This window comes from Brevundimonas sp. M20 (genome assembly GCF_006547065.1).
Taxonomy (GTDB): Bacteria; Pseudomonadota; Alphaproteobacteria; order Caulobacterales; family Caulobacteraceae; genus Brevundimonas.
In genome coordinates, this window is sequence record NZ_CP041243.1 from 559,212 (window position 1) to 615,493 (window position 56,282).

Consider the following 56,282-nt stretch of genomic DNA (forward strand, 5'->3'; position numbering starts at 1 on the left):
CGGCCTCGGGCCAGGTGACGGTGAAGGAGCCGTCGGCGCCGGTGGTGACGGTCATCTCTTCGGGGTTGTCGCGGTAGCGGGTGCCGCCGCGCGCGATGGTGACTTCCTGATTGGCGACGGGCTGGCCGTCACGGATGAATTTGAAGGTGGCGGCCTCACCGGCGGCGAGGGCGTTCGGGTGGGTCACCGGGATCAGCTCGATGCCTTCATTGGTCGGAGCCAGCGCGCCGGTCGAGGTGGCGCCGAGGGTGACGAAGGTCTCGATGCGGCTGTTGTTGCGGGTGGCGACGACGTCGGTGGCGTCCGCCGGAATGTTGGCGGCCATTTCAGCCTCGGTCCCGCGCCAGCGCTTCTGCTCACCGCCCTGTTTGTAGCTGACGATCACGCCGCCCATGACGTTGGCGACACGATAGGTGCCCTGCTGGGTCAGGTGCAGGTCGAAGGTGGAACGGTAGCGGGCGCGGCCCATGTTTTCGGCCTGAACGGTTGAGCCGTCCGGGGCGGTGATGGTCAGGCCGGACAGGTTCATCGCGGCGTGATCGGGAATGAAGACGCCGTTGGACATGCCGGCGTCGAAGCCGACCCAGGCCTCGGCGCCCGAGAGCGAGGTCGAGGTCGGGGCCAGCCAGGCGCGGTGAGCCTGGGCCGAGAGCGGCAGGGCGAGGGCGGCGAGCGCCGCGATGAGAGCGAGGGACTTCTTCATGGCAGGCTTCCTTTAGCGGGTGACGGCGACGGTGACGGCGCCGAGTTCACGGGTCCCGGCCGCGCGGCCGGTGTTGGGAGCGCCCCAGCGGAAGGGGACGCGGACAGCTTCACGCCCGCCGAGCTCGCGGGCGGCCTCGACAACGATCACATAGTCGCCGGCCGGCAGGTCGCGCAGGCGGGCGGCGGGGATGCGGACAGTGTGCGTGCCGGGCGCCTTGGTGGCGCTGGAGACGCCGTCGGCGGGCAGGTTCAGCGATTGGCCGCCCCGACGCCACCAGGTGCGCATGTCCTTCAGCCAGTCCTTGCCCTCGCGGACGTTGGAGACCTCGTACCAGACGGCGAGGGTGCGTACGGCGGTGTTGTCCGGGCGCTCGATCCAAACCGCGACATAGGGACGGTGATAGGCGGCGACGCTGAGGGTCGGGATCTGGACGGTGACGTTCAGATCGGCGGCAAGGGCCGGGGTCGCGACGGCGGCGGCTGCGGCGGCGGTCAGGGCGATAGGCAACTTACGCATGATGAGGTCCGGGGGAGGGCGTCAGTGAATGAACAGAAGGGCGATGATGACGGGGATCAGCAGGCCGAGACCCAGCAGAGGCCAGGTCGAGGGGCGCTGCTTCGCGTGCATCCAGGTCAGGGCGAAGCCGGTGACGGCGAAGATGATGCAGGCGGCGGCGAAGATGTCGATGAACCAGAACCAGACCTTGCCCGCGTTCCGGCCTTTGTGGAGGTCATTGAGATAGGCGATCCAGCCGCGGGTGGTGCGCTCGCGCGAGGCTTCGCCGGTGGCGCGGTCGATCGTCAGCCAGCCGTCGCCGCCGGGCTCGGCCAGGGCGACGTAGATTTCATCGACCGTGGTCTCGGTCGGGCGGCCGTCGATCTTCACCTTGAAGGCGTCCCGCGCCCAGCGAGCGACGGCGTCGGGGACCGGATCGGTGGTCTCTTCCGGAAAGGCGGACAGGCGCTCCAGCAGGGGCGCGGGCAAGGTGGCGGTGGCGGTCGCGGTGACCGGCTCGGCCGGGATCGAGGCGGCGTGGTTCAGGGTGATGCCGGTGACGGCGAACAGCATCAGGCCGATCAGGCTGACGGCCGCCGAAATCCAGTGCCACTGGTGCAATTGCTTCAGCCAGAACGACCGGGTGGCGTTCAGGGCTTTCCTGGGCTTGGGAGCTGTCGCGGCGGCTTCGGTCACGAGCGGTTCATGCCGAAATTGAGAACCGTTTGCAAGTCGTCCCGTGAGGCCGTTCAGCGCGACAGTCTGACGCCCACGCCCAGGGTCCGGGGCGGGGCGTAGCCGGCGACGCCGGTTCCGGTTTCGGACACCTCGACTTCCGCATCGAACAGGTTGGCGGCGCTGACCCAGAGGGTGGTCGTGTCGTTCAGGCTCCAGTCGGCGCGCAGATCGAGGGTTCCGCCCGCCTCCAGCACGCGGCTGTTCAGGTCGTCCTCGAAACGGTCGCTCTCCCAGCGGGCGTCGGCGGCGAGGGTGAGGCGGTCGGTGGCCCGCCAGTCGAGACCCGCGACGGCGCTGAAGCGCGGGGCCTGCGCGGGACGCAGGCCGGTCAGTTGGGGCGCGGCGGTTCCGCCGTCCACTTCGGCGTCGGTCAGCGACAGGGCGGCGCGCAGGGTGAGGGCTTCGGTCAGTTCGAACCGGCCATCCAGTTCAATGCCGACGGCCTCGATGGTTCCGGCATTCTGGCGCTGGCGCAGGACGCCGCCCGCCGGGACGAAGCCTGCGCGGGGGAAGGTGGCAGGGCCAGCGCCGATGGTGACGTTGACTATGGCGTCGTCCAGCCGGGTCCAGAAGGCGGTGGCGGTCAGGGACGCGCGACCGCCGGTCCAGCTCCAGCCCGCTTCGGCGCCGGTGACGGTCTCGGGTTCGAGCGCGGCGTTGGCTTCGGTCAGGTCGTTGCCGACGCGGAACGGGCGGTGGAGCTCATTCAGGGTAGCGGGGCGGAAGCCGGTGTACGCGGCGAGGCGAAGTGCCTGTCCGTTGCCAATGTCGCGGCGGACGCCGAGGCGGGCGCTGACGACTTCGCCGGATCGGTCGGGATCGGTCTCATCAAGCGTGACGGCGAGGGTCTGGCGGTCGCGCTCGAAGCGATGGCCGTCGGTGTTCTCCCAGCGATCGGCGCGCAAGCCGCCCGCGAACAGCCAGGGGCCGGTCGTCCACGAGCCCTCGGCATAGGCGCCGACGACGGAGGTTTCACCGCCCGCGATGCGGTCGCGGGTGAACTGGCCGCCCATGTAGCGGAACATCTCGCGAGTCTCGCCGTCGGCGAAACGGGCGTCGGCGCCCAGTTCCCATTCGAAGCGACCGATGCCGCTGACGAGAACCCGGCGCAGGGCGGCGTTGACGCCCCAGCCGACGGCGGGCGTCTCGAACTGGTTGTTGGCCGGTGTTGTCGTGGCGCGGTCGGCGGCGACGGCGACGGAGGTGTTGGCCAGATCGCTTTCGCGCCGCCAGACCTGTAGCCGCCAGCCGGGTCGGTCGGCGTCGGGCTGGACGGCGGCGGTGGCCGACAGGGCGTTGCCCGAGGCGGTCGAACGCGCCCCCGCGAGACCCGAGCCGCGATCCTCCTCGAAGGCGGAGGCGCGCAGTGACACCGTGGCGGGACCGACGGGCAGGTCGGCGCGGACGGAAGCGGCCTGAACCTCCAGATCTAGCGGGGTGTCGGCGGCGCCGGCGGCCGCGCCCCGTACAGGGACATAGCCGTCGCTGGTCTCGTACAGACCCGAGGCGACGACGCGCGCCGGGCCGAGATCGGTTGCGCCGGAGGCCGACAGGCGGGCGCCGCCGCGTTCGGCGATTGAGGCGTCGACGGTCCAGCCCGTGTCCCGCTCACGCAGCTGGATCACGCCTGTCAGGGCGCCCGCGCCGTAAGGACCGGCGCCGGCGCCGCGCACGATGTCGAGGGCGGACAGGCTTTCCGTCGGAAGCTGGGACCAGATCACCCATCCGCCGAAAGGATCGTTCACCGGCACGCCGTCCAGCGTCACCAGCGTCCGGCCCGCGCCCGAGGGGGCGATGGCCCGCAGGCTGATCCCCTGTGTCGTCGGATTGGCCGCGAGGCTGGAGGTGCGACGGAACAGGGAGACGGCGGGGACGGAGGACAGCGCCTCGTCCAGCCGCTGCTCGACGCGCAGGTCGCGTTCATCGAGCCTGATGACGGCGAAGGCCGCCTCGCCCGCCGCCGGGGGCAGGCGCGCACCGGTGACGACGATTTCGGGCAGGTCGGTCGGGGGAGGCGGGGGCACTTGCAACATCAAGCGGGACAATACCTCGATCCGCGTGGGGTTGCGTCCTGTTATGCGGCCCGCGCCGCTTGACCCTCCGGTGTGGCCGACAGGACGCGGCGAATGGCGTCGAGCAGAACGTCGGGCTGGATCGGCTTCTGGGCCACGCCGTCCATTCCGGCGGCGAGATAGTCGGCCTCGTCGCGCGGATCGGCGTTGGCGGTCAGGGCGAGAATGGGCAGGGCGGAGACCGGGCCGGGCAGGGCCCGGATCAGGCGCGTGGCCTGAACCCCGTCCATCACCGGCATCTTTACATCCATCAGGATCAGATCGAACCGGCCCTGCTGGACACGGTCGACGGCTTCCTGACCGTTCTCGGCGGTCTCGTGGGTGCAGCCGAAAAGCTCCAGCACCTTGCCCGCGACGAAGCGGTTGGTGGCGTTGTCGTCCACGACCAGCACATGCAGGGTCTCGTGCGGGGTGGGCTCGGCGGGCGTGCTGTCGGCGGCCATCTCCGCCTTGGCCAGCGGCAGGCGCAGGTCGAAGGCGAAGCGGGCGCCGCCGCGAGGCGAGCGCTGGACGCCGATGTGGCCGTTCATCCGCTCGACGATCTGGCGGCAGATGGCGAGGCCCAAGCCGGCGCCCGCGCCCTCGCGACCGGCGCGGCCGGTGTTGAACGGATCGAAGATGGTGGCCGCGGTGTCCTCGGCGATGCCGGGGCCGCTGTCGTCCACGGTGACGGACAGGTGGGCGTCGGCGCCCTCGGCGCGTGCGGTTATGTGAACGGCGACCTCGCCCGCGGGCGTGAACTTGATCGCGTTGCCGATGAGGTTGTTGAGCAACTGCTTCAGCCGGACCTCGTCGGCATCGACGCAAGGAGCGTCGGCCAGATCACAGGCGACCGTGAGGGTCAGGGTCTTCTCCGCCGCGCGGGGCTCCCACAGGGCCTTCAGGTCGCGGGCGACGGCGTCCAGCGAGACGACCCCGGTTTCGAAGGTCATCAACCCCGCCTCGGCGCGGGACATATCCAGTGCGTCGGTCAGCAGGCGCAGCAGGCTCTGGCCTGAGTCCAGAATGGTGCGGACGTAGGGGCGCATGGCGTCCTGCGTCAGTTCGCGCTCCATCAGGGCGGCGACGCCCAGCACCCCGTTCAGGGGCGTGCGGATCTCGTGGCTCATGACCGCGAGGAACTCGGACTTGGCGCGGCTGGAGGTGCGGGCCTCCTGCTCGGCGCGGGCGAGATCGCGGGCCAGCACGCTCATGGCCTGGGCGCGATTGCGGTGGATGGCGCTGCCGGCCTGCAGCAGGTGAACGCCCGCGCTGACACCGACATAGCGGCCCTTTGACACTACGACGAAGCCGTTGAGCAGGGCGCCGAGGTTGCCGGCGTCGAGCGTCTCGAACAGGGTTTCGGCGTCCGCGTCGGCGTCGAGCACCCGGGGCGACGGGTCCATGAAGCTGGAGGCCGGGCGGCGGGCATAGAGGGCGCGGCCGAACTCGGCGGCCATGCGCAGGGTGAAGGCGTTGCGCTCGACCAGTCCGACAGGACGGCGCTCGGTGTCTATGACCGCGATGGCGAGGGTGTCGGGCTCGCGCTCGAACCGTTCGAAGACGTGCGCGCCCGGGGTGTCCGGCCCTATGGGCTCGGCCTCGCTGACGAAGTCTCCGATTCTGGCCATTCACGCGCACTCCTGAACGGAGGCCGGGATAGGGGCATCCACTTAATACCAGCTTTGCCGTGCGTGAATGTTTCGAGATATTCTCTTGAATATCAGTCCGTAAGCGGACCTAAAGTCTCTGGAGCAGGTTCGCAGCGAAGGTCGAGAGGGTGTCGTCGCGGGCGCCCATGACGATGACCCGGTCGCCGGGACGGGCCAGCTCGACGATACGGTCGCCGCAGGCGTCGCGGGTGGAGAGGGCCTCGGCGTTTCGACCGGCGGCGCGGACGCCCGACGCGATGTCCTCCGACCCGACGGACTTGTCGGTGGTGCCGCCGTAATAGACGGGCTCGGGCATCAGCAGCACGTCGTCGGGGCGCATCAGGCCGACGAAGGTTTCGATGAATTCGGACTGCATCAGCTTCAGGGGACCAAAACCGTGCGGCTGGAACAGGATCAGCAGTCGGCCGTCGAAAGCGTGAAGCGTCTTCAGGGTGGCGGCGATCTTGTCCGGGTTATGGGCGAAGTCGTCGATGACGGTGACGTCGTTCGCGATCCCGACCACCTCCATCCGGCGGCGGATGCCGGAGAAGGTCTCCAACGCGGTGACGGCCTCGGCGAGAGGCACGCCGAGCGCGCGCACGGCGGCGAGGGCGGCCAGAGCGTTGGCGACATTGTGGGCGCCGGGGACGTTGAGAATGGCGCGCTGCATCGCGACGCCCCGCTCCGCCAGGTCGAAACTCATGCCGGTCGGTTGCGGCGTCAGGCTGGAGGCGTGCAGATCGGCGGTGGCGTCGCTGAGGGAGAAGGTCCAGACCTTCTCAAGCGGAAGGGCCTGGGCGAGAGCCGCGGTCTCCGGATTGTCGAGGTTCAGCACGGCGATGTCGGCGCGGTCGGTGAAGCCGCCGAACAGCTCGCGCAACTCCTCCATCGACTTGTGGTCGAGCGAGATGTTGGAGACGACGGCGACGGTCGGATCATAGCGGGCGATGGAGCCGTCGCTTTCATCGACCTCGGACACGAACAGGTCCGGACCGCCGATCAGGGCGCTGGCGAAAGGGTGATCCGCGTCGGCGAAATTCTTCATCACGGCGCCGTTCATGACGGTCGGCTCGCGACCCGCCTGATGCAGGATCCAAGCGATCATGCCCGTGATGGTCGACTTGCCCGAGGTGCCCGCCACGCCGATGGAGGCGGGGGCGGCGTTGAACAGTTCGCTGAGCAGTTGGGGCCGGGTCTTGATGGTCGCGCCGACGGCCTTCGCGGCGCCGATGTCGGGGACGGTGTCCTCGACCGCGCCGGTGGCGACGACGATCTGGTCCGCGCGGGTGACGCCGGAGCCGTCCTGCGGATGCAGGGCGACGCCGTGGGCTTCGAGCCAGGCGAATTTCTCGGGCGTGCGGCCCTGATCGCGGGACCGGTCAGAGCCCTCGATGCGATGGCCGCGCGCCTGCACGATCATCGCCAGCGGCAGCATCCCGGAGCCGCCCACGCCGCAGAAGAAATAGTCGTCCTGAGTCATACGACGTGACTAAGCCCCTTCCCATCGAGGGGGAAGGGGTTGGGGATGGGGTAGAGCCGCTATCGGGACCGGGTTGGCGCGAGAGGCTTGGGAGCCTTGCGCGCTCAGGAGAGGGCTTTTGCCGGGGCGGGCGTCGTGCAAAGACAGGGCTTCAAGGAAGGTTCGCAACTGTGAAAATCGGCATCGTCAACGCCAGTTCGCGCTTCTCGAAGGAGCGGGGCGAGGCCATCGAGGCCTGGTTCGCCGCGAATGTGCCGGACGGGTCGATCAAGATCGTCTTCCACCCGGCGGTGTTTCAGAAGCACGGTCATTTCGGCGGGGATGACGCCACGCGCGCCAACGCCTTTGTCGAGTTCGCCAATGATCCGAGGCTGGATGCGGTGTGGTTCGCGCGCGGCGGCTATGGTTCGTGCCGGATCGCGGAGGCGGTGCTGCCGCGCCTGACCGATGTGTCTCGGGGCAAGCGGTATCTGGGTTACTCCGACGCGGGCAGTTTGCTGGCGGGGCTCTACAAGGCGGGCTTCCCGCATGTGGCGCACGGGCCGATGGCGTCGGACTCGGTGCGCCATGACGAGACGGCCTGGCGAGCGTTGAACTGGCTTAAGACGGGAGCGTCGTCATCGTGGGAGCCGTCGCTGCACGAAGATCCGCGTCCGGCTGTGGCGTTCAACCTGAGCATTCTCGACGCCTTGGTCGGCACCTATCTGGAGCCGGACCTGACCGGTCATGTGCTGATGCTGGAGGACGTGTCCGAGCCGCTGTACCGGATCGACCGCATGATGTTCCACCTGACCAGCCAGCCTTCGATCCGCAAGGTGGCGGGCATCCGGCTGGGGCGGGTGTCGGAGATCGTGCAGAACGACCCCGATTTCGGCCTGACCGCCGAGGAAATCACCCGCTACTGGTGCCAGCGGTCGGGAATTGCTTACCTCGGCAGCGCCGACATCGGGCATGACGGCGCGAACAAGGTGGTGCCGTTCGGACACCGTTAGGACACATTTTCTTCGCCAACCCCGCGAAGGCAGTGGACAGCACCCGGCCGGGTGGGCATTTACAGTCTGGTAACCCTGTGGTCCCGGATCCGGGGTTGGCGGGGGTTCGGGGATACCGGCCTCGCGGGCGGGCCGGTCAGCGTCGGGGGGCGCTGACCGGTTCGTCGTCCTCAGGATCACCGACACTTCTGTCATACGCGACGTCTCGCCGCTGGCGTCCTGTGGCCACACACGCCATCTTGGCGGCGATGAACCGTCGTAGCCTTCTGATCCGCGCCGCCGGGCTGCTCGCCGTCGCGGGCGGCGCGTGGTGGGCGAAGGATCATCTGTTGTGGCCAAAGCCGGAGCTGGTGTTCGAGGCCGACGGGGCCACGATCTGGATGCCCTATGGCCGACCGGCCCCGACGCCTACCGTCGCGGTGAAGATCGAGGGGCGCGAGGTGCTGGCCCTGATCGACAGCGGCGCCCAGTATTCGGTCATCGACAGGGCGTTCTTCGCCGGACTGCCGAACGAGGGGCGGCGATCGTTCGACATGCCGCTGCTGGCTTACGGCGTGGGCGGCGGCACGCAGGTGGGGCGGGGCGCATCGGTGGATCTGGAGTTGCCGGGGCTGTCGATCCGCAAGCTACGGGCGGCGATCCTGGATCTCGGGCCGCTGGCCGCCGAGACCGGGCTGCGGACGCCTCTGATCATCGGGCAGGATGTGCTGGGCGAGGCCGTGCTGGCGCTGGACCCCGCGCGGCGATACGCGCGGCTGGTGAGACGTGACGCCTTCGTGCGACCGCCGGACCTGATCGAGGCGGCCGTGCACCGGCAGGGCACGGCGCTGGCCGCCGATCTGACGGTGGAAGGCGCGACGGTGCGCGCCATCATCGACACGGGCGCTTCATCCCTGCTGGGGCTGAGCCGGGACGCCGCGACGACGGCAGGACTGCTGGACGGTCGTCCCGAGCGGTCCGGCGTCAGTCTGGTGCTGGGCGGCTCGATGCAATCAACGATCGTCGAGGCGCGGACGGTGACCTTCGCCGACCATCTCTATGAGCGGGTGGACGTCGGCGTGTTCGATCAGCCGCCCCTGCCGAACTTCCCCGGCGGACTGGTCGGGATGGAGGCGTTCCGGGACCGCCGGGCGGCGCTGGACCTCGGCAAGGGTACGCTGCACATCGAGCGCCCGCTGGACCTGACCATCGGGATGTAGGGCGTGGGGTGTCGGGTGTAGGGGATGGGGTACGAGACAAGAGGCCGGGGGCGCTGGCTTCCACAGACCACACCCCACACCCCACACCCCACATCCTACGCCCTGATCTGCCCCGTCCCGCGCACCACATATTTGTAGCTGGTCAACTGCTCGGCCCCGACCGGGCCGCGCGCGTGCAGGCGGGAGGTGGCGATGCCGATCTCGCCGCCGAAACCGAACTCGCCCCCGTCGGCGAACTGGGTCGAGGCGTTCCACATGACGATGGCGCTGTCGACGGCGTTGAGGAAGGCGGCGGCGGCCTCCGGATCTTCCGTGATGATCGCCTCGGTGTGGCCCGAGCCGTGGCGGCGGATGTGATCCACCGCGTGAGGCAGGTCCTCGACCACGCGCACAGCCAGGATCGGCGCCAGGTATTCGGTGGTCCAGTCGGCCTCGGACGCCTCGGTGATGGAGGGGGCCAGCGCGCGGCTTTCCTCATCCCCGCGCAGGCTGCACCCGGCGGCTTCCAGGGCGGCGGCGAGGCGGGGCAACAAGGCGGGCGCGCAGGTCCGGTCGATCAGCAGGGTCTCGGTGGCGCCGCAGACGGAGACGCGGCGCATCTTCGCGTTCACCAGCACGGCCTCGGCCATGTCCGGGTCGGCGGCGGCGTGGACATAGGTGTGGTTCACGCCCTCGAGGTGGCCGAGCACGGGCACCCGGGCCTCGGCCTGCACGCGGGCGACCAGGCTCTTGCCGCCGCGGGGGATCAACAGGTCGATGGCACCCTCCAGCCCCGTCAGCAGGGCGCCGACGGCGGCGCGGTCCGGGGTGTCGATCAGCTGGATCGCGTCGGCGGGCAGGCCTGCCGCCTCCAGCCCCTCTGCCATGGCGGCGTGGATCGCCAGCGAGGACGACAGGCAGTCCGATCCGCAGCGCAGCAAGGCGACGTTGCCCGAGCGCAGGCACAGGGCGGCGGCATCCGCCGTCACATTGGGGCGGCTCTCATAGATGATGGCCAGCACGCCGATGGGGGTGGAAACGCGGGCGATGTCCAGACCGTTGGGGCGAGACCAGCGAGCGGTCTCGCGCCCCAGCGGATCGGGCAGGGCGGCGACCTCGTCCACGGCACGGGCGGTGGCGTCCAGACGGGCGGGGGTGAGCGCCAGTCGGTCGATCAGGGCCTCTGAAAGGCCGGTCTCGCGGGCGCGGGCGATGTCCTCCGCGTTGGCGGCGAGAATGCGTTCGCCGTGGGCGCGCAGGGCGACGGCGGCGGCCTGAAGCGCGCGGGTGCGGGTCTCCGGCGTGGCGAGACGGATCAGGTCGGCGGCGGCGCGGGCGCGGCGGCCACGCTGGAGCATGTCTTCGGCGAGGGTCATGCCGCGCCCTCCAGAACCAGATCGTCGCGGTGGATGGCGACCTGCGGCCCCTTGTAGCCCACCAGTCCCTCGATCTCGCCGGTCTGGCGGCCCCGGATCAGGGCCATTTCCTCGGCTGAGAAGGCGGCGAGACCCACGGCGGCGCGGGCGCCGTCGGGGGTCACGACCAGCACGCTGTCGCCCCGGTCAAACCGACCCTCGATCCGCTGGACGCCCGAGGGGAGCAGGCTCTTGCCGGCGCGCAGGGCGGCGACGGCGCCGGCGTCGACGACCAGCCGACCCGCCGGATCGACGCTGCCCGCGATCCACGATTTCCACGCCGCCATGGGGCCGTCCGGGGCCGGAATCAGGGTCGCCTTCGCACCGTCCAGAACGGCGGCCAGCGGGCGATCAGTGAGACCGGAAGCGATGACGGTGGCGCAACCCGCCGAGCGGGCGATACGGGCGGCCTCCAGCTTGGTCCGCATGCCGCCCGTGCCGACCGAGGCGGAGGCGTTGGCCTCGCCCGCCATGGCCATGACCTCGGGGGTCAGGGCCTCGACCAGCGGCAGGTGGGCGGCGTCAGGGTGGCTTCGCGGATCGGCGTCATAGAGGCCGTCGATGTCGCTGAGCAGGACCAGCAGGTCGGCGCGCGCCAGCTGCGCCGTGCGCGCCGCGAGACGGTCGTTGTCGCCATAGCGGATTTCCTCGGTGGCGACGGTGTCGTTCTCATTGACCACGGGAACGGCCTTGAGGCGCAGCAGGGCGTCCAGCGTCGAGCGGGCGTTCAGCCAGCGACGGCGGCGCTCGGTGTCATCGCGGGTCAGAAGCACCTGTGCGGGCGTCAGGCCGTGGGGCGACAGGGCGGCCTCCCACGCCTGCATGAGCAGGGACTGACCGGCGGCGGCGGCGGCCTGTTTCTCATCCAGCCGGGCGGACTTCGAAATGCCCAGACGGCCCCGGCCCAGCGCCACGGCCCCGGAGGAGACGACGATCACCTCGACGCCGCGCGCGCGAAGGTCGGCGATCTCCTGCCCCAGCGCGGCCAGCCGTGGGCCGTTCGGTCGCCCGCCGTCGATGAGCAGGGCGGAGCCGACCTTGAGGACAAGGCGGCGGGAGGCGGCGAGGGCGGAGGCGGCGGAGGAGGTCACGGCGAGACCTTGCCGCGCCGGGTGCGCCGCAACAACCCGGTTAGAGATTCCGGCCCCGCCTAAAGGTTCTGGAACGTATCGCAGGCGTTCGGATCGCCGGTCTCATAACCCCGGCGCAGCCAGGTCATGCGTTCGGCGGAGGAGCCGTGGGTGAAGCTGTCCGGCGACACCTGACGGCCCGAGCGGCGTTGCAGGGTGTCGTCACCGATGGCCGAGGCGGTCTTGAGCCCCTCTTCCAGATCGCCCGCGCTGAGCGTGACCTGTCCGCCGGAAGCGGCGGAGGCGTTGGCGGCCCAGACGCCGGCGTAACAGTCGGCCTGAAGCTCCAGCGCGACGGAGTACCGGTTGCCCTCGGCCTCGCTGCGCGCGCGCTGCTGGGCCTGCCGTACCTGATCGGAGGTTCCGGTCAGGGTCTGGATGTGGTGGCCGTACTCGTGGGCGATGACATAGGCGCGGGCGAAGTCGGCGCCGGAGGCCCCAAGCTGGGTCTCCATCTCCTGCCAGAAGGACAGGTCCAGATACACCTTGCGGTCAGCGGGGCAGTAGAAGGGTCCCATGGCGGATTGGCCCATGCCGCAGCCGGTCTGGGTGCCCTGTTCGTAGAGGACGACGGTGGGCGGCTGGTAGCCCTGCAGCTTCGAGCGCCAGACGTCGTCGATATTGGCGCCGATGACATCGACGAAGAGGCCGGCCTGATCCGCTGGCGTGCCAGCCTTGCCTTCCTGCTGACCGATGCCCGTGCCGAGCTGGCTGGTGATCTGCTGGGTGGTTTCGGGCGGGATGCCGAAGACGAAATAGCCGATGGCGGCCAGAACGAGCGCGCCGATGCCGCCGCCGGCCATGCCGACCGGGCCCATGCCGCGCCGGTCCTCGATATTGCCGCCGCGGCGGCCGCCTTCCCAACGCATGATCAATCCTCCCTCGCCTCAAACCCGAGCGAAGCCGTAACGCGGTTGCGATGCAAGGGATGCCGCGAGGGCGGGCCGATTAATTCGGTCGGCGGTCCAGCCAGGCGTCGATCTCACCCACGCGCTGTGAGGTGGTCTCGCGGCGTTCGCCGGCGGCCTGACGGGCGGCGCGTTCCTCCTCCGGCGAGCGCAGGGCGGGCGGGGCGGAGGGGACGTAGGGGTCGACGGTGCGCCGGTTCTGGAGATCGAGCTGGTTCTGGCGGGTCTGCAGCTCGAGTTGGCGAGCGGTGGCCTGACGCTGCTCGTTCTGCTGACGCAGGCGATCCATTTCATAGCGATGCTGATCGGCCTGATAGCGGTGCTGGTCCCAGGTCGAGGGCGCGGTCGGCAGGCGAGCAGGCGCGATCTGGGCGTGGGCCGGTGCGGACAGCAGCAGCGGCGTGACGAAGGCGGCGAGGATCAGGGCGCGGGTCATGGACGGAAGATGGTCCCGAAGGGGGCTGTCACCAAGCGTGACCGGAACCGGAAGCGGCTCTTTCCGGCGCTCGATCAGCATAATCCATTTCTGCCTGACGCCCCAGTGGATCAGGCCAACGCCCACACCGCCGAGCGCTTGATCTCCTGATCCTCCAGCTCGCGGGTGGTCGGCACCCGGTACTCGGCCAGGAAGTCGAGGCCGGACTGGGGGAAATAGGTGCGGCCCGGATCGCCGATCAGGACGCGGGTTCCGTTGGCGCGCGCCTGCGCCAGCCAGTTCAGGACCCGTTCGCTCATCGGCTTCTCGTAACAGACGTCACCCGCACAGATCACGTCCGCCGGGGGTGGTGGAGCGTCCAGAAGGTCGCGGTCGGTGAAACGCAGCACGACGCTGTTGGCTTCTGCGTTCAGGGCGACAGCCGCACCACAGAAGGGATCGATGTCAGTCCCCAGAACGGACGCGGCGCCGGTCTTCATGGCGGCGATGCCGACGAGGCCCGAGCCCGTCGCGAAGTCCAGCACGGTCTTGCCCGCCACCTCCGCGGGATTGTCGAGCAGCCAGCGCGCCACGGCCTGTCCTCCGGCCCAGGCGAAGGCCCAGAAGGGAGGCGGCAGCCCCATTTCGCCCAATTCCTCCTCGGTCAGCCGCCAGATTGGAGTGATCTCATCGGCCAGCCATAGCGAAATCTCCGGCGCATGAGGCACGGGCTGCAATCGCGTGTTCTCGAGGATGAAGGCGGTCGGGTCGGTGATCAGCATCGACGCCCTCTAGCACGAGGCTAGGCGTGGAGCCGCGCGACAGTCGCTCCGGGCATGTTTTTGCGAAGAGGATCAGGTCGTCGGCGGCAGGCTCAGTGCGGCGTTCAGCGTCGTTTCGGTGGCGACCAGTCGGGCGCTGAGAGGGGGTTCGTCCGGCGACTGATGGTCAAGCCGGATCAGACCGCGCCGGAGCAGGGCGCCGGAGGGGGAAAGCCTCTGCTGGAAGGCGACCCTTTTCCCGATGTGGCCGCCCGCCAGCAGAAACCGCGCGGTCTCGGCCGTCGGCAGCAGGCCTCCGTGGGCGCGACCGATCACGCCGCCGAATTCGGTGAAGCGTCGGTCAAACACTGCGTGCTTCGTGAGGAAGACGTCCAGCTTTTCGGGCGCCAGATAGGGCGCGATGGTGAGCGCCAGAATCAGGCGATCTTCGTCCGCGATGTCACGAACCAGATCGGCCCAAGCGTCCGGCCCGGAAGGCAGGGGCGGAGCAGGAGGCGGAGCGATGTTCGTTCCGGGCTGGATATAGTCCGTCATGCGGACTTCGATAGCCTGACCGAGCCATTCAAGGTCCGCGCCCACCGCCAGGACTTCGGTGATTGGCAGCCCGCCCGGGACGCAGGACATGTCTGACGTCTCAGGCGTTGGAGGATCATCCGGGACGTCGTAGACCTGCGGCATCGGCGCAGAATCTGGTGAGGATGCGTCCAGCAGGTCCAAAACCTTGGCCTTTAAACGATTTCCAAGGCGAGTTCCCGACATTCTGCGACTCTCGATTGAAGCTTGACCATCGCCACCCATTGTCCGTTTGGCAAGACGTTAGTCGCGCGTGGCGGTCCGCAACACTTCGGCATAGCCCCCCGCCACCTCCATTCGCTCTCCCTGCGGCTTGCCGTGCACCGCGCGGTGGAGGGCGGGCAGCTTCCAGCAGGGGACGTGCATGAACAGGTGGTGCTCAGCGTGGAAATTGACCCAGTAGGGGGCGATGAAGGCGCGCTCCCACCAGCGGGCGCGGGTGGTGCGGGCGGCGCGGAAAGGGTCGGTCGCCGAGCCCTCCACGCAGGCGTGCTCGGCGATGTTGCGCAGGCGGGTGACCATCGGAAACCATGTCGCCATCGGCAGCAGCCAAAGGGCGAAGTAGGCCCACCAGACTCCGGCCAGCGTCATCGCCGCCAGCAGACCGAGATTTAACAGCAGGAAGGGCGCGACCGAGCGGCCGGTGACGATGGCTTCGTACTCGTGATCGTCTGTCGCCCTCGTCGCCTTCGCGCCACGCATCGCCGCCAGCGGGAGCAGGACCCGCTGCTTGAAGAAGGTCTGTCCCGTCAGGTCGCGAATGATCTTGCGGCGGAGCGAGGCGGGCGAGACCGGGAAGGGAGCGGAGAGGGCGAGGTCCGGATCCTCGGACTGCTGGGCGAAGCGGTGGTGCGACAGGTGGTAGGGCCGATAGGCGGCGAGCGAGGCGCCCACGGGCACGGCGCACAGCCAGTGCCCAAGGAAATCATTGAGTTTCGTATTGGTCGAAAGCCCGCCGTGCGCCGCCTCGTGCATCAGAATGGCGAGGCCCAGCTGGCGCGTGCCGATGATCATCACGCACACCGGGATCAGGACGGGCCAGAGCGATCCCGCGAAGACGGCCAGCCCGATCACCGACCAGCAGTGCGCCACCAGCAGAGGCCCGATCCAGCCGCGCCGCGACTGGAAAGGCGCCCACTCCCGTGGCGTGAACAGGTCACCTGGTTTGATGCGAGGCGCGGTGGGCATGGCCTCAGGATACGCGGATGGCGAGGGTTCGAAAAGAAAACGCGAAAAGTCACGCGCTCCTGACTTATTGTCAGGTTGACATTACATTTTGACGGTGTCAGGTTCTCATTACATTCAGTCAGGAGGAGCTGACATGCTATCGGCATGGAAACAAGGAACGCCGGCGGGGCGTCGGTATGTGATCCGCACCTGGGCCTTCATGGCTCCCTATGTCGCGATCTGCGTCTCGATGATGGTGACGGATGCGTTCGATGACATCATCGGCAAGCCCGCCGGCTGGGTGTTGGCCGCCGCGATCTCGGCGCCGGTGATCGGCCAGATCTGGGCGACCCTGGCTTTGATGCGCGAGAGCGACGAGTTCGTCCGCGCCGTCGCGGCCAAACAGTTCATCGTCGCGGCGGGGCTGGCCATGGCGCTGGCGACCTTCTGGGGCTTCGCCGAGACCTTCGCCGCCGCGCCGCACATTCCGGCCTGGCTGATCTACCCGACCTTCTGGGCGCTGTACGGCTGCGTTTCGCCGTTCATCCGGACCTCGAACTGATGAAGAACCGTCTCAAGCTGCTGCGCGTCGAGCGCGGATGGACCCAGGAGCAGCTCGGCCAGGCGCTGGGCGTGTCCCGGCAGGCCGTCAACGCGCTCGAGACCGAGAAACACGACCCCTCGCTCGACCTGGCCTACCGCATCGCGGTGCTGTTCGAGCAGCCGGTCGAGAACATCTTCGAAAACCCTCACGCCTGACCCCGTCAGGCCCTGATCCCAAGGACATCGTCATGCTGCATCTCCGTCACTTCGCCGGGCGCTCGACCCTGCGCGCCCTGTTCCTCGCCTCCGCCGCCGGTCTGGCCGTGGGCGGAGGCGTCCTCTTCGCCAACGAAGTTCTGGCTGCGCCCGCGCCGGTCGTCGCCCCCGCGCCCTTCGTCTCGGACCGGCTGTCGGTCGAGGTGGTCGGGCAGGGGCCGGACGTGATCCTGATCCCCGGCTTCGGTTGCTCGCGGGACGTCTGGCGCGCCGAGGCCGAGCGGCTGAAGGCCACGCACCGCGTGCATCTTGTCCAGCTGGCGGGCTTCGCCGGGGAGCCCTGGGCGCACGGTGACGGTCCCTTCATCCAGCCGGTGATTGATGAATTGGCCCGCTACATCCGGACCCAGGGTCTGGCGCGCCCGGCGGTGGTCGGTCACTCGATGGGCGGGCTCAGCGCCCTGATGCTGGCTCAGCAGCAGCCGTCGCTGGTCGGCAAGGCGATGACCGTCGACAGTCTGCCCTTCTTCAGCGCCCTGTACGGCCCACAGGCGACCGTGGAAACCGCGCGTCCCTTCGCCGAACAGGCGGCGGCGGGGATTCTGAACACGCCGGATGAAGCCTTCCGCACCGGTCAGAACGCCGCGGCGGCGGGGTTGGCCCGCGATCCGGAAACGCGGGTGAAGATGGTCGAGTGGACGCTGGCGGGAGACCGCCGCGCCATGGCCGCCGCCATTCGTGAGGTGATGACCACCGACCTGCGTCCCGGTCTGGCGACGATGACGGTTCCGGTTTGGGCCCCCTACGCCTCGGATGCGGACGGCGGCGCCCCTGCGGCGGTGGCGGACACGGTCTGGGGGCGGGAGTACGCGACCCTGCCGGGTGTGCGCCTGATCCGGGTGGACGACAGCCGTCACTTCATCATGAGCGACCAGCCGGCGAAGTTCGCTGAGCTGATGGATCAGTTCCTGGCGGCGCCGGGCGGGGAGTGAGACTCGGCCGCGACGGCGGCCACGTTGGCGGGCAGGACGCATTGCGAGACCACCCGCCGGCGGCGGTCGCTCCGGCCGGCGTCCGGAGCGAGGTCGAGGCAGTCGACGGCGGTGGCGGTGTCGTCATCGGCCACGATCATTCCGCCGCCTTCGGCGCAGTCGACCTCAATCAGCGGGCGGCCGGAGCGGGTCCGGCCGACAGGGACGACCTCCAGGATCGAACAGACCGCGCCGACGCGGGAGAGGGCGCTTTGCGCCTGATGCCGAACATCAGCGGTCGAGAGGGATGGTCCGGCGGGAGCGTTTCGACCGCGATTCATCTCGATACGGGAGGAGGCGATGCGGGTCGGGGTCACGGCGTCCCGACCGAAGGCGGAGACGTCGCGGATCTCGCCGCTGCCGGTTGAAACCGCCGCGTCCTGAGCCGCGACCGGCGTCGCAACGGTCAGCAGGAGCACAAGAGCAAACGACGGGTTTCGCGACATGACTGGATCACCTTGTTGGAGACGTGCTTCGGTCGGCGCGGCCTCGCGAGCCGCCCCGCCGTGGTCGCTTCAGTTCTTCGGCGTGACGTCCCCCGACCGGGTCAGTTGCCCGCCGAACTCTTCGGCATAGGCGACAGCCAGCAGGGACCGGAAGGAGGAAGCGGGCAGCGCGATCTCATAGGCGCCTTCCGCATAGGGGCCGACGGTGTAGGGGCCGATCAGGAAGGTCAGGCCCGCCGCCTTGCCCGGCTCACTACCCGGCGTCAGCACGAACTCGGTCGCCGAGGCGCGCGGGCAATTCCAGTCACCGCCGTCGCCCAGCGTAAGGGATTTGCTGTCCGGCACGCGGGCCCGCTTGGCGACGTTGATGGCCGAGCACAGGGCCTGATCAAGCGAGCTCAGGTCGACGCCCCGCCGGAACAGGTCATTGAAGCCAATACGTCGCTTGAGCGCCTTGTCCCACAGGATTCCGGTTGTCAGGGTGTTGGGGTGGGCGCCGCCCGAAAAGTCGAAGTCCGAGCGCTTCAGGCTGAGAAGCTTGCCGGTCTCAAGCGCGCCGGTGATGTTGATCTGCTTTTCGTAGGTCCAGTTGGGCGGGCCGTCCTCGGCGCTGTCGAGGCGTTCGCTGGCGGCGCCCTCCGCGAACTGCTGCAGCTTGCGCACCTCTTCGGAATACAGGCGGGCGTGCAGGTCGGTCTGGGGCTTGATGACGTCCGGCAGTTTCAGGCTGACGTTCGAATAGGCGGTGCGCGTCTGGTAGGTCATCGGCGCGGCGGCGTCGGCGGGCGTGACGAGCGCGCCGGTTTCGGTGGCGGCGGCCGCGGGGGCGTCGGCCTTGGTCTCCTTGTCGCGATTGCAGGCCGCCAGCGCGGTCGTGGCGAGAAGGGCGGTGATCAGGAGCATGCGGGGGGAGGACATGCGGGTCTCCTTCAAAGCGGAAGCTGAACCGAACCGAGGATGATGGCGAGAAGAAGGGTGAAGCCCGCTTCGCGGTTGGACTTGAACAGGGACAGGGCCAGCGGACCGTTTTCCGGCTGGATCGACCGGGTCTGCAACAGTAGGTGGACGGCGTAGGCGGTCAGGCCAAGGTAGAACAGCGGCCCCAGCCCTGCCAGCAGGCCCGCCAGCGCCGCGAGGGCCACGGCCAGCAGATAGAAGACGCTGACGCCCAGCCGGACGCTGGAGCCGAGGCGGCGGGCCGAGGACTTCACCCCGACCATGGCGTCGTCCTCGATATCCTGCAGGGCGTATAGGGTGTCGTAGCCGAGGGTCCAGAAGACGCCGCCCGCATAGAGGGCGATCACCGGCATGGCGTCGAGGATCTGGTGCGTCAGCACCATGTCCAGTGGTGGTGCGCCAGACCATGAAAGAGGCCAAGGGTCCACAACGAACGGCTTCAGGTACAGGGTCACATACGGGTCGTAGGAGAGACTGGCGCTGACGACGGCCATGGCCGCGGCGAACCCCATCAGGGCGCCCCAGTTGAAGGTCAGGCCGAGCCAGGCCTGCGGCCACCAGGTGATCCGCTTCATGAAGGGGTAGGCGGCGACGAGGGCGAGGGAGGCGACGCCCAGCAGTACGGCGAAGACATTCAGGGTCAACAGGATCAGCAGGCTGATCAGTGAACAGCCGACGGTGAAGGCCAGCGCCTTCTTCACGCTGATCCGGCCGGAAGCCACCGGGCGGGCGGCGGTGCGGGCGACTTTCGCGTCGATGTCCCGGTCGACGATGTCGTTGAAAGCGCAACCGGCGGCGCGCATCAGGCAGGCCCCGATGGCGAAGCCGACGATCAGCCAGAGGTCATACAGGGTCCATGCCCGGCGCTCGCTCGCCACCACCAGCGCGATCCCCTGCCAGCCGGGCAGGAGCAGCAGCCAGATGCCGATGGGGCGGTCGAACCGGCCCAGCTTCAGCCACGGCTTCAACCCCTCGGGCGCATGGCGATCAACCCAGTTGGAACCGGCGTCAGGAAGCGGGGCGGAAGTCATGGCCGAGGTTGTAGCGGGGAAGGATGGGGAGGGGGAGGGCCTTGTCGATGCGGCCTTCTTCAACTCACGGGCGCTGACCCGACCCCTCCGTCCCGTCGGCTGATCGCCGCCGAGCCACCTTCCCACGACGTGGAGAGGTGAACGCGATCTCTCACCTCTCCAGCGAAGCCGGGGAGGGGGACCATGCGAAGCCCATCGGGCGACGCATGGTGGAGGGGTTACTGGTGAATGGTCTCGCCATGCTGGGTGTAGTCGAGGCCCTCGATCTCATCTTCCCTGGTGACGCGCAGGCCCGTCGTGAACTTGCAGATCATCAGGATCACCCAGGTGCCGATACCCGACCAGGCGACGACGGCCAGCAGGCCGAGGATCTGCTTGACCACATCGGCGCCTTCGCCGACCGGGTTGATGGCGGCCGAGGCGAAGACCCCGGTCAGGACGGCGCCGACCATGCCCCCGATGCCGTGGATGCCGAAGGCGTCCAGGCTGTCGTCGTACTTGAGCAGCTTCTTGAGCCAGACCGCGCCCGCGTAGCAGGCCGGGCCCGACAGGATGCCGATGAAGAAGGCGCCCTTCGGGTCGACGAAGCCCGCGGCCGGGGTGATGCCGACCAGACCGGCGACGATGCCGGACAGCAGGCCCAGCAGGGTCGGGCGCTTGTGATGGAACCACTCGACCGCGGTCCAGCCGATGGCGGCGGCGGCGGCGGCGAGGATGGTGTTCAGGGCGGCGACGCCGGCGATGGCGTCAGCGGCCCAGGCCGAACCGGCGTTGAAGCCGAGCCAGCCGACGAACAGCAGGCCGGTGCCGATGGCGGTGAAAGCCAGGTTGTGCGGGGCCATGTTGTCGCGACCGAAGCCGTGCCGCTTGCCCAGAACGATGGCGGCCACCAGACCGGCGACGCCGGAGTTGACGTGCACCACGGCGCCGCCGGCGAAGTCCAGCACGCCCCAGCTGCCGAGCCAGCCGCCGCCCCAGACCTGATGGCAGATCGGCGCATAGACGATCAGGTGCCACAGGAAGAAGAACAGGATCGAGGCCGAGAATTTGATCCGTTCGGCGAAGGCCCCGGCGATGAGGGCCGGGGTGATGATGGCGAAGGTCAGCTGGTAGGCGATCCACAGGAACTCGGGCAGGCCCGGCGCCGCGGCGAAGGCCGTCGTCGGGGTGACGCCGTTCAGGAACACCGCCTGCAGCCCACCGATGAAGGGGTTGGTCGCTTCGCCCGAGACGCCGAACGACAGGCTGTAGCCGACGATGAACCAGAGCACGGTGACGATGGCCAATGCGGCGGTCGAATGGGCGATGGTGGCGATGACGTTCTTGCGGCGAACCATGCCGCCGTAGAACAGGGCCAGACCCGGCAGGGTCATCAGCAGAACCAGCGCCGTCGACGCCAGAATCCACGACGAGGACGCCTCATTGAGCACCAGCGTCGTCTGGTGGGCCAGCAGCGGGGCGGCGGGCGCGGCGAGCGCGGGGCCTGCACCCAGACAACAGAGGGCGGCGAGGGCAAGCGATTTACGGATCATGGGCGCGGCGTCCGGGGAGCTGGGATGTCAGAAATTCCGGCTCGAACCCGCGTTCGACGCCGCGGATAGGGATAGGAGCCTATTGCGGCGCGGCAGGCAATTCATTTCGTGTGCGGTGCAATAGTTCGTGCGGTCCTGCGTGGCAGCGGGCCGTAACGGCTGAATGTGCAAGCTCCTGCCTGTCGGGCTCGCATCTGCGAAACGGCCTCCCGAAGATTACAAAAAGGCAATTTCAAATCGCTTGCGAGCCGGTTGCGGACGACTACCACTGTCGCGCCCGATCCGGCGTGACCGCGCGGGCTGTCTCACTTTCAGGGGTGCAACCGCATGCGTTCGATCCGTCCCATCCTGCTGGGAGGCGCCGCCGCGGCCGTCCTTCTGGCCGCCGGAGCCGTTCAGGCCCAGGTCCCCGTCGCCATGGCGGCCTCGCCCGCCACGCAGGAGCGCCTCGCGCCGCTTCCGGACGTGGATATTCCCTACACCCGCTTCGTCCTGAGCAACGGCCTGACCGTGATCGTCCACGAGGACCACAAGGCCCCGATCGTGGCGGTGAACATCTGGTACCACGTCGGCTCCAAGAACGAGCCGGTGGGCCGTTCGGGCTTCGCCCACCTGTTCGAGCACCTGATGTTCAACGGGTCGGAGAACTTCAACGACGACTTCTTCAAGGGCACCGAGCGTCTGGGCGCGACCGACCAGAACGGCACCACCAGCCAGGACCGCACCAACTATTTCCAGAATGTGCCGACCTCGGCGCTGGACAGCATCCTGTGGCTGGAGAGCGACCGGATGGGCCACCTGCTGGGCGCCATCGATCAGGCGCGCCTCGATGAGCAGCGCGGCGTGGTGCAGAACGAGAAGCGTCAGGGCGAGAACCAGCCCTATGGCCGCGTCTGGGATGCGATCACCAACGCCACCTATCCGTCCGACCACCCCTACGGCCACACCGTGATCGGCTCGATGGAAGACCTGGACGCCGCCAGCCTTGAGGACGTGCAGACCTGGTTCCGCACTTGGTACGGCCCGGCCAACGCCACCATCGTTCTGGCCGGCGACATCACCCCGGAAGAGGCGCGCGCCAAGGTCGAGCAGTATTTCGGCGACATCCCGCCCGGACCGCCGGTCACCCATCCGCAGCAGATGATCGCCCGCATGACCGGCGCCTCGCGCGAGGTGATGCAGGACCGCGTCGGCCAGCCGCGCCTGTACAAGGTGTGGAACGTGCCGCCCGCGGGTGAAGCCGACACCGACTATCTGGGCCTGCTGGGCGACATCCTGTCGTCGGGCCGCAACTCGCGCCTCTACAAGCGTCTGGTGTTCGATGATCAGGTCGCCACCGGCGTGTCGGCGGGCGTCTCGGAAGGTGAGATCGGCAGCCAGTTCCTGGTCACCGTGACCGCCAAGCCGGGTCAGGATCTGGCCCGCATCGAGGCCATCGTCGATGAGGAGATGGCCCGCCTGCTGCGTGACGGCCCGACCGCCGAAGAGATGGAGCGCGCGCGCACCTCGAACGGCGCCGGCTATGTGCGGGGCCTGGAGCGGATCGGCGGCTTCGGCGGCAAGTCCGACCGTCTGGCCGAGAGCCAGGTCTTCCATGGCGATCCGGGCGCCTGGCGCGTCAGCTATCAGCGCATCCTGTCGGCGAGCCCGGCCAATCTGACGGCCGCCGGTCGCGGCTGGCTGCAGGACGGCAGCTATACGCTGGAAGTTCAGCCCTTCCCCGACTACGCCGCCTCGGGCACGGGGGTGGATCGCAGCAGCATGCCGGCCCCGGCCGCCGCGCCGCTGGCCGACTTCCCGGAAATCCAGCACGCCACCCTGTCGAACGGGCTGAAGGTGATGTTCGTGCCGCGCACCGCGGTGCCGACCGTCAGCATGAACCTGATCTTCGACGCCGGTTCGGCGGTTGATCCGGCCGGTCAGCAGGGCGCCGCCGTGCTGACCTCGACCGTGCTGACCAACGGCACGGAGCGTCTGGACGCGCTGGAGATCAGCGACCGCCTGCAAATCCTGGGCGCGACCCTGGGCGCCGGCTCGGGCGTCAACTCGACCACGGTCAGCATGACCGCCATCGAGTCGCGTCTGGAGCCTTCGCTGGCCCTGTACGCCGACGTGATCCAGAACCCGGCCTTCCGCGCCGAGGACTTCCAGCGGGGCCGCGCCCAGCAGATCTCGGGCATCCAGCAGTCGAACCGCAACCCGGGCGCCATCGCCAACCGGGTGCTGTCGGCCGAGCTGTACGGCGCCGAGAACCCGAACGGTCGCCCGACCATGGGCACGGAAGCCACCGTCGGCGCCCTGACGCCCGAGGCGCTGCACGCCTATCACGACGCCTGGTTCCGCCCGGACAACGCCACCCTGGTGGTGGTCGGCGACACGACCCTGGCCGAGCTGCAGCCGCAGCTGGAGCGGGCCTTCGCGGGCTGGCGCGCGCCCGCGACGGCGATGCCGGCCCGTCCGCAGGCCCCGGCCCTGCCGGCGACCCCGGCGACGCCGCGCATCCTGATCGTGGATCGCGCCGGGCCGCAGTCGATGATCATGGGCGGTCGCATCGCCCCGGCCTTCGACGCGCAGACCCAGGCCGCCATCGAGACCATGAATACGGCTCTCGGCGGCGCCTTCACCAGCCGGATCAATATGAACCTGCGTGAGGACAAGCACTGGTCCTACGGCGCTTCGGGCGGGGTTCGCACCGCGCGCGGCGACCGGGCCTATGTGGTCAGCGCCGGGGTCCAGTCCGACAAGACGGCCGAGAGCCTGGTTGAGCTGCGCCGCGAACTGACCGAGGTGGTCGGATCGCGTCCGCTGACCGAAGGTGAACTGGCCGCCGCCCGCGCCAATCTGGTGCAAGGCATGGCCGGTGAGTGGGAAACCAACGCCGCCATCGTCAACGACATGGCCCGGATGGTCACCTACGGCCTGCCGGAAAACTTCTACGACAGCTACGCCGCCGGTGTGACGGCGACGACGCCGGACGCCGCCGCGGCGGCCGCCCGGTCGATGGTCGGCTCGGGTCCCACGACCTGGGTTGTCGTCGGTGACCGCGCCCAGATCGAACCGAAGATCCGGGCCTTGGGCTTCGGCGATGTTCAGGTGGTCGATGTGAACGGCAATCCCGTTCCGTAAGCTGTCTGACAGGCACACATGAAGAAGGCGGGACCCGCGAGGGCCCCGCCTTTTTTCCTGGCCGGACTATCGGACAGATCAGCCGCGCTTCTTGCCGATCAGCTTTTCGGCGCTGAAGGCGCCCGGGCCCGAGAAGACGAGGAACAGGAAGATGAAGCAGTAGAGGATGGCCGCATCACCGCCGTTGTTGACCGGGAACGGGTTCTGCGGGGCGTGGGCCATGAAGTAGGCGACGGCCATGGTCCCCGAGGCGAGGAAGGCGGCCGGGCGGGTGAACAGGCCCAGGGCGATCAGCACGCCGGTGACCAGCTCGATGATGCCCGCGAAGGCGCCGGGGTTGTCGAGCGCGAGGCCCGACCCGGCGCGCTCGCCCAGCGGGAAGGAGAGGAATTTCTGGGTGCCGTGGGCCAGGAACAGCAGGCCGGACATGATCCGCAGGGCGGCCAGCGCCAGCGGGGTGTTGTTGGTGAGGAAGCGGGGCGACGCCATGGAGAGAGGGGCTTTCAGGGTTATTGGTAACTAACGGTGTTGCCGATATTGGGATCAGCTTCGCTGTTGCGCAAGAGGGTGATCGCTCAGGCCTGATAGAAAGCGCGATACCAGTCGACGAAGCGGCGGACGCCGACATCGATGGGGGTGGACTGACGATAGCCGAGGGCGGCTTCGGTCTCGGTGATGTCGGCCTCGGTGCGGGCGACGTCGCCGTCCTGCACCGGCATCATGTTCAGCTCGGCCTTGCGACCCAGCGCCTCCTCCAGCACCTCGATGTAGCGCATCAGCTGTTCGCGACGGCCTGCGCCGAGGTTCAGGATGCGCCAGGGGGCGACGCCCGATGTCGAGGGGTTCGGCGCCTGCGGATTCCAGTCGGGATCGACGGTCGCCGGATTGTCGAGCGCGGCGACCACCCCGGTGACGATGTCGTCCACATAGGTGAAGTCCCGCTCCATCTTGCCGTGGCCATAGACGTCGATCGGGCGGCCCTCGAGGATGGCGTTGGTGAATTTGAACAGCGCCATGTCCGGGCGGCCCCACGGTCCGTAGACGGTGAAGAAGCGCAGTCCCGTCGAGGGGAAGCCGAACAGGTGGGAGTAGGAGTGCGCCATCGCCTCATTGGCGATCTTGGTGGCTGCATAGACGGTCAGCGGATGGGCGACGCCCTGCTTGACCGAGAAGGGCAGGGCGCCGTTGGCGCCGAAGGCCGAGCTGGTTGAAGCGAAGACGAGGTTTTCGGCCTTCACCGCCCGCGCGCCCTCGAGGATGGTCAGGAAGCCGACCACGTTGGAGTCGATATAGCTCTCGGGCTGTTCGAGGCTGTAACGGACGCCCGCCTGCGCCCCGAGGTGGACGATCCGGCGCGGCGCATGGGTCGCGAACAGGGCGGCCATCCCCTCGCGGTCGGCGAGGTCGAGGGTGTTGTGGTTGTAGTTGGGGTTGGCCTGCAGCCGCTCCAGCCGCGCCTGTTTGAGGGCGGGGTCGTAGTAGCTGTTCAGGTTGTCGACCCCGATCACGGTCTCGCCACGCGCCAGAAGGCGCTGCGCCGTGTGGAAGCCGATGAAGCCGGCGGAGCCGGTGACGAGAACAGGGCCGAGAGTCATGGCTTCTGCGTTACTCCGGGTCAGGCGAACGCGCCAGAGACAGGCGAGAGCACCCGGCCGGAGAGAGGGGCGAGCGGTCCTTCGTCGCCGTTGACCGCCTCAATGACTTGCCAGCCTTCGGGCGGGGACCAGTCGAGGGTGTGGTGGCCCAGGTTGAAGACGCAGAGCAGGCGTTCATCGTCCTGACGCCGTTCGAACAGCAGCAAATGCTCGGGCGCATCCAGCATCGTCAGGGCGCCGCACTGGAGAGCCGGATGGGCCTTGCGCAGGGCGATCAGGCGGCGGGTCAGGGCGAGTTGGGAGGCGGGGTCGGCCGCCTGCCTGTCCACCGCGAGCGGCAGATGGCGGGGGTCGATGGGCAGCCACGGCTCGATGGTCGAGAAGCCCGCATGAGGCGCATCAGCCGTCCATGGCATCGGGGTGCGGGCGCCGTCGCGGCCCAGTGTCTTCGGCCAGTTGGCGATGGCCTCCGGATCGACCAGCCGGTCGAACGGCACCTCGCCCTGCGGCAGGCCCAGCTCCTCGCCCTGATAAAGGAAGACGTCGCCGCGCAGACACATCAGCAGCAGGGTGGTCAGGCGGGCCATGGCCGAAAGGTCCCGGCCCTCGGCCCAGCGGGAGATCGCGCGGGGCGCGTCGTGGTTCGAGAAGGGCCATGACGGCCAGCCCTGTCCCGGTCGTCCGTCCCAGACCGCCGCGGTCGCCCGCACCAGATCGGGCGTCAGGGCGGGGGCGTAGAGATAGGTGAAGCCGTAGGCGCTGTTCAGCGTGTCGTCGCCTTCGGTGTAGGCCTGCATTTCCTGATCGGCGCGGTCGCCCGGCACCTCGGCCACGGTGAAGCGGCCGCCGTAGCTGTCGGTCAGGGCGCGCAGGCGCTTGAGGAAATCCACGATCCCCGGCCAGGACTGGTTGTGGATCTTGTCCTGGAAGTCGAAGGGCCGGGTGCGCGGCCCGCCCGGCGGCAGGGGCGGATTATCCGTCAGCGCCGGGTCGTGCATGGCGAAATTGATGGCGTCGAGCCTGAAGCCGTCCACCCCGCGATCCAGCCAGAACCGCACGACCTCCAGCAGGGCCTCCTGCACCGCCGGACTGTGCAGGTTTAGTTGCGGCTGCCCGGTCAGGAAGTTGTGCATGTAGTACTGGCCGCGCCGGGCGTCCCACGTCCAGGCGGGACCGCCGAAGACCGACTGCCAGTTCGACGGCGGCGTCCCGTCCGGCTTCGCATCGGCCCAGACGAACCAGTCGGCTTTTGCGTTGTCGCGGCTCTGGCGGCTTTCGTTGAACCAGAAGTGCTGGTCCGAGGTGTGGGCGAAGACCAGATCGGTGATGACCCGGAGCCCCAGCGCATGGGCGCGAGCGGTCAGGGCGTCCAAATCGGCCAGTGTCCCGAAGATCGGATCGACGTCGCAGTAGTCCGAGACGTCGTAGCCGAAGTCCTTCATCGGCGAGCGATAGAAGGGGCTGAGCCAGACCGCATCGACGCCGAGAGAGGCGATGTGGTCCAGCCGGGCGGTGATCCCGGGCAGGTCGCCGACGCCGTCGCCGTTCGTGTCGGCGTAGCTGCGGGGATAGACCTGATAGATGACGGCGCCGCGAGGCATCGGCTCGGCGGCGGAGGATGTCCGGTCGGTCACGCAGGGGCCTCGATCAGCAGCCGGATCAACCGGAGAGACCGCATCATCGCCGCCTTGAGCGTGTCCGCAAGAGCGGAAACCGGCCCACTTTTGGTTACGGATCTCGTCAAATCGCTGGACGCGGACGTTTGCGAATGAAACCAAGACGCTGAAGGTCGCGCAGCAAGGGACGCCGACCACGGGGAGTGAGATGACTGATCAACCGCAAACCTCGGCGAAAGGGCTCGGTACAGCCTTCGCCTATGTGACCACCCTGTTCTTCGCGTGGGGCTTCGCCACCTCGCTGATCGACCCGCTGATCGCGGCGGTGAAGGGGGTGTTCGAGCTGAACTTCACCGAGGCGCTGCTGACGCAGTTCGCCTGGTTCACCGCCTACGGCATCGTCTCCCTGCCCGCCGCCGCCGTGCTGGCCAAGCTGGGCTATGCGAAGTCGATCGTCGGCGCGCTGGCGGTCATGGTGCTGGGCGCCCTGATCGTGCCGCTGTCGACCATCTTCGACTTCTATCCCGGCGTGCTGGTGGCCCTGTTCGTCATCGCCGCCGGCGTGACCCTGCTCCAGGTCGCGGCCAACCCGCTGGCAGCCTCGCTCGGCACGCCGAAGGGCTCGCACTTCCGTCTGGTCCTGTCTCAGGCGTTCAACTCGCTGGGTACGGTCGTCGGTCCGCTGCTGGGCGCCACCGTCATGCTTTCGGGCGGCATCTTCGCGGTCGGCGGTGTCAGCGCCCTGGCCTCGCCGGCGGCCCTCCTGCTGATCCTTCTGGGGGTCGGCCTGGGGCTGGTGGCCGGTGTTCTGGTCGGCGCCCTGCGTCGCGACATCAAGGGCTGGATCGCTGTCGGCGCGGCCGTCGGTCTGGTGATCGGCTGGGTCGTCTTCCTGCATAACTACATCGGCGGCATGGGGGCCTACGCCTCGGCTGTCGGTCCGGAAACGGTTCCGGCTGATGCCGCCGCCGCGGTGGTCGATCCGGCCGCCCGCGCCGCGACCCTTCGCAACATCGACACGGTCTTCATCGGGCTGGCGATCTTCTTCGCCCTGCTCGGCGCCTTCATCTGGAGCGTCCGCAAGCGTCTGACCGCCGCCAGCGCCACGGCCTCGGCCGAGACGCCCGGTTCGCCGCTCAAGGCCCTGGGTTCCGGCTGGGCGATTTTCGGCGCGCTGGCCATCTTCATCTATGTCGGTTCGGAGGTGACCATCGGCAGCCTGATGACCAACTTCCTGCACTCGGACGGCGCCCTCGGCCTGCCGATCCACGATGCGGGCCGTCTGGTCGCCCTGTATTGGGCCGGCGCCCTGATGGGCCGGTTCGCGGGCAGCGCCCTGCTGACGCGCATTCCGGCCGGTTGGCTGCTGGCGGTCTGCACCGCCGCCGCCGCCATCCTGTGCGCCGTGGTGACCCAGACCGGCGGCGTGAACGCCTCGTTCGCCGCCCTGCTGATCGGTCTGTTCAACTCGGTGATGTTCCCGGCCATCTTCACCCTGACGCTGGAGCGCTCATCCGCCCCCGCGTCGGCGACCTCGGGCCTGCTGTGCATGGCCATCATCGGCGGCGCGGTCCTGCCTCTGCTGGGCGGCTGGATGGCGGACTCGGCGGGGCTGAACCTGGCCTTCGTGATCCCGCTGGTCGGCTACGTCATCCTGACGATCTTCGCGGTCGCCGCGGCCCGGGCGAGGGTCCGCAATGTGGAGACGCCGGTGGCGACGGGCGGTCACTGACCGCCTGCTCCCATCGCTGAAAGACGAGGGCCGCCGGGGGAAACTCCGGCGGCCTTTTGGTTGGGTAGAGAGGAGGCAATAGGCAGCAGGCAGTAGGCAGTAGGCAGCAGGTCGGGCGGGGCTTTCCGTCCCGGATGCGGCCTTGGCATGCCGGAGGTGGGGCATTGCTTTTGCGTGGGCAGGAGAGGCCAGCGACCCTGCTGCCTGCTGCCTGCTGCCTGCTGCCTGCTGCCTGCTGCCTGCTGCCTACGGCCTCAGACCTACGGCCTCAGGATCAGCCGCGCTCGCGCTCGGTGGGCTGGCCGGCCTTGTCGAGGATGGCGGCGCACAGGGCGAACAGGACGGCCAGGGCGGCGGTGCGCAGGGGGTAGTCGACGCCGGAGTGCACGAGCATGGTCAGAAGGGCGATGCTGGCGGCGCGCTGGAGATCCCGTTCCCGGGAGGGGCCGGCTCGCCAGGCGGCCCAGAGGCGGCGTCCGTACCAGATCAGGAAGGCGATGATCAGAGCGGCGCCGAACCAGCCCGCTTCCAGCCAGGTTTCCAGATACTCGTTGTGGGCGTGATTGAAGAAGGTGGGGTCCAGCTGATCCAGCGGCTCGACCGAACGATAGACTGCGTCGAAGCTGCCGATGCCGGAGCCGACGGGCAGCCAGCTGTCGGCCGCGGAAGCGACGATGGGCCAGCCCTCGAAACGGCCTTCCGGCGCGGACTGGACATCGAAGCGAGCGAGGATCGGCGGCAAGGCCAGAATCGCCACGGCGCCGATGGCGGCCGCGACGCCGCCGGTCAGGGCGATCAGCCCGGGGCCGGGACGACCACGGCCGGCGGCGATCCAGGCGGCCAGCAGGCTGGCGACGGCGATCGGGCCGAACAGGATGACGCCGGCGCGTGACCGGATGGCGGCCAGACCGACTACCACCAGCCCCATGAACAGGGCGCCGAACCACAGCGGCAGGCGCTGCTCGCTGCGGCGGCGCAGCACGGCGGCCCCGAAGACCGCCGCGAACGGCAGGCAGGCCAGCAACAGGGTGGCGAGGTGGTTGCGGTTGGCGAAGAAGCCGGTGACCGAGCCCGCCGCGGTGGTCGCCCACAGGTAGAAGCGGGTGTCGCCGCTGGCCAGCTGAACCGCTCCCAGAAGCACGGAGACGACGGCCGCGACCAGATAGAAGGCCAGCATTCGCGCGGTCTGGGCCTGCGAGGAGCCGAGTACAGCCAGGAACATGGCGGCGGGCGGAAGGATGGCCAGCACGGACTGCCAGGTGAGGTCCGGCGTGACCGTCAGCGGCGCCCAGGCGGGCTGGATGCCCGCAAGCTCAAGCGCCAGCACCATCTCGCTGCGCCCAGGCAGGGACGTCCAGATCGCTGGCGGCAGGGGAATGAGCTGGATCAGGGGGATGGCGATGAAGGCGCCGAGGAGGCCCAGAGCGAACCTGTGCGACTTCCATTCGCCGGACCGCAGCAGTCGGTCCGCGCTCATCACCAGAAGGGGCAGGGCGGCCAGTTCAACAAGCGCGAGACGCAGGGCGTGCTCGCGGCTGGCGCCGCCGAAGACAAACGAAAGGGCCAGCAGAAGGGTCGCAGCAATCGCTACGCCATCCCACTGGCCCTTCAAACATTTAATCGGCACGCGTTACGACTGCATCAGGCGCAGCGCGGACCGGGTCTGCTTAGTCGCTTTCCGAGTCGTCGTCCGAAGCGACGACGACGACGCCCACCAGCACCGCGGTGCCGATGATGAGCACCGGGAGCGGAATGCCCTGGAACTCCGACGAGGCGTCGGCGCGAGCGCCCACGCGGTCGCCGACGCGAACGACGGCAGAGTTGTTGGCGGCGGCGGCTTGGCCAGCCACGAGCAGCAGGCCTGCCGTTACAGCGGCGATGGTCTTACGCATGCTAATCCCCTTCTAATCAGGTCTTTGGTACGGGCTGGCCCGCGACGTATCGAGAATGGGTATAGGCGGCGAAGGTTTCCAAATCAATACGATTCCGGCGGTCTTTGGTGCAAATCGGCCACCGTTCAGTACCGAGTTCGTGTCTCAGGGGATCGGGGTGATCGCCAGCTTGTCGAGCCAGGCGGCGGTTCTGGAGCGGACATCACCCGCCCGGGTCTCGAGTCGCAGCCATTGGGCGCGGCATCCCGTCGGCACGGTGAAGGTCGTGCTGAACGGGGTCCAGACCTCGGATCCCGGGGCCGCGGCGGGGGCGGACATGACCACCAGGTCGCCCGGGGCGCAGGTGACCGTCAGGGCCAGACGTTTTGCGGGCTCGCCCGCCTCGGTCCGCGATTCGGCGCTCAGGCGATACCGGCCGGGCGACAGGAACATCAGCTGCTCCGCGATTCGCGAGGCGGAATAACCGTCATAGTCCACGCGCAGGGCGGGGTCGGCCGGGCGCACGTCATCCGGAACGATTTCCGCGACCACCCCCGCGTCCTGGGCCAGACGCCACTGGAAGGGTTCAGGCGCGGAGGCGTCGCCGAATCCGCCGTTGGTGACCAGATTGGCGACCGACGGACGGTTCAGGCGCGCGCGGACGACCCGCACGGCCTCGATCTGCCCCTTCTCCATCAACTGGATATAGAGCTGGTGCAGTTCGGTGTTGGTAAGGGGCGCGCGGCCGTTCTGCAGCAGGACGGCCAGATTGATCGCCACCTGCAGGCCCGCGACGTCGCCGTACAGGCTTTCCAGATAGGACTGGCGCCAGGGCGGGTTGGCGGTGAGCAAGGTCGCGACCTGGGGCAGGGCCCTTTGCTGGTCGAGGGTGGCGGCGGTGGTGAACAGCCGGAACACCTGCGGGCGAACGTCCTCGCGACGGCGCACCAGGGTGTCCGCGTGGGCGAAGGCCGAGGCATAGTCGCCCCGTTTGAGCCGATAATCGACCAGCCAGGCGTGGGCCGGGTCGTCGCGCAGGCTCCAGTTGCCCGCGAGGGTCAGAATGTCGTCGGCGGCGGTTTCGCGGCCCGCGGCGGCCTCGGTCAGGCCCACGACCCGCAGGGCGCGGACATCGAAGGGGGACCGGGCCACGGCTTCGCGGGCCAGGTCGGCGGCCTGACGATAGCGTTGGGGGTCATTGTCCTTGCGCCCCGCGGCGTACTCGCTTTCGGCGGCGCGACGCAGGACCAGCGGCGATGTCGGGGCGACCGCGAGAGTGACCTCGGCCGGGCCCCGCTGGAGCACCGGCTGGATCAACACCTGCCAGCCCAGGACGACGCCCAGCGCGGTCAGTCCCCAGGAGACGACCTCGGTCGCCCGCAAGCGCTTGCGGGCGGGAGCGGCGGCGCGGTCCGCCTCTTTCCTCAACCCTTCTTGCCCTTCTTGGCGGCCGGGGTCTCTTCCTGGGCGCCGTAGTTGTAGTCATACGCGTAGTCGTACCCACCGTAGGTGGCGGTCTTGGCGTTGAACTTGGTCAACACCGCGCCGAGCAGGCGGGCGCGGCCCATCTTCAGACGACGCAGGGCGCCGCGGGCCTGACCGCGACGGGTGCCGCGCGATTCCAGCACGAACAGAACGCCGCCGACGGTCGCCGCCAGCAGGGGCGAGTCGGCGAAGCCCAGAACCGGCGGGCCGTCGACCACGACGTGATCGAAGCTGGCGCCGGCGTCGTTCAGGAACTGACGCAGACGATCACCGCCCCACAGTTCAGCGGGGTTGGGCGGCAGCGGGCCGCAGGGGATGAAGAACAGGTTCTCCTGACGCGTGCGCTGGGTGACCGAGGCCAGATCGACCGAGCCTGAGAGCAGGTTGCTCATGCCGCGTTCGTTCTCGACACCGACCACGCGGTGCATTGAAGGATTGCGCAGGTCGCCGTCGACCAGCAGCACCCGCTTGCCCACGCGAGCAAGGTTCAGCGCCACGGCATAGGCCGTGGTGGACTTGCCTTCGGCCGGGCGGGCCGAGGAGACCAGCAGGCTGGCGGGGGCGCCGTTCGGGGTGGAGAACTGAAGCGCCGTTCTCAGGGAGTAGTAGGCCTCGGAGAAGCCGGATCGGATGTCCAACAGGGCGGCGGCGGTCGTCTGGCCCTTGTCGAGCAGCGGCACGACGCCCAGCACCGGAACGCCCAGCTTCTTCTCGACGTCGTCCGGGGTGGCCAGGGTTTCGTCCAGGGCTTCCAGAACCAGGGCGGCGATCACGCCGATGCCCAGGCCGAAAATCGCGGCCAGCGCCAGGTTGATGATCATGTTCGGCTTCGACGGCGAGACCGGCGGGGTGGCGGTGTCGACGATCGAGATGTTGTTGGCGGTCACATTGCCGGTGACGCCGACTTCCTTGTAGCGCTGCAGCAGGCCCTCATAGAGGGTGCGGGTGGTGTCCAGCTCGCGTTGCAGGATGTTGTACTGGATCGAGCGGTCGCGCAGGTCGAGGACGTCGCCCTTCAGGCTGTCGACCTGGTTCTGCAGCGAACGCTCCTGATTGGCGGCGACCACATACTGGCTCTGGATCGAAGCGCGGATGTTGGTCGCCAGGGCGCGGACCTGACCGTCGATCTCGGTGATCTGGCCGCGCAGGCGGACCATCTCGGGATAGTCGGCCTGATAGATGCTCGACTTCTGCTGGTACTCGGCCTCCAGCTGGGCGCGTTGCTCGCCCAGACGCTGGATCGAGGGGTTCTGCAGCACTTCCGGCAGGGTCATGACCTCGGCGGTGCGGGCCGTGCGCCAGCGCTCCTCGGCGGCGACGCGGGCGGCGCGGGCTTCGGCCAGCGAGGAGTTCAGCGCCACCAGATTGTTCGAGGCCAGCGACTGCGAGCTGCCCGAGGCGTTGGTTCCGCCTTCGCTGGGTTCGCCGACGTTGATGATCTGCTGGTTGGCGGCATAGGCGACCAGCTGACGCTCGGCTTCCTCCAGGCGGCCCTTGGTCTGGGCGATACGCTCTTCCAGGAATTCGCGAGCATAGGCCGATGACTGGAATTTCCGGTCGAGATTGGCCTGGATGAAGTTCTCGGAGAAACCGTTGGCGACGCGGGCGGCGACGACGGGGTTCGGGTTGTCGAAGCCGACGGCGACCAGACGCGAGCCGCGCACCGGGGTGATGCTCAGATTGTCCTGCACGTAGGCGAGGGCGGCGTTGCGGCGGCGCTCGGCCTGGGCGGCGGCGCTGCCGCCACCGGCCGGGGGCTCGACCCCGAGCTCTTCCAGCGCGCGGTCCGAGCTGGCCAGGCCGAGGCTTTCAACCACGCGTTCGGCCAGCGAGCGGCTGCGCAGCAGGCCGTACTGGGTCTGGAAGAACTCTTCCCCCTGCGCCATGCTTTCGCGCGGGCTGACATCCTCTGCGGAGGTGAAGACGCGGGCGGCCTCGCGGTCGATCTGCAGCGTCGCCTTGGCGCTGTAGATCGGGGTCATCAGCAGGGTCATCGCCGCGCCGATGGCCAGGGCCGCCAGGAAGCAGCCGATGATCAGGATGCGGTGCTTGAGCGCCAGCCGCCAGTAGGCGCCCAGGTCGAAGACCGGAGCCTCCTCGGCCTCGTCCACCCAAACGCCGGGCTGGTTGTCATCGAAGACCGCTTCGCCGGACGCGCGGCCATGCCGCGGGTTGCGCTCGTCAGCGAAGTGATTGTCGCCCAGCATTATGCCATCCGTCAGATCGTGGCGGTCGAGGCCGCCGGTCGAGAACCTATCGGGCTGATACCGCAAAGCCCTACACCGCGCACACGAATTCGAGAGCATGCGACGGCGGGCGTCATGTCGCGGGGACAGGCCTTCGCGGTCAAGCGTTGTCTTGAGATCGCGGAGAAGCTTCGACCGGGCTCATCGGGGCGACCGGATGTCGGGATGAAAACGGCAACAGGCCGACTTCGCTGTAGAGGCCTGCCCCCCGTCCGGCGTATGGAGCCGTCGGGGCGGCGTCCGGCGCGGCCCGACGATGGTCGCGCGTATTGCTGATGCGTGTCGCCATGGAACCCCTCTCCACCCGACGAGCGACCCGAACTCATGACCACGACGAATCACGAAGAGCGGCGGCGCCCGTCCCCGCACTCGAACACCCGGCGTCGGGACATGTTCCGTGCAGGAACGGTCGTTTTCGCGGTCGCCGTGGCCTGGTTCGCCTTCACACCCGCGACAGGCGCGGAGAGCGGCTTGCCTTGGGACAAGGCGAACCATGCCGTCGCCTTTCTGACCTGGACGCTTCTGGCCAGCTGCGGCTGGCCCCGGGTCGGTGTGGCGCGGATCGCCGTCGTCATGCTGGGGCTCGGCATCGGGATTGAACTGATTCAGGGGCTGCCCGCGATCGGGCGCGACGCCGATGTCTGGGACGTGGTCGCGGACATGGTCGGTTTCGCGATGGGCTGGGGCGCGCTGGCCGGTCTGGCCCTGCGCCGCCGGCTCGGGCTTACGGGATGAGCGCCTGTCCTGCCGCCTTGCGCGCGGCGATGTCGGCCAGCACCGGCTCCAGCGTGCGACGCCGGGCCGGGGCGGACTCATAAATCCCGCCCGCATTGGCCTGCGGATAGCGGGCCGCCGGATTGACCTCGGCGTAGCGGGTCAGGAAATCGACCGCCCGATAGGGATCGAAGCCCGCACGAGCCAGAAGGAACAGGCCGAGATGATCGGCGTCAGGTTCAGCCCTCAATGAAAGCCCCCTGTTGAGGGTGATCCGCTGGTTCGTCTGACCGGGCGAGCCGGTCACGTCCGGCTGGCTGCGATGCTCCAGCACGGCGTGGGCCAGTTCATGCGCCAGCACGAAGGCCAGTTGATCGTCATCGTCGGCCACCTCGACCATGCGGTCGGAGATGAAGATGTGGCGGCCGTCGGTGTGGCTGCGGAAGGTTCCCGTCACCTCGATCTGGGTCGGATAGGCGCAGGCGAGGGTCGGGGCGAGGTCGATCCGTCGCTCCACGCCGTGGCGGCGGACCTGAAGCCAGATGGGGCCCCTTGCCGCCAGGGCGTCCAGATGGGCGATGTTGGCTTCGAGGCCCTCGTATGAGCCGGATGATGAGGCTCCGCCCCGTGACAAGGCTTTTCCGTCAACCGACAGGATCAGGTCGCCGGGGGCCAGTCCGGCTTCGGCGGCCGGGCTGCCCGGCGGGGCGGCCAGAACGCCCGGGAGGTCGCCGTCCAGCCCGTAACGGGCTTCTGCCAGTGGACGCAGTTCGCTGCCGTACTGGCTCGCCGACTGCAGGGTCCAGCCCACGCGGAGACGACTTTTCGGGCAAAGGTCGGCGTTGGCCCGGGCGAGCTTCCAGGCCACGGCCGCCACTCGGGCGTCAGCGGCGGTCAGCGCTTCGAGACGAGCCTGCGGAGCGTCCGCAACGTCTCCGGAGTTCATGGCCGGGTGGCCGCAGGCCGCCAGCCCCGATCCGAAGATCAGGGCCGCGGCCAGCAAGCGGGTCCGGCGCCGCAACGGCTTTAGAACGGACGGAAGATCGCCAGCGCCGGCAGGGCGCTGACCGCTTCGCGCAGGGCGGCGTTCAGGCGCGAGGTGTCGACGACGATGATGTCGTCACCCAGTACGGTCGGGTCGCTGGCGCGGCCCTGACGGATGGCCTGAAGGTCGAACAGGGCGACCGAGCGCTGGCCGTCGATGGTGCGGAAGACCGCGACCTGGGTGAGGTTGGCGACCGGGCTGGGCCCCTGGGCCATGGCGACGGCCTGCAGCAGCGAGGTGGTGCCGCGCATCTCGTACACGCCGGGCTTGGTCACGGCGCCGTCGATGGTGATCTTCTGGCTGGCGGCTTCAGCGACGGTGACGGTCACCTGCGGGTTGCGCAGATACTGGGTGCTGAGCTTGGCGGCGATGTCGGCGGACAATTCGCCCGAGGTGCGGTCGGCGGCGCGCACGGCGCCGATCAGCGGCATCTGGATGTTGCCCGAGGTGTCGACCGTCAGGGCGTCGAAGGTCAGGTCCGGCACCTGGAAGACCCGAACGCCCAGCTTGTCGCCCACACCGATTCGATATTCGGATTGCGGGGCGCTGGTGGCCTGGGCGTTCTCCAGATCGACGGGCGTGGCCGCCGTGACCTGATTGATGTCCATATTGGGCCCGCCGCAGGCGGCGAGCAGGGTGGCCGTGGCGATCAGGACCAGCGAGAGGGCGCGCATCATGCGACAGTCACCTTGAAATTCAGGCGGCCTTGAACAGCCGTTTGAAGAAGCCCGGCCGGGAGGTCGGACGGGAGACGCCGACCGCGGACGGGACCGAAGCGGGCGTAGCGTTTTCCAGCACGGCGAGGGGTCGGGTCAACACCATGTCTTTCGCAGCCTGTTCGCCGAGGCGGTCCGCGACGGCCTGAACCGCCTCTGACAGGACCGGAGAGCGGCTGCGAAGGTTGTGGGCGTCGGTCGCCAGAATGTGCACGATCCCCTCGTCCAGCATGCGCTCGGCCCAGTATTGGGTGCGTTTGCCGAAGCGACCGGTGACGGAACCGGCGGTGATCTGCATCCATGCGCCAGCTTGGGCCATCCGGACCATCAGGTCGTACTGTTCCTCGATCCAGCGCAGGCGCTCGGGATGGGTGATCAGGGGATGGAAGCCCGCGGCCATACAGTCGAACACGGCGTCGGCCATGCGCGGCGGGGCGGTGTTGTGGGGCGGCTCGAACAGGAAGTAGCGGGTGTCGGCGAGCGTCAGCTTTGATCCGTCGCGCAGTCCTGACGCCAGACCGGGCACCAGATGCACATCGGCCCCGGTGACAAGGCGCAGGGCAATGCCGGCCTTGTCCAGTTCGGCCTGCAGGGCGACCACAGCGGCGCGGACGCCGTCCGAGGTGTTCTCGTAATAGCCCGGCATCATGTGCGGGGTGCAGGCGGTCACGGTGATTCCGTCGGCGACGGCCATGCGGGCCATCGCCAGCGCGGTCTCCAGATCGGGCGCGCCGTCGTCGATCCCGGGCAGGATATGGCAGTGGAGGTCGATCACGTCGGTCTCGCGTTGCGGTGTCGTCCCCGGACAAGGGACGCTCGCGGCTGAACAGGGGATGAAAGGACCGCCCCCGCGGTCGGGCCTCTAACGCTGCACTGCGATCTTTAGTTCAAACCGGTCGGCGCATCACTGACAATGCCCGCCTGCGCGGCGACGCACACCTGATCGAAGGCGCCGACGATGTGATAGAGCGAACTGGCCGGCGCGGGTTCGTCTGTGAAGGCGCCCGCGGGCTCCAGCTTGTCGCGCCATGCGCCGTTCGGCCGCAGGTAGAGGGCCAGCCCGGCCATGGCCTTGCGGGCCTCGGACAGGCGTTGTTCGCGCTCCGACCCCTCGGCCAGTTCCGCGAAGGCCAGCGCCGCGCGCAGCCATTCTGTCTGGGGCCACAGTCGGGCGCGGGCGCTGCGGACCTGCAGGCTGTCATCCAGTTCATCGACCGCCACGCCCCGGCGGGGATCAACGCCGCGCAGGCCGTGGAGATAGAGACGCTTCGCCGCCGTCATGGCGCGCGCGTCGCCCCGGTTCAGGGCATGGCGCGACAGCAACCAGGCCCATTCGAACTGGTGACCCGGCTCGACCAGTCGGCCGTCGTCGCCCGGCGCGGGGCGCCAGTCAGCGTTGAAGAACTCGCGCAGGAAGCCGCCCTCGGCGTCAATGAACCGGGTCAGGGCCAGTTCAGCCAGGCTGTCGGCGATGTCGTTCCAGCGCGGATCGACGCCGCGCGCGGCCCAGGCCTGCGCCGCCTCGAACAGGTGCATGTTGGCGTTGGCCTGGTACGGATGGTCTCCCGCTTCCTTCCAGCCGCCGTTCGGCAGGCGCTGAGCAAACAGGCGATCCAGAAGGATCGTCGCCTGCGCCTCGCAGCGGTTGGTCTCGATCCCGGCGGCGTGGACGGCGGACAGCGCCAGCAGGGTGAAGGCCTGTTCGTACAGGACGACGCCGTCGTCCAGCACCGAACCGTCGGCGTTCAGGGCGTTCCGAACCGCGCCGTCGGGGCGCAGATAGGCGTCGAGGAAACGGGCCAGGCCGCTTTCGACCCGGTCCCGCCAGGGGCCGGTCCAGCCTTGGGCGCCGGCGCGGGCGAAGACGTAGATCTGGCGGGTCTGCACACGGGCGCGGCGGCGGCTTTCGACCGGACGGCCCTCCAGCGTCAGGGTCTCGACGAAGGCTCCGTCGGCGTGGGTTCCGAGCGTCGCCCACAGCGGCAGGGCGGCGGTGCGCATCCAGTCGCCGAAGCGTCGGTAGGGAGCGGTCTCGCCGGTTTCCGGCACATCGGCGTGGCGCGGGGCCTCGGCCTTGACCCGATCCACCACCAGCTTGACGTCCTGGGACCGAGACAGATCGCAGACCAGAACGGCGTCATTCTCGGCGATGACCGCGATGTTGGAGACGCCCAGCGTCGCCACGACCATGCCGTCGGCGGCGCGGACAAGGGTGTTATCGCTGTCGACCCCGATATGCAGGCCGGTGTGTCCGGCCCCGGTGGCGAGAACGGAGTCCCAGGCGCCGACATCGGACCATTCGAAGGCCACGGGCAGGACGGAGGTGCGGTCGCTCTTCTCCATCACCGCATAGTCGATGGAAATGCGCGGCGCGGTGCGGAAGGCGTCGGTCAGGCGGACCAGCGGACCGGCCAGGTCTGTGGGCAGGGCCGCGCGGGCGGCGTCTCCGATGCCGGGCGCGTACCGGGCGAGTTCGTCCATCAACGCGGCGGCGGAGACGATGAAGTTTCCGCTGTTCCACAGGAAGCCGTCGGCCAGATAGCGGGCGGCGGTCGCGGCGTCGGGCTTTTCGACAAAGCGTTTGACCGGCGACAGGCCCACGCCCTCGGGGCTGATGTAGCCATAGGCCGGGGAGGGCCAGGTCGGTGTGACGCCCAGGGTGACGATCCGGCCGCGCGCGGCCTCGTCCGCGGCGGTGCGGACGGCGGCGCGGAAGGCCTCGGCGTCGGGAATATGGTGGTCGGACGCGATGATGGCGGCGACGCCGTCCGGATCGCGGCGCTGGATAAAGGCGGCGGCGGCGGCCATGGCCGGTCCTGAATCCCGGGCTTCGGGCTCCAGCAGGATGGTGGCCTCGACACCGATGGCGTTGAGTTCGGCGGCGATGGCGTCGGCGTGGCCCAGACCCGCGACCACGACCACGTCGCCCTCACCCGCGAGGGGGGAAACCCGCAACACCGTCTCCTGGAACAGGGTCCGGGCGCCGGTCAGGGGCAGGAACTGCTTGGGCCGTCCGGGACGCGACGCGGGCCAAAGGCGCGAACCGGCGCCTCCGCACATGATCACCGGATAGATTTTCATCGGTCCCCCGCGTCCGTCGCGACCCCCTGTTTCTAGAGACAGAATGGCGCGCCGTCTCGGAACAGTTTGTGTCACCCGGTGTCAATCAAGCCGCGAGCGGCTTTGCCTGTTTGAAGAAATCGGGATTTCTCTACAGATGATCCGGGTTGGAATACTTTCGTTCTCCGATGTCATGGCGAGGTGTGGCCCAAGCGTGACAGAGAGCCGACAAGGCGCTAGAACCCCGGAACTTTTCCCGGACACGCCGACTTTCAGCGCGTCGGGGCGGGCGTTCGGCGGGGAATCCGTAAGCGCGCGCGGATTTTGAATGGCCGAAGTGGAGGGCGGCGCGGATTTCGTCATCGTACTGTGAAAGCCGGGCGCTATTACTTTGGCGTGTGGCTACGTAGATGAAACCCGCCGGACAGGACTGTTTTGGGTAACGCGAACGTACTGTTGATCCGGGGACTGAAGGTTGCGGTGCGCGCCAGTGTGCGCGTCGTCGCGATGATCGGCGGCTATCTGGTCGCCTCCGGCAACGCCCTGACGCCCGATGCGATTCTGGATGCCACGCAGTCGGCCTGGCCGTTCGCCCTGGCGTTCGCAGCGCTGGGCTTCCTGCTGGATCAGTTCTTCCGCACGGACCGGGCCCTGTGGCGCTATGTGTCGATCGTGGATGTGGGCCCGATCGTCCGGACCTCCCTGCTGTCGGCGGCGATCTTCCTGGCCCTGAGCTTCTTCATGGACCGGGGCGCGTCCCTGCCGCGCTCGACCCTTCTGATCGCCCTCATTCTGGATATCGGCCTGACGCTGGCGCTGGTGCTGCTGCGTCGCATCATCCACGACAAGGAGGCCCTGAAGGCCATCGCCCCGTTCGTCGGCTCGCGCGATGAACGCAAGCCGCTGATCGTGGTCGGCGCCATGGATCGCGCCGAGACCTTCCTGCGCGAACTGGCTCGCAGCGGGGAAGCCTATCGCCCGGCGGGCATCGTGACCGACAACAAGGGCGCGGTGACGCGGGAGCTGCGCGGCGTGCCGGTGCTGTCCGGCGCCGGCGCCGCCTTCGAGATTCTGGAAGACCTGACCGACCGCGACATCGAGGCGGCCATCGTCTTCCTCGATGACCATCTGACGCCGGTGGATTTCGGGGTCGAGCGTCTGGGCCAGCTTCGGACGCGCGGCGTGCACCTGCTGCGGGTGCCGAGCCTGGTCGAGATGGGCGGCAAGGCCGACGAGCCGGTCATGCGCAAATTCGAGCTCGAGGAACTTCTGGCGCGTCCGCCGGTGCGTCTGGCCGATGGCCCGCTGCGAGCGCTGGTCGCCGGCAAGCGGGTGCTGGTCACGGGCGCGGGCGGCTCCATCGGCTCGGAGATCTGCCGTCAGGTCGCCAGTCTGGGCTGCGGCCATCTGGTGCTCGTCGACAACTCGGAATTCGGCCTGTTCAAGATCGATCAGGAGATCAGCGCGCGTTGGCAGACCCTGTCGTCCCGCGAATATCTGTACGACGTGCGCAACAAGGCCCTGCTGAACGAGGTCTTCACGCGCGAGCGCCCGGATGTGGTCTTCCACGCCGCCGCCCTGAAGCACGTGCCGCTGATGGAGAAGCACCCGTGTGAGAGCGTGCTGACCAATGTCGTCGGCACCTGGAACGTCGCCGAGGCCGCCAACGCCGCCGACGTGAAGCACATGGTCTTCATCTCGACCGACAAGGCCGTTGATCCCCCGAACGTCATGGGCGCCACCAAGCGTCTGGCCGAGGCCGTGGTTCGCGCCCAGCAGACCAGCGCGGGCAACACCCGTTTCAGCGTCGTGCGCTTCGGCAATGTGCTGGGTTCGGCCGGCTCGGTCGTGCCGACCTTCCGCGCCCAGATCGAGCGCGGGGGTCCGGTGACGCTGACGCACCCGGACATCGAACGCTACTTCATGACCATACCGGAGGCGGTCCAGCTGGTCCTGCACGCCACGGCCCACTCGGCGGGACAGCCGGATGGTCCGATGGGCGTCTTCGTGCTGGATATGGGCAAGCCGGTGAAGATCATCGACCTGGCCCGTCAACTGATCGGCCTGTACGGCAAGGTTCCGGGCAAGGACATCGAGATCGAGGTCACGGGCCTGCGTCCCGGCGAGAAGCTGTTCGAGGAGCTGGTCGATTCCAGCGAGGTCGCCGAGATGTGCGGCCAGAGCCTGATGTGCGTGACCGATCGCATCGAGGGCGCGCGGATGACCGAGCGGATGGTGCACAAGCTGGAGCAGACCGCCCGCACCGGCGACAACGCCGCCGCCCGCGCCCTGATCTTCGAAATTCTGGCCCGGGTCCGCACCGTCGGCGACGAGCGCGGCGCCGACGTGGTGCCGATCAAGCGGGCCTGATCATCGGTTCAGTGCGAGATGTTCCGCGCGCGCAGAACCTTTCCGACCGTCATCCAGATCGTCTGAAGATCCATCGCGAACGAGCGGCGTTGCAGGTACTCGACGTCCAGCGCGACCTTGTCCGGAATGGAAAGCTCGTCCCGCCCGTTGACCTGCGCCCAACCGGTCAGGCCGGGACGCAGGGTGTGGACGCCCTTTTCGGTGCGCAGGGCGATCAGGTCGTCCTGGTTGAACAGGGCCGGGCGCGGGCCGACGATCGACATATCGCCGACAAAGATGCTCCACAGCTGGGGCAGCTCATCCAGACTGGATTTGCGCAGGAAGCCGCCGATGGGCGTCAGCCACGCGGTGGTGTCGGTCAGCAAATGGGTGGCGACCGCCGGGGTCTCGGTCCGCATCGAGCGGAACTTGGGCATGCGGAACAGCTTGTTGTCCCGGCCGACCCGGTCGGACCAGTAGATCGCCGGCCCCTTTGAGGTCGCCTTCACGGCGATGGCCGTGGCCAGCATGAGCGGCGAGAACACCAGCAGGGCGCCGCCGGCCATCACGAAATCAAACGCGCGTTTCACGGGATCACCGGGCCTTCAGGATGCCGCGCATGGCGTCGATAATGCGGTCGATCTCCGCGCGGGTCATGTTCGAGCCGGAGGGCATGCACAGGCCGCGCTCGAAGATGTCGTCCGACACAGGCTCGTTGCCGTGGGCGAAGTGGCGGCAGTGGGCGAAGACCGGCTGCTGATGCATCGGTTTCCACACCGGACGGGCCTCGATCATCTCGTCGGCGAGGCGCTGGATGACTTCGGAAGCGTTGACGCCGGTGATCGCCGGATCCAGCGTCAGGGCCGAAAGCCAGCGGTTGGACCAGCTCCATTCCGGCTCGGGCTGCCATTCCAGACCGGGAATGTCGGACAGGCCCTCGCGGTAGGCGTCGTGCACCGCGCGGCGTGACGCCACGCGGTCGCCCAGCACCTGCAACTGGCCGCGCCCGACCCCGGCCAGAATGTTGGACATGCGATAGTTGAAGCCGATCTGGCTGTGCTGGTAGTGCGGCGCCGGATCGCGCGCCTGCGTCGCGAGGAAGCGGGCCTGTCTGATCAGGGCCTCGTCATCGGACACCAGCATGCCGCCGCCCGAGGTGGTTATGATCTTGTTGCCGTTGAACGAGAAGACACCCATCAGGCCGAACGAGCCGGACGCCTTGCCCTTGTAGGTCGCGCCGAGGCTTTCGGCGGCGTCCTCGATCATGGGCACGCCATGGCGGTTACAGAGTTCGAGAATCGGGTCCATGTCGGCCGACTGGCCGTACAGGTTCACGACGATGACCGCCCTGGGCATCCAGCCCTCGGCCTTCGCGGCGTCGAAGGCACGCTCCAGCGCGACGGGCGACATGTTCCAGCTGTCGGCTTCGCTGTCGATAAAGACCGGCTCGCCGCCCTCATAGACGATGGGATTGGCCGAGGCCGCGAATGTCAGTGTCGAGCAGAAGACCCTGTCCCCCGGCTTCACCCCCAGCATCCGCACGGCCAGATGGATGGCGGCGGTGCCGGACGACAGGGCGGCGGCGTGCTTCACCCCCGCGAGCGCGGCGATCTCGCGCTCGAAGGCGTCGACGTTCGGACCCAGCGGCGCGATCCAATTGGTCCGGAAAGCCTCTTCTACATAGTGCAGTTCCGCCTCGCCCATATGCGGGGTCGACAGCAGGATCGGAGCGCCGATGTCGCGGCGGTTCAGCACCCGCACGACCCGGCCGTCGCCGTCGATCAGGGGCAGGTGGTTGATCTCGTGCTTGTCCATCAGGCCCAGCGCGGCCTTGCGCGTCACCTCTTCCGGCGCGGTGACGGACGCGAGGTCCGGCAGGTCTTCGAGCGTATCGCTCATCTCCGAACCGGCCAGCAGCAGGCGGCGCAGATCCCCGTCCGTGACGGTGCGCTGGAAGCGGCCCTCGGCATCGACCAGCAGCAGCATCTGCATGCCGGAGTTGTTGATGGTCTCCATGGCGTCGCGAATGGTCGCGGTGCGCGGAGCGCTGAAGGCGTGGACGTCGGTCATTCAGGAAGCTTTCGGGGCGGCGGGAACGCCGGTCCAGGTCTGTTGCGAGGCGACGTCGCGGGTCACGACCGCGCCCGCGCCGATGGTCACGTCATCGCCGACGGCGACGCCGGGCAGGATGACCGCGCCCGCGCCGATCAGACAGCGCGCGCCGACGGTGACACCGCCGCCGAGGCTGGTGTTGGGGGCGATGTGGCTGAAATCGCCGACGGCGCAGTCATGATCGATGACCGCGCCGTGATTGACGATGACGCCGCGCCCGACGACGGCCCTGGGGCCGACCACGGCGGAGGCCGCGATGAAGGCGCCGTCCGCCACGGTGGCGAAGCGGGACACGGTCGCTGCCGGATGGATGACGGTCAGCGGGGCGCCGCCGGCGGCCTCGGCCTCGACATACAGACGTCGACGCACCTCCGCCGCGCCGATGGCGACGTGGAAGCTGAGGCCGGTCAGCGCGGGCGCGACGGACGGCGTCCCGACCGTCAGGCCAAGCAGGTCAGGCGCGGGGGCGTCGGCCCGGACCGTGACGCCAGACAGGTTCGTCCCGCCTTCCAGCAAGGCGTCCAGCACCACCTTCGCATGCCCGCCTGCGCCGATCAGATGGATCATATCAGTACCCGTTGACCTTCATCATCAGGGCCGCGTCCAGCGGGACAGAGGCCAGAAGGCGCGCGATGCGCGGTCCCGCCTGACCGTCGCCATAGACGTTGAGCGGCGCAAGTCGGCCCTTGGCCAGAAGGTCGGCGATCCCGTGGGCCAGCGCCTGTTCGGTGGCGTCGACGTCGCGGACGTTGGCGTTGCGTTCGCGCAGATTCTGGCGCGGACCGACGTTCAGGACCGGCGTGCCGAAGCTGGCGGCCTCGATGATCCCGGCGCTGGAATTGCCGATCATCAAATCCGCGTGGGCCATGGCGGCGATGAAGGCCGGCCGGGCCAGATGGGTGCGCACGGTGATGTCCGGCGTTCCTTTGGCCTCGATCAGGACCGCGCGCACCCCGTCGCTCCCCGCATCGGCGTTGGGCATCAGGGCCAGAACCTGCAGGCCCGCATCGGTGGCCGCTTTCAGGATGCGGCGTGTGTCATCGGCGGCGGTCAGGGCCTCCTGCAGCACTGGGTGATAGACCATCAGGGCGAAGCGGCGCTCCGGGTCCAGCCCGTGCAGGCGGGTCACTTCCGTCAGGTCCGGCAGTTCGGCGTCGATCAGGCCGTCCAGACCGGGGGCTCCGGTGACGTGGATGTTGGCGGGGTTCTCGCCCATCCGCTCCAGCCGGTCGGCGGCTTCCCGCGTCGCGGTGAAGTGCAGGTGGCTGAGCTTGGAAATGGCGTGGCGCACCGGCTCGTCCACCGTGCCGGATCGCTCGCCGCCGTGAATGTGCGCCACGGGGATGTTCAGATGGATCGCCGCCAGCGCTCCGGCCAGCATCTCACCCCGGTCGCCCAGCAGCAGCACGATGTCCGGCCGCTCGCTTTCCAGCGCGTCGGTGAAGGCGGTGACCATCGTTCCCAGATTGCGGGCCATGGTGGCGCCGGTCGCGGGCTCCAGCGGCACGGGCACGCGGGCGGCGATGCGCAGGCCGGCGGCTTCGATCTCGTCCGCCGTGTGCCCGTAGGCTTGCGACAGGTGCATGCCGGTGACGATCACCGACAGGTCCAGCTCCAGATGGTCGCGCAAAATCTGCAGCGTCGAGCGCATAAGGCCGAAGTCGGCGCGGGTGCCGCTGATGTAGCAGACGCGACGGCCCATCAGATCATGGCCTCGCCGGACAACAGGTCCCAGGTGAGGGGCTGGCCCGCCGCGACGTCTTCCTGAAGGGCGCGGCCCGGCAGGGTGTGGAAGAAACGCGGCGCGATCCCCGAGGCCGGGCGCAGCAGGATCAGGTCGGCCTCGGTCAGGATGTGGCCTGCGGGCAGAGCGGTTCGGGCCATGACGGACCGGCGGGCCACCGCGCGCACCGGCAGTTCGGCGGCGGTCGGCGCCTTCACCGACGAACCGAGCGCCTGCTCCACATCGCGAATCTGACGGACCAGATCGGACAGCTGTTCGACGGTCAGCGAGGCGCGGTGGTCCGGGCCGGGCAGGGTGACGTCGAGGGTGAAATGCTTCTCGATCACCGTCGCGCCCAGCGCCACGGCGGCGGTCGAGACCGCGAGTCCGAGCGTGTGGTCGGAATAGCCGACCGGCATGCCCGTGACTTCGCCGATGGTGCGCATGGCGCGCAGGTTCACGTCGGACGGCGCGGCCGGATAGTTGGACGTGCAGTGCAGGATGGTCAGCACCTGATCCAGCGGCGCGGTCAGGCCGTGCTTCGCACGGGTCTCGGCGATGACGGCGACGGCGTCGGTGATCTCCTCCATCGTCGCCATGCCGGTCGAGACGATCAGCGGACGATCCTTCGCCGCCAGATGGCGCAGGAAGGGATGGTTCACGATCTCGCCAGACGGGATCTTGATTCGCGCCATGCCCGAGGCGACGAGGAAGTCCGCCGCCTCCTCGTCGAAGGGCGTGGACATGAACTCAATGCCGACCTCGCCGCACCGGGCGATCAGGCGGTGGTGGAGGTCTTCCGACATCTCCAGCGCCTTCAGCATCTCGTGCTGGTTGCCCTCGCCGGTCTCGCGTTTCTGATAGTCGGCCTTCTCGGCGCCGGGCGCGGCCAGCTTGTCGGCCGAGAAGGTCTGGAACTTGACCGCGTCGGCGCCCGCCGCCTTCGCGGCGTCGACCATGGCCAGCGCCCGGTCGGCGTCGCCGTTATGGTTCACGCCGGCTTCGGCGATGATGAAGACGCTCAACAGCTCCTCCCGGATACAGGCCCGGTCTAACCCAGGTCGCACGGCGCAGGTAGCGCGGATTTCGACAAAGCGGGCGTCATGACGCCGGGTTCAGGGCGCCCAGTTCAGCGTCTGGCGGGTGTGGGTGATGTCGACCTCCAGATCGCCGAACAGCTGGGAGGCCATCGCGCCCTTGCCCAGCAGCTTCAGTGGGAGGGTCAGAAAGACCGGCGGAACCGGCAGGAGGGTGAGGGAGCGGCCTTTCGCCGCGGCCATCTGCTCCAGCAGGGCGCGGGTTGAGACCGGCGCGCCGTCGCTGACGAGGAAGGTCCGGCCCGCCGCCCCCGGGTGGTCGATGACCACGTCGATCAGACTGCACAGGGTCTCAAGCGACACCAGATCACGCCGGTTGTTCGTCGCCAGACCGAAGGGCAGGGGCAGGCCTTTGGCGATCACCCGGTTCAGGGTCGCCAGATTGCCCTTGGGCTCAGGCCCCGTGATCAGGGGCGGACGAAGGATCACCACCTCCAGCCCGGTCTGCGCCGCGATGGCGCGCAGGGCCAGTTCGGCCTCATGCTTGGACACCGCGTAGGGCGAGTGGGGGGCGGGCGGGTCGTCGTGACGGAAGGGCGTGCCGTGGGTCTCGGAACCGTTCACCCCGATGCTGGAGATGAAAACGAACCGTCGCACGCCCGCCGCCGTGGCCTGCCGGGCCAGCGCCGTCGTCGCCCCGGTGTTCACCGCGCGGAACAGGGGCAGGGGATTGTCGGTGGTTTCCTTGAGCACATGGGCGCGGGCGGCGCAGTGCACGACCGTGTCCACGCCTTGCAGGGCGGCGCTCCAGTCGGTGTCGGCGGACAGGTCGCCGACGGCCACGGCGCCCGGTCCCGCATCATGCCGGACGGCGGCGCGGACGCTCCGGCCGTTCTGGATCAGGCGATCCACGACCGCGCGGCCGAGAAAGCCGGTCGCGCCGGTGACGAGAACGGTCATCCGTTCCTCCTGTTCGGAAACCTTCGGGTTTTCCTCGTACAGGGTTGGCCTGTCGTTCGAAACGAGGCATTCGATCCTGACTGACTTTGCTGAACTCCCTGGATGGCCTCGACCATGTCCGAAACCGAAATCTACGCGCAGCTGACCGAGATCTTCCGCGACGTCTTCGACGACGACGACCTGACGCCGGTTCCGACCATGGTCGCCGCCGACGTTGAGGAATGGGACAGCCTGAGCCACATCCGCCTGATGCTCTCGGTCGAAAAGGCCTTCGGCCTGCGGTTCTCGACGGTCGAGGTCGGCAGCCTGAAGCAGGTCGGCGATCTGGTGGCCCTGATCCAGAGCAAGCAAGCCGCGGGCTGAGCCGGACCCGGAAGACAGAGCGATGAGTGACCGCGGGAACCTGTTCTGGCTTCCTCAGAGGCCGGCTGACTTCGCCGACCGGCTGAAGGCCGCGCAGGCGGGCGACGGCGCCCTGGCGCCTGAGCTGAAACTGCTGGCCGGCCACGCGCTGGACATCAACGGTCTGAACCGTCTGGCCAAGGCCCTGCGGAAGGCGCGGGCGGACGGGCGGTCGCTGAAGCCGTTGGGCGCGTTCCGGCTGGGGCTGCTGAGCAACTCCACCACCTCGCTGATCGCCCCCGCGCTGGAGGCGACGGCCCTGCGCTACGGGCTGGCGATGGAGGTGGTCGAGGCGCCCTTCGGCCAGATCGTGCAGGAGGCGCTGGACCCGCAGTCGCTGCTCGCCACCTCCGATCTCGACGCCATTCTGATCGCCGTCGATGTGCACGGTCTGCCGCTGAGCGGGACGCCGGGCGACAGCGAGCGGGCCGAGGCCACGCTGGACGGCGTGCTGGCCCAGTTCGACCTGATCCGTCAGGGGCTGCGCGCCAATACGAAGGCGGCGCTGATCTGGCAGACCGCGCCGCGCTTGCCCGAGACCCTGTTCGGCAGCTTCGATTTTCGCCTGACCGGTACCCATCGCTGGCTGGTGGATCAGTTGAACCGGCGTCTGGCGGACAGCCTGCCGGATGACGAACTGCTGGTCGACGTGGCCGGGCTGGCCGAGAGCGTCGGTCTGGACGCCTGGCATGACCCGGTCATGCGCAATATCGGCAAGCTGCCGTTCGCGCAGGAGTTCGTTCCCGTCTACGCCGAGCATGTAGCGCGGGTTATCGGGGCGGTGCGCGGCAAGAGCCGCAAGACGCTGGTGCTGGATCTCGACAACACCCTCTGGGGCGGGATCATCGGCGACGACGGGCTTGAAGGCATCGTCATCGGTCAGGGGTCGGGGCTGGGCGAGGCGCACCTGTCGGTGCAACGCGCGGCGCTGGACCTGCATGGGCGCGGCGTGGTGCTGGCTGTGTCGTCCAAGAACGAGGACGCCGCCGCCCGACTGCCGTTCCGGGAGCACGACGACATGCTGCTGAAGGAGGACCATATCGCGGTCTTCCAGGCGAACTGGATCGACAAGGCGACCAATCTGGCGACCATCGCCGACGCCCTGACGCTGGGCCGCGATGCGCTGGTCTTCCTTGATGACAATCCCGCGGAGCGGATGCAGGTGCGGGGCGTCCATCCCGAGATCGCCGTGCCCGAGCTGCCGGCTGATGCGGCGCTGTATGCGCGGGCGCTGAACGCCGGGGGCTATTTCGAGGCGGTCGCCTTCTCGGACGACGATCGGAAGCGGTCGGGGTTCTACAAGGAAAACGCCAAACGGCTACAACTGCAGGGCAGCGCGGGGTCGCTGGACGCCTATCACGCCTCGCTGGAGATGGTCGCCACGCTGCAGCCGTTCGACGCCGTGGGCCGGACGCGCATCTCGCAACTGATCAACAAGTCCAACCAGTTCAACCTGACCACCCGCCGCTATACCGAGGCGCAGGTCGGGGCGCTGGAAGCGGATCCGACCCGGTTCACCCTTCAGGTGCGGTTGGCCGATGTGTTCGGTGACAACGGCATGATCTCGGTCATCGTCGCCGACCGGGGCCCCGATCAGTGGGAGATCGACACCTGGTTGATGAGCTGCCGGGTGCTGGGGCGCCGGGTGGAAGAGGCGGTGCTGGCCGAGCTTGCTCGCGAGGCGCGCGCCGCGGGCGCGTCGGAACTGATCGGTCGGTTCATCCCCAGCGAGAAAAACATGATGGTGGCGAAGCACTACGAGAAGCTGGGCTTCGAGAAGATCTCCGAGACGGACGAGGGGGAAACGGTTTGGCGGTTGCGTCTGGCGGACCTGGCTGAAAAGACCCTGCCCATGACGATCGTGCGTCCGACCGCCGTGCAGGCGTAACCGGCGGTCGGGGGACGAGGACGGATGCAGTTCACCTCAACGGCTTTCGCGGGCTTCGTGCTGGTCGCCGCGCTGCTGGCCCAGCCGCTGCGGGGCGCGTGGCGCACGAACTTCCTGATCGTCCTGAACCTGATCTTCGCGGCCAGTTTCATCGCGACGCCGTTGGCGGCCGTGCCGCTGGCCGCCTTCATCCTCGCCGGCTACGGCGCGCTGATGCTGGTCGAGCGGCGCAAGGTCGCGCACGCGGTGGGCCTGAGCATCGTGGTGCTGGTTGCGGTCTTCATCTGGTTGAAGCGCTACCCCTTCGTGGCGGCGGTCCCGGCCGTGCCCTTCCCCTATGCGGTGGTGGGCCTGTCCTATCTGCTGTTCCGCCTGCTGCATCTTGTGCTGGAAGTCGGTGACGGGGCGCTGAAACGACCGTCCTTCCCCCGCTACCTGGCCTATCTGATCTTCTTCCCCGCCTTTCTCTCGGGCCCGATCAACCGGTACGAGCCGTTCGGCAAGGATCTGGACCAGCCTGTCGGCATGGATTCGGATGAGGCCTGGCGCACGCTGCGCCGGTTCCTGATCGGCTTCGCCAAGGTGGCGGTGGTCGGAGAGCTGATCCTGATGGGGCACCAGCTGTTCGCCGGCCGTCTGGAGGCGACGGTGGCGGCGAGCGGCTCGAGCGCACTGATCGCGGGCTTCTATGCGTTTGGCGCAGGCCTGTACCTTCTGTTCCTGTACGCCAACTTCTCCGGCTACACCGACATGGCCATCGCCGTGGCCCGGCTGTTCGGCATCGTGCTGCCCGAGAATTTCAACCGCCCCTTCATGGCCGGAAACTTCCAGGACTTCTGGGGGCGCTGGCACATGACCCTGTCCGAGTGGTTCAGGATCTACTTCTTCAACCCGCTGCTGAAGGTGCTGATGGGACGGTTCCCGTCGGCGGCGGCCATGCCCTATCTCGGGGTTATCGCCCTGTGCGTCACCTTCGTGGTGCTGGGCGCCTGGCACGGTTCGTCGTGGGAGTATCTGCTGACCGGCCTGCTGCTCGGCGCCGGGGTGTCGGTGAACAAGCTCTATCAGGTCGAGATGACCAAACGACTGGGCAAGAAGCCGTATCAGGCGTTGACGAAGCGTCCTCTGTACGTCTGGGCCGCGCGCGGGCTGACCCTGACCTGGGTGTCGATGGCCCTGACGCCGTTCTGGATGCCGGTCGCCGGGATCGGCGGTCTGCTGGCGGCGGGCGGCGTGGTCGCCTTCGGACTGGCGCTGGTGTTGATGTCAGCGGCGTTCGCGGTTCCGATTTTCGTGCTGACCCGGCTGTGGCCTCCGGTCGAGAGCGTCTGGAGCCGTGCGTCCGGCACGACTGTCGTGCGGGTGCTGGTGCTGGCGGGTCTGATGCTGCTTCTGGTCTTCGCGGTGCCGCTGCTGCAGACCTCCACCGACTTCGTTTATCAGGCGTTCTGACGTGATCCGGTTCTGGAAATGGCTGGCCCTGTCGACCGCGACCACGGCGGCGGCCTATGGCGGGATCGTCGCCCTGACGGGGCTGGCGCTGCCGTGGAAGGCCGAGACCTTCGACACGCAGGCGGTGACCACGACCCAGCCCGGCTGGAACAGCGAGGCGCGCTATTTCGTCCTGAACCGCAACGTCCTGTCCGAGCGGGCGAACCGCATCGTGGTGCTGGGAGCCTCCAATGCGCGCGATCCCTTCCGGCCCGACGTGATCGAGCCCCTGCTGCCCGGCTGGCGCGTGGCCAACGTCTCCCTGAGCGGCGCGGGCATCGGCGAGATCGCCGATGCGGTGGATCTGTACTACGCCCGGCGTCCGCCAGAGGCGGGGCGCACGGTCTTCGTTCTGGGGCTCAGCTATCTGCAGTTCCTGCCGGTGAACTACGGCGCCGGGCACAATCCGCTGGTGACCGAGGCCCTGCGCAGCGGTCTCTATGAGCAGGACGGCGGGAAGCTGTCGGCGATCTGGCCTGAGCCGGTTTCCGACGGGGTGGCGATGGCGTTGCGCCCGCAGGCGGTGGCCGCCAGCCTGCCGCGCCGCATGGTCCGGTCGGTGTTCGCCAACCCCGATCTGCCGATGGTGAAATCAGTCGTGGACCGGTTCAGGGGCGACGATCCCCTGTCCGTCTGGACCCGTCATATCGCCGATCAGGAGTCGCTCGACACTGTCACTGTCCCTGCCGAAATGCAGCAGGCGCTGCTGGCCCAGCGGCTGGCGGGGATGGGCGGCGATCATGTGATGCCGTCGGAAGACTTCGAGCGGCTGGCCGGATTGATCGCGGCCGTCCGCGCGCGCGGAGATGCGGTGGTGATCGCGGACCTGCCTTTGCCGGAATGGCATCGTTCAGGCGTGCCGATGACGGACGGCTCCTATCTGGCCGCGATCCGATCGATCCTGGCCCCGCATGATCGTGACCCGGCGGTGGCTCTGGTCTCGCTGCGCGACTTCGATGCGAACGAGAACTTCTTCGATTCCGGTCATACCGAGCCCCGCCTCTGGCCTCAGCTCAGCCGCCGGCTGGCCGAGGCGCTTGCCGCGTCGTCGGTTCTGCGACCGACACCCGCGCCGCGCTGAGACCTAGCGGGCGAACAGCGGGCGTCGGCGGGCGACCGTGCCACTGCCGAGGCGGTGGGGCTTCGACAGGAAGAAGGCCGTCAGCAGCCAGACGTGCAGCATCAGGCCATTGGACAGTCCCACCGGGGTGTTGTTCAGGCTCATGACGATGCCCGCGCTGATGTAGGGCGTCAGAAGCAACCAGCGGGGATCAACACCGGCCTTGACGTTCCGGTACACCAGACCCGCGCAGTAGCCCCAGATCGCGCAGGGGATCAGGCCGAAGAACTTCAGGTCGACGTACAGCGAGCCGAAGGCGGACGGCACGAAGCCGTAGACGTTCATTCGCAGCAGGGTGGCGAAGCCGTCGGCGACGAAGTCACCGTTCAGGCGGCGCATCAGGGCCGAGACCAGATCGAGCCCGTAGGTGCCCATCAGCATCGGCCCGTCGTAGCCGGTGAAAATCTCGTTCGACATGACGATGCCCTGCACCCAGTACCAGGCGAAGACGAACACCATGTAGGTGCCTTCCGACCCGAGTATCGAATAGAACAGGTTCGAGAAGTGGCCGTTGAAGCTGACGCCCCAGTTCAGGCCGACGTCGCCCAGCGCGGCCTCGACCCCGCCGCCGCCTTCGGCACGGGCGATGAAGACCTGGATGAAGTAAACCATCGCGACGCCCGCGAAAAGGCCGAGCGCCACCTTTGAACGGGCGCCGAAGCGGAACACCTTCCGGCGTTTGCGAGGCTTGGGCGCGCCCATGTAGGCGGCGGTCGGCGCCGCGGCTCGTGCGGGAGCGGGGGCGGGAGCCGGAATGGCAGGGCGCGCGCCGGCTTTGCGACGCGTGCGCTTGGGCGTCGGGAAGACCTGCTGGCGCAGGAAATAGCTCAGCACGGCGTAGACCACCGCGAAGAACAGGGGGCCGCGTCCGCCCATGGCCAGCGCGGCGAGCGTGGGCGGTCCCAGACCGAAGACGGCGATCCGCCAGATCTGCGGACGCAGTCTGAAGCCGATCTCCCGGGCCAGATAGACGTAACCCACCGGGTAGAAGAGGAAGCCGATCTGGAACCAGATCGAACTGTTTGACTGTGCCCCTTGCAGCAGATCGGTCGCGCGGCCTGACCGGGCGGCGTAGGACGCGGCCAGATCGAACACATTGTTGTTCTGCATGTCCATGAACAGGGCGGCGATGGCGATGATCGCGGCGATCATCATCACCTGATCGGCGCGCCGGAAGTTCACGGTGACCAGCGGATCGCGGGGGCGCTGCTGCATCGGCCGCGCCGCGCTCAGCGCCGCCGCGCAGAAGGTCGTCAGGAAGACAGCCGTGATCAGGAAGCCGTAGGGCGTCAGCACCCGCGACTCGAGCCGGAACGGCAGAATGAAAAAGATTGCATAGGCGCTGATCCACGAGATCAGCATCAACACGGCGGGATGGAAGGTCATGTACAGGCCTTATGCCGCGTCTTCACGCGTCGTGTCATCCAACCACGCAGGTAATGACGCGGCGCTCTCCGTCCTCGACCATGCCGCCGCGGTGGATGCCCTTGGTGTCGAACAGGACGATGGAGCCCTTGCCCGCCGTGACCTTCCACAGTCCGCCACCGATCTCGCGGCCCAGTGGCGAGTCCGGAGTCAGGTCGTTTCCGAACGCGCCCTTCTGACGAAGCTTTTTCGGCAGGGCGGCGAACCGGGCGCGGGCGGCGGGATCGGTCCCGGCCAGACCGTTCGAGTCATTGGCCTCGCAGATCAGGTCGTCCAGCCGACTGATCTTCATCCGGTTGGAGCCGACGACATAGCTGAACGGACCGGTGCGTTCGCCGACGTCGCTCATGTAGAAGATGGCCTTCAGGTCGCCGCCCGATGCGTCGCGGTGGCAGTAGGCCGTCGGCGGCAGGGTCGCCAGTTCGGCGTCCGGGAAGATGTCGCGCCAGAAGGTGTCGGAGGTGTCGTTGATCTGCGGATTGACGTCGATCAGCCCCGCCTTGCGGCCCAGATAGGCGGAGGCGACATCGAACACCCCGGCTTCGCGCAGGGTCGCCTCGATGGCGTTGAACAGGTCCTTCTGATCAACCCGGCTGGCCTGCGCCCGCGATTCCTCGAAATTGCGTTGGCCGTTGGACTGGCCGCGTCGTGCGACCAGGCGGTCGAACTCCGGCTTGGCGATGGCTTCCAGTTCCTCGAACCGGTCCATCGGCATGGTGACGACATGGATGCCGTGCTCGGCCAGACGGCCCGAGGGCGCGCCCTTCGCCGCCGCCGATGCGCGCTGGGCGCGGTCATCGCCGCGCACCGTGTTGCGCAGGGCCGCTCCCGCGAAGCGCAGGCGTCCGCCGAGCGAGCGGTCGGCGCGAATGTCGTGCGGGATGAACTCGTACCGGATCAGCCGCTTGAACAGCAGCTTGCCCATGCTGAGGCCGAAGATGCCGAGCGCCTGAAGGCGGGTTCCGAGCGAGGGTTTCCTGACCAGATCCTGATAGGCCGCGTGCTGGTCGTAGGCGACAAGTTCCGGCGACCAGTCCATGGCGCGGACCGGCGTGATCGCCCTGTCGGGTTCGACGTTCAGATAACCGGAAGGAGCCATGAAGCGATGTCCTCGAACGATCCGCGAGGCAG

General features: G+C 68.5%; 49 protein-coding genes (1 of these 49 only partly in view). 13 read left to right on the top strand and 36 right to left on the bottom strand.

Annotated elements, in window-relative coordinates; translation table 11 throughout:
• The 6 genes from FKQ52_RS02735 to FKQ52_RS02760 form a co-directional block, all read right to left on the bottom strand.
• Positions 1–703, bottom strand: the 5' portion of a protein-coding gene (locus tag FKQ52_RS02735) for a DUF4198 domain-containing protein (RefSeq protein WP_141625766.1). 98 nt of this gene lie to the left of the window's left edge; 703 of the gene's 801 nt are visible here — the first part of the coding sequence; the start codon lies at positions 701–703; the stop codon falls past the left edge of the window.
• 12 nt (positions 704–715) lie between these two features.
• Positions 716–1,222, bottom strand: coding sequence for a DUF2271 domain-containing protein (locus tag FKQ52_RS02740; protein WP_141625767.1), 507 nt, complete (start codon positions 1,220–1,222; stop codon positions 716–718).
• A gap of 21 nt (positions 1,223–1,243) precedes the next feature.
• Positions 1,244–1,897 carry a PepSY-associated TM helix domain-containing protein gene (locus FKQ52_RS02745; protein ID WP_141625768.1) on the bottom strand — a complete coding sequence of 218 codons (654 nt, stop codon included), beginning with the start codon at positions 1,895–1,897 and terminating at the stop codon, positions 1,244–1,246.
• A gap of 53 nt (positions 1,898–1,950) precedes the next feature.
• A complete protein-coding gene (locus FKQ52_RS02750; RefSeq protein WP_141625769.1) occupies positions 1,951–3,972 on the bottom strand; it encodes a TonB-dependent receptor in 2,022 nt (673 codons plus the stop codon).
• 41 nt (positions 3,973–4,013) lie between these two features.
• A complete protein-coding gene (locus FKQ52_RS02755; protein ID WP_141625770.1) occupies positions 4,014–5,621 on the bottom strand; it encodes an ATP-binding protein in 1,608 nt (535 codons plus the stop codon).
• Positions 5,622–5,730: 109 nt separating this feature from the next.
• Positions 5,731–7,122, bottom strand: a complete 1,392-nt coding sequence (locus FKQ52_RS02760; RefSeq protein ID WP_141625771.1) for a Mur ligase family protein — start codon at positions 7,120–7,122, stop codon at positions 5,731–5,733.
• Positions 7,123–7,292: 170 nt separating this feature from the next.
• Between FKQ52_RS02760 and FKQ52_RS02765 the strand changes: the two genes are divergently transcribed.
• Positions 7,293–8,114 (top strand): LD-carboxypeptidase, encoded by an 822-nt coding sequence (locus tag FKQ52_RS02765; protein ID WP_141625772.1) that lies wholly within the window; start codon positions 7,293–7,295, stop codon positions 8,112–8,114.
• A 248-nt stretch (positions 8,115–8,362) separates the two neighbouring features.
• Positions 8,363–9,313, top strand: a complete 951-nt coding sequence (locus FKQ52_RS02770; protein WP_141625773.1) for a retropepsin-like aspartic protease — start codon at positions 8,363–8,365, stop codon at positions 9,311–9,313.
• 95 nt (positions 9,314–9,408) lie between these two features.
• Here the strand turns inward: FKQ52_RS02770 and FKQ52_RS02775 are convergent, their stop codons facing one another.
• The 7 genes from FKQ52_RS02775 to FKQ52_RS02805 form a co-directional block, all read right to left on the bottom strand.
• The gene (locus tag FKQ52_RS02775) at positions 9,409–10,668 is read right to left on the bottom strand and encodes a glutamate-5-semialdehyde dehydrogenase (RefSeq protein ID WP_141625774.1); all 1,260 of its coding nucleotides are present in this window, start codon (positions 10,666–10,668) and stop codon (positions 9,409–9,411) included.
• Complete coding sequence (gene proB / locus FKQ52_RS02780; protein WP_141625775.1) at positions 10,665–11,798, bottom strand: glutamate 5-kinase; 1,134 nt, start codon at positions 11,796–11,798, stop codon at positions 10,665–10,667. The genes FKQ52_RS02775 and proB overlap by 4 nt, the downstream gene beginning before the upstream one ends.
• 59 nt (positions 11,799–11,857) lie before the next feature.
• Complete coding sequence (locus tag FKQ52_RS02785; protein ID WP_141625776.1) at positions 11,858–12,706, bottom strand: neutral zinc metallopeptidase; 849 nt, start codon at positions 12,704–12,706, stop codon at positions 11,858–11,860.
• 79 nt (positions 12,707–12,785) lie between these two features.
• On the bottom strand, positions 12,786–13,181 hold the full coding sequence (locus FKQ52_RS02790) for a hypothetical protein (RefSeq protein WP_141625777.1): 396 nt from the start codon (positions 13,179–13,181) through the stop codon (positions 12,786–12,788).
• A 110-nt stretch (positions 13,182–13,291) separates the two neighbouring features.
• Positions 13,292–13,942 (bottom strand): methyltransferase, encoded by a 651-nt coding sequence (locus tag FKQ52_RS02795; RefSeq protein WP_141625778.1) that lies wholly within the window; start codon positions 13,940–13,942, stop codon positions 13,292–13,294.
• A gap of 72 nt (positions 13,943–14,014) precedes the next feature.
• On the bottom strand, positions 14,015–14,566 hold the full coding sequence (locus FKQ52_RS02800) for a hypothetical protein (protein WP_141625779.1): 552 nt from the start codon (positions 14,564–14,566) through the stop codon (positions 14,015–14,017).
• A 192-nt stretch (positions 14,567–14,758) separates the two neighbouring features.
• Entirely contained in the window at positions 14,759–15,703 is a 945-nt protein-coding gene (locus FKQ52_RS02805; protein ID WP_141625780.1) for a fatty acid desaturase family protein, read from the bottom strand.
• Positions 15,704–15,881: 178 nt separating this feature from the next.
• Here FKQ52_RS02805 and FKQ52_RS02810 point away from each other — a divergent pair, with 178 nt between their 5' ends.
• From FKQ52_RS02810 to FKQ52_RS02820, 3 genes are read left to right on the top strand one after another with little or no spacing between them, the layout of a single operon-like run.
• Positions 15,882–16,244 (top strand): hypothetical protein, encoded by a 363-nt coding sequence (locus tag FKQ52_RS02810; RefSeq protein ID WP_240811722.1) that lies wholly within the window; start codon positions 15,882–15,884, stop codon positions 16,242–16,244.
• A complete protein-coding gene (locus FKQ52_RS02815; protein WP_141625782.1) occupies positions 16,244–16,441 on the top strand; it encodes a helix-turn-helix transcriptional regulator in 198 nt (65 codons plus the stop codon). Before FKQ52_RS02810 ends, FKQ52_RS02815 begins: the two co-directional genes overlap by 1 nt.
• Before the next feature lie 32 nt (positions 16,442–16,473).
• The gene (locus FKQ52_RS02820) at positions 16,474–17,433 is read left to right on the top strand and encodes an alpha/beta fold hydrolase (protein WP_141625783.1); all 960 of its coding nucleotides are present in this window, start codon (positions 16,474–16,476) and stop codon (positions 17,431–17,433) included.
• Here the strand turns inward: FKQ52_RS02820 and FKQ52_RS02825 are convergent.
• The 4 genes from FKQ52_RS02825 to FKQ52_RS02840 form a co-directional block, all read right to left on the bottom strand.
• Complete coding sequence (locus tag FKQ52_RS02825; protein WP_141625784.1) at positions 17,403–17,918, bottom strand: hypothetical protein; 516 nt, start codon at positions 17,916–17,918, stop codon at positions 17,403–17,405. The two genes, FKQ52_RS02820 and FKQ52_RS02825, sit on opposite strands and share 31 nt — an antisense overlap.
• A gap of 69 nt (positions 17,919–17,987) precedes the next feature.
• Positions 17,988–18,836 carry a DUF3298 and DUF4163 domain-containing protein gene (locus tag FKQ52_RS02830; protein ID WP_141625785.1) on the bottom strand — a complete coding sequence of 283 codons (849 nt, stop codon included), beginning with the start codon at positions 18,834–18,836 and terminating at the stop codon, positions 17,988–17,990.
• Between the two features lie 11 nt (positions 18,837–18,847).
• Positions 18,848–19,906, bottom strand: coding sequence for a UbiA family prenyltransferase (locus FKQ52_RS02835; RefSeq protein WP_141625786.1), 1,059 nt, complete (start codon positions 19,904–19,906; stop codon positions 18,848–18,850).
• A 218-nt stretch (positions 19,907–20,124) separates the two neighbouring features.
• Positions 20,125–21,438, bottom strand: coding sequence for an ammonium transporter (locus FKQ52_RS02840; protein ID WP_141625787.1), 1,314 nt, complete (start codon positions 21,436–21,438; stop codon positions 20,125–20,127).
• A 327-nt stretch (positions 21,439–21,765) separates the two neighbouring features.
• On the opposite strand from FKQ52_RS02840, the gene FKQ52_RS02845 reads away from it, so the two are divergent.
• A complete protein-coding gene (locus FKQ52_RS02845) occupies positions 21,766–24,564 on the top strand; it encodes a pitrilysin family protein (protein ID WP_141625788.1) in 2,799 nt (932 codons plus the stop codon).
• A 78-nt stretch (positions 24,565–24,642) separates the two neighbouring features.
• On the opposite strand, the gene FKQ52_RS02850 is transcribed toward FKQ52_RS02845, so the two are convergent.
• From FKQ52_RS02850 to FKQ52_RS02860, 3 genes are all read right to left on the bottom strand, one after another.
• On the bottom strand, positions 24,643–25,053 hold the full coding sequence (locus FKQ52_RS02850; RefSeq protein ID WP_141625789.1) for a DoxX family protein: 411 nt from the start codon (positions 25,051–25,053) through the stop codon (positions 24,643–24,645).
• Between the two features lie 86 nt (positions 25,054–25,139).
• On the bottom strand, positions 25,140–26,159 hold the full coding sequence (locus FKQ52_RS02855; RefSeq protein ID WP_141625790.1) for an NAD-dependent epimerase/dehydratase family protein: 1,020 nt from the start codon (positions 26,157–26,159) through the stop codon (positions 25,140–25,142).
• A gap of 20 nt (positions 26,160–26,179) precedes the next feature.
• Complete coding sequence (locus FKQ52_RS02860; RefSeq protein WP_141628200.1) at positions 26,180–27,760, bottom strand: alpha-glucosidase; 1,581 nt, start codon at positions 27,758–27,760, stop codon at positions 26,180–26,182.
• Positions 27,761–27,983: 223 nt separating this feature from the next.
• Between FKQ52_RS02860 and FKQ52_RS02865 the strand changes: the two genes are divergently transcribed.
• Positions 27,984–29,507: a sugar MFS transporter gene (locus FKQ52_RS02865; RefSeq protein WP_141625791.1), complete on the top strand. Its 1,524-nt coding sequence runs from the start codon at positions 27,984–27,986 to the stop codon at positions 29,505–29,507.
• A gap of 274 nt (positions 29,508–29,781) precedes the next feature.
• Here the strand turns inward: FKQ52_RS02865 and FKQ52_RS02870 are convergent, their stop codons facing one another.
• From FKQ52_RS02870 to FKQ52_RS02885, 4 genes are all read right to left on the bottom strand, one after another.
• The gene (locus FKQ52_RS02870) at positions 29,782–31,119 is read right to left on the bottom strand and encodes an O-antigen ligase (RefSeq protein ID WP_141625792.1); all 1,338 of its coding nucleotides are present in this window, start codon (positions 31,117–31,119) and stop codon (positions 29,782–29,784) included.
• 55 nt (positions 31,120–31,174) lie between these two features.
• Positions 31,175–31,399, bottom strand: a complete 225-nt coding sequence (locus FKQ52_RS02875) for a hypothetical protein (RefSeq protein ID WP_141625793.1) — start codon at positions 31,397–31,399, stop codon at positions 31,175–31,177.
• Between the two features lie 144 nt (positions 31,400–31,543).
• Entirely contained in the window at positions 31,544–32,806 is a 1,263-nt protein-coding gene (locus tag FKQ52_RS02880; RefSeq protein ID WP_141625794.1) for a hypothetical protein, read from the bottom strand.
• Positions 32,803–35,070, bottom strand: a complete 2,268-nt coding sequence (locus FKQ52_RS02885; protein ID WP_168196774.1) for a polysaccharide biosynthesis tyrosine autokinase — start codon at positions 35,068–35,070, stop codon at positions 32,803–32,805. Before FKQ52_RS02885 ends, FKQ52_RS02880 begins: the two co-directional genes overlap by 4 nt.
• A 363-nt stretch (positions 35,071–35,433) precedes the next feature.
• Between FKQ52_RS02885 and FKQ52_RS02890 the strand changes: the two genes are divergently transcribed.
• Positions 35,434–35,844 (top strand): hypothetical protein, encoded by a 411-nt coding sequence (locus tag FKQ52_RS02890; protein WP_141625796.1) that lies wholly within the window; start codon positions 35,434–35,436, stop codon positions 35,842–35,844.
• Here the strand turns inward: FKQ52_RS02890 and FKQ52_RS02895 are convergent.
• From FKQ52_RS02895 to FKQ52_RS02910, 4 genes are all read right to left on the bottom strand, one after another.
• On the bottom strand, positions 35,834–36,844 hold the full coding sequence (locus tag FKQ52_RS02895) for a M48 family metallopeptidase (RefSeq protein WP_141625797.1): 1,011 nt from the start codon (positions 36,842–36,844) through the stop codon (positions 35,834–35,836). The two genes, FKQ52_RS02890 and FKQ52_RS02895, sit on opposite strands and share 11 nt — an antisense overlap.
• A gap of 5 nt (positions 36,845–36,849) precedes the next feature.
• Positions 36,850–37,545 (bottom strand): polysaccharide biosynthesis/export family protein, encoded by a 696-nt coding sequence (locus FKQ52_RS02900; protein ID WP_141625798.1) that lies wholly within the window; start codon positions 37,543–37,545, stop codon positions 36,850–36,852.
• Positions 37,546–37,564: 19 nt separating this feature from the next.
• Complete coding sequence (locus FKQ52_RS02905) at positions 37,565–38,359, bottom strand: tyrosine-protein phosphatase (protein WP_141625799.1); 795 nt, start codon at positions 38,357–38,359, stop codon at positions 37,565–37,567.
• Positions 38,360–38,466: 107 nt separating this feature from the next.
• Positions 38,467–40,665 carry an AGE family epimerase/isomerase gene (locus FKQ52_RS02910; protein WP_141625800.1) on the bottom strand — a complete coding sequence of 733 codons (2,199 nt, stop codon included), beginning with the start codon at positions 40,663–40,665 and terminating at the stop codon, positions 38,467–38,469.
• 435 nt (positions 40,666–41,100) lie between these two features.
• On the opposite strand from FKQ52_RS02910, the gene FKQ52_RS02915 reads away from it, so the two are divergent.
• On the top strand, positions 41,101–43,014 hold the full coding sequence (locus FKQ52_RS02915; protein ID WP_141625801.1) for a nucleoside-diphosphate sugar epimerase/dehydratase: 1,914 nt from the start codon (positions 41,101–41,103) through the stop codon (positions 43,012–43,014).
• An 8-nt stretch (positions 43,015–43,022) separates the two neighbouring features.
• Here the strand turns inward: FKQ52_RS02915 and FKQ52_RS02920 are convergent, their stop codons facing one another.
• From FKQ52_RS02920 to FKQ52_RS02945, 6 genes are all read right to left on the bottom strand, one after another.
• A complete protein-coding gene (locus tag FKQ52_RS02920; RefSeq protein WP_141625802.1) occupies positions 43,023–43,583 on the bottom strand; it encodes a sugar transferase in 561 nt (186 codons plus the stop codon).
• Positions 43,584–43,587: 4 nt separating this feature from the next.
• Positions 43,588–45,063, bottom strand: coding sequence for an aminotransferase class I/II-fold pyridoxal phosphate-dependent enzyme (locus FKQ52_RS02925; RefSeq protein ID WP_141625803.1), 1,476 nt, complete (start codon positions 45,061–45,063; stop codon positions 43,588–43,590).
• Positions 45,064–45,672, bottom strand: coding sequence for an acetyltransferase (locus tag FKQ52_RS02930; RefSeq protein ID WP_141625804.1), 609 nt, complete (start codon positions 45,670–45,672; stop codon positions 45,064–45,066).
• A gap of 1 nt (position 45,673) precedes the next feature.
• On the bottom strand, positions 45,674–46,807 hold the full coding sequence (gene neuC, locus FKQ52_RS02935) for a UDP-N-acetylglucosamine 2-epimerase (RefSeq protein WP_141625805.1): 1,134 nt from the start codon (positions 46,805–46,807) through the stop codon (positions 45,674–45,676).
• On the bottom strand, positions 46,807–47,853 hold the full coding sequence (gene neuB / locus FKQ52_RS02940) for an N-acetylneuraminate synthase (RefSeq protein WP_205750836.1): 1,047 nt from the start codon (positions 47,851–47,853) through the stop codon (positions 46,807–46,809). Before neuB ends, neuC begins: the two co-directional genes overlap by 1 nt.
• A 90-nt stretch (positions 47,854–47,943) precedes the next feature.
• On the bottom strand, positions 47,944–48,825 hold the full coding sequence (locus FKQ52_RS02945) for an NAD-dependent epimerase/dehydratase family protein (protein WP_141625806.1): 882 nt from the start codon (positions 48,823–48,825) through the stop codon (positions 47,944–47,946).
• Between the two features lie 102 nt (positions 48,826–48,927).
• Between FKQ52_RS02945 and FKQ52_RS02950 the strand changes: the two genes are divergently transcribed.
• Genes FKQ52_RS02950 through FKQ52_RS02965 form a run of 4 tightly spaced genes read left to right on the top strand, consistent with a single transcriptional unit; the run spans position 48,928 to position 53,687 of the window.
• Positions 48,928–49,188: an acyl carrier protein gene (locus tag FKQ52_RS02950; RefSeq protein ID WP_205750838.1), complete on the top strand. Its 261-nt coding sequence runs from the start codon at positions 48,928–48,930 to the stop codon at positions 49,186–49,188.
• Between the two features lie 22 nt (positions 49,189–49,210).
• Positions 49,211–51,115, top strand: coding sequence for an HAD-IIIC family phosphatase (locus tag FKQ52_RS02955; RefSeq protein WP_141625807.1), 1,905 nt, complete (start codon positions 49,211–49,213; stop codon positions 51,113–51,115).
• A 24-nt stretch (positions 51,116–51,139) separates the two neighbouring features.
• Positions 51,140–52,567 carry an MBOAT family O-acyltransferase gene (locus tag FKQ52_RS02960; protein WP_141625808.1) on the top strand — a complete coding sequence of 476 codons (1,428 nt, stop codon included), beginning with the start codon at positions 51,140–51,142 and terminating at the stop codon, positions 52,565–52,567.
• 1 nt (position 52,568) lies between these two features.
• On the top strand, positions 52,569–53,687 hold the full coding sequence (locus FKQ52_RS02965; RefSeq protein ID WP_141625809.1) for a hypothetical protein: 1,119 nt from the start codon (positions 52,569–52,571) through the stop codon (positions 53,685–53,687).
• Between the two features lie 3 nt (positions 53,688–53,690).
• Here FKQ52_RS02965 and FKQ52_RS02970 read toward each other — a convergent pair whose 3' ends face one another.
• Both FKQ52_RS02970 and FKQ52_RS02975 read right to left on the bottom strand, forming a co-directional pair.
• A complete protein-coding gene (locus tag FKQ52_RS02970) occupies positions 53,691–55,112 on the bottom strand; it encodes an oligosaccharide repeat unit polymerase (RefSeq protein ID WP_141625810.1) in 1,422 nt (473 codons plus the stop codon).
• Between the two features lie 34 nt (positions 55,113–55,146).
• Positions 55,147–56,250 (bottom strand): hypothetical protein, encoded by a 1,104-nt coding sequence (locus FKQ52_RS02975; RefSeq protein WP_141625811.1) that lies wholly within the window; start codon positions 56,248–56,250, stop codon positions 55,147–55,149.
• Positions 56,251–56,282 lie beyond the last annotated feature (32 nt).

Coding starts and splice junctions, on each gene's coding strand:
- FKQ52_RS02740 (WP_141625767.1), bottom strand. CDS start 1,222: ATGCGTAAGTTGCCTATCGCCCTGACCGCCGCCGCAGCCGCCGCCGTC.
- FKQ52_RS02750 (WP_141625769.1), bottom strand. CDS start 3,972: ATGTTGCAAGTGCCCCCGCCTCCCCCGACCGACCTGCCCGAAATCGTC.
- FKQ52_RS02755 (WP_141625770.1), bottom strand. CDS start 5,621: ATGGCCAGAATCGGAGACTTCGTCAGCGAGGCCGAGCCCATAGGGCCG.
- FKQ52_RS02760 (WP_141625771.1), bottom strand. CDS start 7,122: ATGACTCAGGACGACTATTTCTTCTGCGGCGTGGGCGGCTCCGGGATG.
- FKQ52_RS02770 (WP_141625773.1), top strand. CDS start 8,363: ATGAACCGTCGTAGCCTTCTGATCCGCGCCGCCGGGCTGCTCGCCGTC.
- FKQ52_RS02775 (WP_141625774.1), bottom strand. CDS start 10,668: ATGACCCTCGCCGAAGACATGCTCCAGCGTGGCCGCCGCGCCCGCGCC.
- FKQ52_RS02785 (WP_141625776.1), bottom strand. CDS start 12,706: ATGCGTTGGGAAGGCGGCCGCCGCGGCGGCAATATCGAGGACCGGCGC.
- FKQ52_RS02790 (WP_141625777.1), bottom strand. CDS start 13,181: ATGACCCGCGCCCTGATCCTCGCCGCCTTCGTCACGCCGCTGCTGCTG.
- FKQ52_RS02795 (WP_141625778.1), bottom strand. CDS start 13,942: ATGCTGATCACCGACCCGACCGCCTTCATCCTCGAGAACACGCGATTG.
- FKQ52_RS02800 (WP_141625779.1), bottom strand. CDS start 14,566: ATGTCCTGCGTCCCGGGCGGGCTGCCAATCACCGAAGTCCTGGCGGTG.
- FKQ52_RS02805 (WP_141625780.1), bottom strand. CDS start 15,703: ATGCCCACCGCGCCTCGCATCAAACCAGGTGACCTGTTCACGCCACGG.
- FKQ52_RS02815 (WP_141625782.1), top strand. CDS start 16,244: ATGAAGAACCGTCTCAAGCTGCTGCGCGTCGAGCGCGGATGGACCCAG.
- FKQ52_RS02820 (WP_141625783.1), top strand. CDS start 16,474: ATGCTGCATCTCCGTCACTTCGCCGGGCGCTCGACCCTGCGCGCCCTG.
- FKQ52_RS02825 (WP_141625784.1), bottom strand. CDS start 17,918: ATGTCGCGAAACCCGTCGTTTGCTCTTGTGCTCCTGCTGACCGTTGCG.
- FKQ52_RS02830 (WP_141625785.1), bottom strand. CDS start 18,836: ATGTCCTCCCCCCGCATGCTCCTGATCACCGCCCTTCTCGCCACGACC.
- FKQ52_RS02835 (WP_141625786.1), bottom strand. CDS start 19,906: ATGACTTCCGCCCCGCTTCCTGACGCCGGTTCCAACTGGGTTGATCGC.
- FKQ52_RS02840 (WP_141625787.1), bottom strand. CDS start 21,438: ATGATCCGTAAATCGCTTGCCCTCGCCGCCCTCTGTTGTCTGGGTGCA.
- FKQ52_RS02845 (WP_141625788.1), top strand. CDS start 21,766: ATGCGTTCGATCCGTCCCATCCTGCTGGGAGGCGCCGCCGCGGCCGTC.
- FKQ52_RS02850 (WP_141625789.1), bottom strand. CDS start 25,053: ATGGCGTCGCCCCGCTTCCTCACCAACAACACCCCGCTGGCGCTGGCC.
- FKQ52_RS02855 (WP_141625790.1), bottom strand. CDS start 26,159: ATGACTCTCGGCCCTGTTCTCGTCACCGGCTCCGCCGGCTTCATCGGC.
- FKQ52_RS02860 (WP_141628200.1), bottom strand. CDS start 27,760: ATGCCTCGCGGCGCCGTCATCTATCAGGTCTATCCCCGCAGCTACGCC.
- FKQ52_RS02865 (WP_141625791.1), top strand. CDS start 27,984: ATGACTGATCAACCGCAAACCTCGGCGAAAGGGCTCGGTACAGCCTTC.
- FKQ52_RS02875 (WP_141625793.1), bottom strand. CDS start 31,399: ATGCGTAAGACCATCGCCGCTGTAACGGCAGGCCTGCTGCTCGTGGCT.
- FKQ52_RS02885 (WP_168196774.1), bottom strand. CDS start 35,070: ATGCTGGGCGACAATCACTTCGCTGACGAGCGCAACCCGCGGCATGGC.
- FKQ52_RS02890 (WP_141625796.1), top strand. CDS start 35,434: ATGACCACGACGAATCACGAAGAGCGGCGGCGCCCGTCCCCGCACTCG.
- FKQ52_RS02900 (WP_141625798.1), bottom strand. CDS start 37,545: ATGATGCGCGCCCTCTCGCTGGTCCTGATCGCCACGGCCACCCTGCTC.
- FKQ52_RS02910 (WP_141625800.1), bottom strand. CDS start 40,665: ATGAAAATCTATCCGGTGATCATGTGCGGAGGCGCCGGTTCGCGCCTT.
- FKQ52_RS02925 (WP_141625803.1), bottom strand. CDS start 45,063: ATGACCGACGTCCACGCCTTCAGCGCTCCGCGCACCGCGACCATTCGC.
- FKQ52_RS02930 (WP_141625804.1), bottom strand. CDS start 45,672: ATGATCCATCTGATCGGCGCAGGCGGGCATGCGAAGGTGGTGCTGGAC.
- neuC (WP_141625805.1), bottom strand. CDS start 46,807: ATGGGCCGTCGCGTCTGCTACATCAGCGGCACCCGCGCCGACTTCGGC.
- FKQ52_RS02945 (WP_141625806.1), bottom strand. CDS start 48,825: ATGACCGTTCTCGTCACCGGCGCGACCGGCTTTCTCGGCCGCGCGGTC.
- FKQ52_RS02950 (WP_205750838.1), top strand. CDS start 48,928: ATGGCCTCGACCATGTCCGAAACCGAAATCTACGCGCAGCTGACCGAG.
- FKQ52_RS02955 (WP_141625807.1), top strand. CDS start 49,211: ATGAGTGACCGCGGGAACCTGTTCTGGCTTCCTCAGAGGCCGGCTGAC.
- FKQ52_RS02960 (WP_141625808.1), top strand. CDS start 51,140: ATGCAGTTCACCTCAACGGCTTTCGCGGGCTTCGTGCTGGTCGCCGCG.
- FKQ52_RS02970 (WP_141625810.1), bottom strand. CDS start 55,112: ATGACCTTCCATCCCGCCGTGTTGATGCTGATCTCGTGGATCAGCGCC.
- FKQ52_RS02975 (WP_141625811.1), bottom strand. CDS start 56,250: ATGGCTCCTTCCGGTTATCTGAACGTCGAACCCGACAGGGCGATCACG.